Source organism: Reyranella sp. (assembly GCF_965279465.1).
Lineage (GTDB): Bacteria > Pseudomonadota > Alphaproteobacteria > Reyranellales > Reyranellaceae > Reyranella.
The window spans coordinates 3,076,277-3,133,947 of sequence record NZ_OZ257242.1 but is presented as its reverse complement, the minus strand read 5'-3'; the positions used below and the strand labels follow the sequence as shown (position 1 = coordinate 3,133,947).

The 57,671-nt window shown below is 66.3% G+C and carries 46 protein-coding genes and 3 pseudogenes; 20 read left to right on the top strand and 29 right to left on the bottom strand.

Annotated elements, in window-relative coordinates:
* Positions 1–274 precede the first annotated feature (274 nt).
* Complete coding sequence (locus ACQY8M_RS15210; RefSeq protein ID WP_428673599.1) at positions 275–2,590, bottom strand: mechanosensitive ion channel family protein; 2,316 nt, start codon at positions 2,588–2,590, stop codon at positions 275–277.
* A 68-nt stretch (positions 2,591–2,658) separates the two neighbouring features.
* On the opposite strand from ACQY8M_RS15210, the gene ACQY8M_RS15205 reads away from it, so the two are divergent.
* On the top strand, positions 2,659–3,006 hold the full coding sequence (locus ACQY8M_RS15205; RefSeq protein ID WP_428673597.1) for a hypothetical protein: 348 nt from the start codon (positions 2,659–2,661) through the stop codon (positions 3,004–3,006).
* Positions 3,007–3,087: 81 nt separating this feature from the next.
* On the opposite strand, the gene ACQY8M_RS15200 is transcribed toward ACQY8M_RS15205, so the two are convergent.
* A complete protein-coding gene (locus ACQY8M_RS15200; RefSeq protein WP_428673595.1) occupies positions 3,088–3,855 on the bottom strand; it encodes an HpcH/HpaI aldolase family protein in 768 nt (255 codons plus the stop codon).
* 136 nt (positions 3,856–3,991) lie between these two features.
* Between ACQY8M_RS15200 and ACQY8M_RS15195 the strand changes: the two genes are divergently transcribed.
* Positions 3,992–4,810, top strand: a complete 819-nt coding sequence (locus tag ACQY8M_RS15195; RefSeq protein WP_428673593.1) for an enoyl-CoA hydratase/isomerase family protein — start codon at positions 3,992–3,994, stop codon at positions 4,808–4,810.
* Positions 4,811–5,046: 236 nt separating this feature from the next.
* Here ACQY8M_RS15195 and ACQY8M_RS15190 read toward each other — a convergent pair whose 3' ends face one another.
* From ACQY8M_RS15190 to ACQY8M_RS15155, 8 genes and pseudogenes are all read right to left on the bottom strand, one after another.
* Positions 5,047–5,322 (bottom strand): helix-turn-helix domain-containing protein, encoded by a 276-nt coding sequence (locus ACQY8M_RS15190; protein ID WP_428675634.1) that lies wholly within the window; start codon positions 5,320–5,322, stop codon positions 5,047–5,049.
* Positions 5,279–5,502: pseudogene (locus tag ACQY8M_RS15185) on the bottom strand (BrnT family toxin). The gene ACQY8M_RS15190 and the pseudogene ACQY8M_RS15185 overlap by 44 nt, the downstream one beginning before the upstream one ends.
* A gap of 192 nt (positions 5,503–5,694) precedes the next feature.
* Positions 5,695–6,966, bottom strand: coding sequence for a TRAP transporter large permease (locus ACQY8M_RS15180; protein WP_428673591.1), 1,272 nt, complete (start codon positions 6,964–6,966; stop codon positions 5,695–5,697).
* The gene (locus tag ACQY8M_RS15175) at positions 6,963–7,493 is read right to left on the bottom strand and encodes a TRAP transporter small permease (protein WP_428673589.1); all 531 of its coding nucleotides are present in this window, start codon (positions 7,491–7,493) and stop codon (positions 6,963–6,965) included. The genes ACQY8M_RS15180 and ACQY8M_RS15175 overlap by 4 nt, the downstream gene beginning before the upstream one ends.
* Positions 7,494–7,496: 3 nt before the next feature.
* Complete coding sequence (locus tag ACQY8M_RS15170; RefSeq protein ID WP_428673587.1) at positions 7,497–8,501, bottom strand: TRAP transporter substrate-binding protein; 1,005 nt, start codon at positions 8,499–8,501, stop codon at positions 7,497–7,499.
* Positions 8,502–8,652: 151 nt separating this feature from the next.
* Positions 8,653–9,636, bottom strand: a complete 984-nt coding sequence (locus ACQY8M_RS15165; RefSeq protein ID WP_428673585.1) for a Bug family tripartite tricarboxylate transporter substrate binding protein — start codon at positions 9,634–9,636, stop codon at positions 8,653–8,655.
* A gap of 94 nt (positions 9,637–9,730) precedes the next feature.
* Positions 9,731–10,171 (bottom strand): acyl-CoA thioesterase, encoded by a 441-nt coding sequence (locus tag ACQY8M_RS15160; RefSeq protein WP_428673583.1) that lies wholly within the window; start codon positions 10,169–10,171, stop codon positions 9,731–9,733.
* A gap of 58 nt (positions 10,172–10,229) precedes the next feature.
* Entirely contained in the window at positions 10,230–11,450 is a 1,221-nt protein-coding gene (locus tag ACQY8M_RS15155; protein ID WP_428673581.1) for an alpha/beta hydrolase family protein, read from the bottom strand.
* 144 nt (positions 11,451–11,594) lie between these two features.
* On the opposite strand from ACQY8M_RS15155, the gene ACQY8M_RS15150 reads away from it, so the two are divergent.
* Positions 11,595–12,542 (top strand): amidohydrolase family protein, encoded by a 948-nt coding sequence (locus ACQY8M_RS15150; protein WP_428673579.1) that lies wholly within the window; start codon positions 11,595–11,597, stop codon positions 12,540–12,542.
* Positions 12,543–12,583: 41 nt separating this feature from the next.
* Positions 12,584–13,573, top strand: coding sequence for a Bug family tripartite tricarboxylate transporter substrate binding protein (locus ACQY8M_RS15145; protein WP_428673577.1), 990 nt, complete (start codon positions 12,584–12,586; stop codon positions 13,571–13,573).
* 25 nt (positions 13,574–13,598) lie between these two features.
* Here ACQY8M_RS15145 and ACQY8M_RS15140 read toward each other — a convergent pair whose 3' ends face one another.
* From ACQY8M_RS15140 to ACQY8M_RS15115, 6 genes are all read right to left on the bottom strand, one after another.
* Positions 13,599–14,294 (bottom strand): YbaY family lipoprotein, encoded by a 696-nt coding sequence (locus tag ACQY8M_RS15140; protein ID WP_428673575.1) that lies wholly within the window; start codon positions 14,292–14,294, stop codon positions 13,599–13,601.
* Between the two features lie 193 nt (positions 14,295–14,487).
* Positions 14,488–15,069: a hypothetical protein gene (locus ACQY8M_RS15135; protein WP_428673573.1), complete on the bottom strand. Its 582-nt coding sequence runs from the start codon at positions 15,067–15,069 to the stop codon at positions 14,488–14,490.
* A gap of 45 nt (positions 15,070–15,114) precedes the next feature.
* Positions 15,115–15,717 (bottom strand): hypothetical protein, encoded by a 603-nt coding sequence (locus ACQY8M_RS15130; protein ID WP_428673571.1) that lies wholly within the window; start codon positions 15,715–15,717, stop codon positions 15,115–15,117.
* Positions 15,718–15,865: 148 nt separating this feature from the next.
* The gene (gene dctP, locus ACQY8M_RS15125; RefSeq protein ID WP_428673569.1) at positions 15,866–16,894 is read right to left on the bottom strand and encodes a TRAP transporter substrate-binding protein DctP; all 1,029 of its coding nucleotides are present in this window, start codon (positions 16,892–16,894) and stop codon (positions 15,866–15,868) included.
* 18 nt (positions 16,895–16,912) lie between these two features.
* Positions 16,913–18,220: a TRAP transporter large permease gene (locus ACQY8M_RS15120; RefSeq protein ID WP_428673567.1), complete on the bottom strand. Its 1,308-nt coding sequence runs from the start codon at positions 18,218–18,220 to the stop codon at positions 16,913–16,915.
* Positions 18,217–18,834 (bottom strand): TRAP transporter small permease subunit, encoded by a 618-nt coding sequence (locus ACQY8M_RS15115; RefSeq protein ID WP_428673565.1) that lies wholly within the window; start codon positions 18,832–18,834, stop codon positions 18,217–18,219. Before ACQY8M_RS15115 ends, ACQY8M_RS15120 begins: the two co-directional genes overlap by 4 nt.
* A 211-nt stretch (positions 18,835–19,045) precedes the next feature.
* On the opposite strand from ACQY8M_RS15115, the gene ACQY8M_RS15110 reads away from it, so the two are divergent.
* Complete coding sequence (locus tag ACQY8M_RS15110) at positions 19,046–19,423, top strand: hypothetical protein (RefSeq protein WP_428673563.1); 378 nt, start codon at positions 19,046–19,048, stop codon at positions 19,421–19,423.
* A 71-nt stretch (positions 19,424–19,494) separates the two neighbouring features.
* Here ACQY8M_RS15110 and ACQY8M_RS15105 read toward each other — a convergent pair.
* Together ACQY8M_RS15105 and ACQY8M_RS15100 are read right to left on the bottom strand one after the other, a co-directional pair.
* A pseudogene (locus tag ACQY8M_RS15105) lies at positions 19,495–19,953 on the bottom strand (ABC transporter substrate-binding protein); the annotation flags it as partial.
* Entirely contained in the window at positions 19,917–20,261 is a 345-nt protein-coding gene (locus ACQY8M_RS15100) for a hypothetical protein (protein ID WP_428675632.1), read from the bottom strand. The pseudogene ACQY8M_RS15105 and the gene ACQY8M_RS15100, both read right to left, overlap by 37 nt.
* Before the next feature lie 425 nt (positions 20,262–20,686).
* On the opposite strand from ACQY8M_RS15100, the gene ACQY8M_RS15095 reads away from it, so the two are divergent.
* Genes ACQY8M_RS15095 through ACQY8M_RS15085 form a run of 3 tightly spaced genes read left to right on the top strand, consistent with a single transcriptional unit; the run spans position 20,687 to position 23,134 of the window.
* Positions 20,687–21,742, top strand: coding sequence for a hypothetical protein (locus tag ACQY8M_RS15095; RefSeq protein WP_428673561.1), 1,056 nt, complete (start codon positions 20,687–20,689; stop codon positions 21,740–21,742).
* The gene (locus tag ACQY8M_RS15090) at positions 21,735–22,076 is read left to right on the top strand and encodes a hypothetical protein (RefSeq protein ID WP_428673559.1); all 342 of its coding nucleotides are present in this window, start codon (positions 21,735–21,737) and stop codon (positions 22,074–22,076) included. The genes ACQY8M_RS15095 and ACQY8M_RS15090 overlap by 8 nt, the downstream gene beginning before the upstream one ends.
* Positions 22,073–23,134: an AI-2E family transporter gene (locus ACQY8M_RS15085; protein ID WP_428673557.1), complete on the top strand. Its 1,062-nt coding sequence runs from the start codon at positions 22,073–22,075 to the stop codon at positions 23,132–23,134. The genes ACQY8M_RS15090 and ACQY8M_RS15085 overlap by 4 nt, the downstream gene beginning before the upstream one ends.
* A gap of 94 nt (positions 23,135–23,228) precedes the next feature.
* Here ACQY8M_RS15085 and ACQY8M_RS15080 read toward each other — a convergent pair whose 3' ends face one another.
* Together ACQY8M_RS15080 and ACQY8M_RS15075 are read right to left on the bottom strand one after the other, a co-directional pair.
* Positions 23,229–24,035: a universal stress protein gene (locus tag ACQY8M_RS15080; RefSeq protein WP_428673555.1), complete on the bottom strand. Its 807-nt coding sequence runs from the start codon at positions 24,033–24,035 to the stop codon at positions 23,229–23,231.
* Between the two features lie 330 nt (positions 24,036–24,365).
* A complete protein-coding gene (locus tag ACQY8M_RS15075) occupies positions 24,366–25,100 on the bottom strand; it encodes a pyridoxamine 5'-phosphate oxidase family protein (RefSeq protein WP_428673552.1) in 735 nt (244 codons plus the stop codon).
* Positions 25,101–25,189: 89 nt separating this feature from the next.
* Between ACQY8M_RS15075 and ACQY8M_RS15070 the strand changes: the two genes are divergently transcribed.
* A complete protein-coding gene (locus ACQY8M_RS15070; protein ID WP_428673549.1) occupies positions 25,190–26,695 on the top strand; it encodes a PLP-dependent aminotransferase family protein in 1,506 nt (501 codons plus the stop codon).
* Positions 26,696–26,715: 20 nt separating this feature from the next.
* Here ACQY8M_RS15070 and ACQY8M_RS15065 read toward each other — a convergent pair whose 3' ends face one another.
* Positions 26,716–27,141, bottom strand: a complete 426-nt coding sequence (locus ACQY8M_RS15065) for a MarR family winged helix-turn-helix transcriptional regulator (protein ID WP_428673546.1) — start codon at positions 27,139–27,141, stop codon at positions 26,716–26,718.
* 182 nt (positions 27,142–27,323) lie between these two features.
* Here ACQY8M_RS15065 and ACQY8M_RS15060 point away from each other — a divergent pair, with 182 nt between their 5' ends.
* Positions 27,324–28,766, top strand: coding sequence for an MFS transporter (locus tag ACQY8M_RS15060; RefSeq protein WP_428673543.1), 1,443 nt, complete (start codon positions 27,324–27,326; stop codon positions 28,764–28,766).
* Positions 28,767–28,862: 96 nt separating this feature from the next.
* Here ACQY8M_RS15060 and ACQY8M_RS15055 read toward each other — a convergent pair whose 3' ends face one another.
* Complete coding sequence (locus tag ACQY8M_RS15055; protein WP_428673540.1) at positions 28,863–29,546, bottom strand: TetR/AcrR family transcriptional regulator; 684 nt, start codon at positions 29,544–29,546, stop codon at positions 28,863–28,865.
* Positions 29,547–29,691: 145 nt separating this feature from the next.
* On the opposite strand from ACQY8M_RS15055, the gene ACQY8M_RS15050 reads away from it, so the two are divergent.
* From ACQY8M_RS15050 to ACQY8M_RS15030, 5 genes are all read left to right on the top strand, one after another.
* On the top strand, positions 29,692–31,326 hold the full coding sequence (locus tag ACQY8M_RS15050; protein ID WP_428673537.1) for an arylsulfatase: 1,635 nt from the start codon (positions 29,692–29,694) through the stop codon (positions 31,324–31,326).
* A gap of 170 nt (positions 31,327–31,496) precedes the next feature.
* On the top strand, positions 31,497–33,446 hold the full coding sequence (locus tag ACQY8M_RS15045; RefSeq protein WP_428673534.1) for a bifunctional metallophosphatase/5'-nucleotidase: 1,950 nt from the start codon (positions 31,497–31,499) through the stop codon (positions 33,444–33,446).
* A 114-nt stretch (positions 33,447–33,560) separates the two neighbouring features.
* Positions 33,561–33,911 carry a hypothetical protein gene (locus ACQY8M_RS15040; RefSeq protein WP_428673531.1) on the top strand — a complete coding sequence of 117 codons (351 nt, stop codon included), beginning with the start codon at positions 33,561–33,563 and terminating at the stop codon, positions 33,909–33,911.
* 703 nt (positions 33,912–34,614) lie between these two features.
* On the top strand, positions 34,615–35,772 hold the full coding sequence (locus ACQY8M_RS15035) for an NAD(P)/FAD-dependent oxidoreductase (protein WP_428673528.1): 1,158 nt from the start codon (positions 34,615–34,617) through the stop codon (positions 35,770–35,772).
* A gap of 94 nt (positions 35,773–35,866) precedes the next feature.
* Entirely contained in the window at positions 35,867–37,573 is a 1,707-nt protein-coding gene (locus ACQY8M_RS15030; RefSeq protein ID WP_428675368.1) for an IlvD/Edd family dehydratase, read from the top strand.
* Between the two features lie 39 nt (positions 37,574–37,612).
* Here ACQY8M_RS15030 and ACQY8M_RS15025 read toward each other — a convergent pair whose 3' ends face one another.
* The 6 genes and pseudogenes from ACQY8M_RS15025 to ACQY8M_RS15000 all read right to left on the bottom strand — a co-directional run bounded on the left by ACQY8M_RS15025 (position 37,613) and on the right by ACQY8M_RS15000 (position 48,519).
* Entirely contained in the window at positions 37,613–37,786 is a 174-nt protein-coding gene (locus tag ACQY8M_RS15025; RefSeq protein ID WP_428673525.1) for a hypothetical protein, read from the bottom strand.
* Positions 37,787–38,092: 306 nt separating this feature from the next.
* A complete protein-coding gene (locus ACQY8M_RS15020) occupies positions 38,093–39,874 on the bottom strand; it encodes a hypothetical protein (RefSeq protein ID WP_428673522.1) in 1,782 nt (593 codons plus the stop codon).
* 151 nt (positions 39,875–40,025) lie between these two features.
* A pseudogene (locus tag ACQY8M_RS15015) lies at positions 40,026–40,253 on the bottom strand (AAA family ATPase); the annotation flags it as partial.
* Positions 40,253–41,374 (bottom strand): metallophosphoesterase family protein, encoded by a 1,122-nt coding sequence (locus ACQY8M_RS15010; protein ID WP_428673519.1) that lies wholly within the window; start codon positions 41,372–41,374, stop codon positions 40,253–40,255. The pseudogene ACQY8M_RS15015 and the gene ACQY8M_RS15010, both read right to left, overlap by 1 nt.
* A gap of 83 nt (positions 41,375–41,457) precedes the next feature.
* Positions 41,458–47,253: a lectin-like protein gene (locus ACQY8M_RS15005; RefSeq protein ID WP_428673516.1), complete on the bottom strand. Its 5,796-nt coding sequence runs from the start codon at positions 47,251–47,253 to the stop codon at positions 41,458–41,460.
* 111 nt (positions 47,254–47,364) lie between these two features.
* Positions 47,365–48,519 carry a helix-turn-helix transcriptional regulator gene (locus ACQY8M_RS15000; protein ID WP_428673513.1) on the bottom strand — a complete coding sequence of 385 codons (1,155 nt, stop codon included), beginning with the start codon at positions 48,517–48,519 and terminating at the stop codon, positions 47,365–47,367.
* A gap of 254 nt (positions 48,520–48,773) precedes the next feature.
* Between ACQY8M_RS15000 and ACQY8M_RS14995 the strand changes: the two genes are divergently transcribed.
* On the top strand, positions 48,774–49,916 hold the full coding sequence (locus tag ACQY8M_RS14995) for a helix-turn-helix transcriptional regulator (RefSeq protein WP_428673510.1): 1,143 nt from the start codon (positions 48,774–48,776) through the stop codon (positions 49,914–49,916).
* Here the strand turns inward: ACQY8M_RS14995 and ACQY8M_RS14990 are convergent.
* The gene (locus ACQY8M_RS14990) at positions 49,900–52,218 is read right to left on the bottom strand and encodes a matrixin family metalloprotease (RefSeq protein WP_428673507.1); all 2,319 of its coding nucleotides are present in this window, start codon (positions 52,216–52,218) and stop codon (positions 49,900–49,902) included. The genes ACQY8M_RS14995 and ACQY8M_RS14990 overlap by 17 nt on opposite strands.
* A 232-nt stretch (positions 52,219–52,450) precedes the next feature.
* On the opposite strand from ACQY8M_RS14990, the gene ACQY8M_RS14985 reads away from it, so the two are divergent.
* From ACQY8M_RS14985 to ACQY8M_RS14970, 4 genes are all read left to right on the top strand, one after another.
* Positions 52,451–53,386: a metal-dependent phosphohydrolase gene (locus ACQY8M_RS14985; RefSeq protein WP_428673504.1), complete on the top strand. Its 936-nt coding sequence runs from the start codon at positions 52,451–52,453 to the stop codon at positions 53,384–53,386.
* A gap of 69 nt (positions 53,387–53,455) precedes the next feature.
* Positions 53,456–54,448, top strand: a complete 993-nt coding sequence (locus ACQY8M_RS14980; RefSeq protein WP_428673501.1) for a glycosyltransferase family 2 protein — start codon at positions 53,456–53,458, stop codon at positions 54,446–54,448.
* Positions 54,449–54,573: 125 nt separating this feature from the next.
* On the top strand, positions 54,574–55,881 hold the full coding sequence (locus tag ACQY8M_RS14975; protein ID WP_428673498.1) for a hypothetical protein: 1,308 nt from the start codon (positions 54,574–54,576) through the stop codon (positions 55,879–55,881).
* 32 nt (positions 55,882–55,913) lie between these two features.
* On the top strand, positions 55,914–57,662 hold the full coding sequence (locus ACQY8M_RS14970) for a FecR domain-containing protein (RefSeq protein WP_428673495.1): 1,749 nt from the start codon (positions 55,914–55,916) through the stop codon (positions 57,660–57,662).
* Positions 57,663–57,671 lie beyond the last annotated feature (9 nt).

The following is a 57,671-nucleotide window of genomic DNA, read 5'->3' as shown; positions in this document are numbered from 1 at the left end:
CCGACACGGTGAGGCCGCACGCGGCCAGCGCCGCACCCATTGCTCTCGCGAGAATAAGCCGACGTTGCACGATGCCTTCCAAGCGCTTTGCTTGTTGTCATCGTGCGTCGGCCGATACCTGCCAAGAAGCCCGGCGGCATGGTGATCACGCTGCCCGCCGTCGGAGCGGGCCAGCCCGTTCAGGCAGCGATACGCAATCGGCCACACGAAGCCCTTCGGCGTGACCATGCCCATCGTCTTGGCCTCGACGGCGCCTTGCACGCCGCGGCAAAGCTCAGCTCGCCGCGACGGACGTCGGCGCGACGGACGTCGGCGCGGCCGGTTTGCTCTCCGCGGCGGCTGCAGGCCCCGCGGCCGGCTCGTCCGACAGGGCCGACGGCGAGTGCAGGATGACGGTGGCGCCCTGGGTGGCGAATGAGATCCCGAGGCCGGGCAAGGTGCTGAACATGCGCTTCATCGCCTCGCGCTGGATCATTGCCGGATTGCCCGGCCGCGTGGTGAACTTGAAGCGCACCAGAATCGCGTTGTCGGCGATGTCGGCCACGCCCTGCATCTTGAACGGCGCCAGGAGCTCGGCCTTGATCGCCGGGACCTCCATCATCTCGGCGCCGATCTTCTTCGCCGCCTTGCGCAGCTGCTCGATGTCGGTGTTACGGGCGAAGCGCAGGTTGAACTTCACCGTGATCCAGTCGCGGCTGAAGTTGGTGATCTGGCCGAGCTGCCCGAAGGGAATGGTGTGCACCTGGCCGTTCTGGTGACGCAGCTTGATCGAGCGCAGGGTGAAGCCCTCGACCGTGCCCTTTGCCTTTCCGCAGTCGATGTACTCGCCGACGCGGAAGGCGTCGTCGGACAGGTAGAAGATGCCCGAGACGATGTCCTTCACCAGCGTCTGGCTGCCGAACGAGATCGCGATGCCGAAGACCGAGGCGCCGGCGATCAGCGGCGTGATGTTCACGCCGAAGGAGTCCAGCGCCACCATGACGGCGATGATGCCGATCAGGACAGCGGCAGTCGCGCGCAGCAGCGGCATCATCGTGCTGATGCGCGAGGCGGGCGGGCCCGCGGCATCGCCGTCGGCGATCGCGTCCGCGGCGTTCTTGTTCTTGCGCGTCATGTACGGATCGGTCGCGTACTTGAACAGTTCCCAGATGACGTAGGCGACGAACAGGGTGAAGCCCGCGGTGCGGGAGGATCGCGTGATCATCTCCCACTGGGTTTCGTCGGCCAGCGCGAAGACCTGGACGACCCAGCTTTCGGCAATCGTGACCGAGACGCCGATCAGCACGGCGACGCGCACGCAGCGCGCCACCACATCGGGCAGTTTGGGCGTGTCGCTGGCCGGCGTGAGGCCGACGAGCTGCGAATCGAGGCGGCGGACGAGCGCCTGCATCAGCGTCTCGAACATCAGCAGGCCGGCCAGGAGAACGACGGTCAGCAGCATGGCGGTGCCGACGTGGGTCAGCCCGGAGATGGCGCCGTAGAGCTGGGTCAGCCCCAGCACCACGAAGAAGGTGACGCCGAATCCTACCCAGTGACGGCCGATCGCGCCGGCCAGTGGCGCCACCTTGCCAAGGCCGCCCAACCAGGCGGCCACGGCGCCACGCGAGCTGCGGACCAGCCAGATGAACGCCGTGACATAGACCAGGACAGAGAATGCCTGGTAGGCGCCGATGGCATCCGGCGGCGTCTGGATGGCCTCCAGCACCTGGCGCAGGATGCGACCGAGGATGATGGCAAGCATCACCACCTCGACGCGAGCGTACAGGGTGCGTGCGTCGTGGTCCGCGACGTCGCAGAGCCTCGCCTGCGGCAGGGCGGGACGCAGCACGATCAGGAACAGCAGCACGTAGAGGCGCCAGTAGAAGATGCCGTCGAGAATGGCGGCCCCGAGCCTGTCCGGGCCGGTCGGGGCGGTGAACCAGGCGCCGGCCGCGGCATTGCAGATCACCCAGACCGCGAGGACGCCCAGCCCGTCGAGGAGCGCGAGCAGCCCGAGATGCATCAGCGATCTCAAGCCCTGCTCGGGACCGGCGTGCACCGCGAGGCGGCGGCGGAACTGCGCCATCATGGCACGCAGGATGGCTTCGGCCGCGAGCGCGGCGGCGGCGGCGAGCACCAGCAGCAACCCGAAGGTCGAGGCGCTGCGGCCATCCTTGGCGCTGAGATCGAGCAGCCCGGGGATCGAGGCGAGCTTGGCGCCGAGCACGGGCACGGCGCGCACGATCGCGCCGGCACGCTCGATGAAGACGGCGAAGGGACCGGGTCCCTCGGGCAGCCCCGTGTGCACAATGGCCGGCGGCGGGGCCTTGCCCTTGGACTTGGAACTCGACGACGGGGCCGGTGCTGATGCCGGGGCGGGAGCCGGTGCCGGGGCGGGAGTGGCCTGCACGCCGTTAGCCTTGAGCCTCTCCGTCACGGAGTTGCTGATGGCATCGACCAGCGAATTGAACTGTTCCTGGGTCATGCCGGCCGGAGGTGAGGGCAGTGCCTGCGCGCCCGCCCCTGCCGGTCCCAGCAGAACGGCCAGCACCAGAGCGAGGGCCCCGAAGACCGGCGCCATCACGACCCGCGCAAATCCAGATGTCAGCACGAAGTTCCGCATAGCATGTCCCCCTCGCGGTACTTTTTGGGCCGCCGACGGGGGCGCGACAAGTGCAAATGAGCGGCCAGAAGTGCGCCACGCGACTCCGGCTGTCGTCGCGCCAGCGCGAGATCCAATCAGCGAGCCCGCCGGGTTGCGCTCCTCGTGCAATCCTCACGAACCAGCTCGCGCACCTTGGCTTCGAACGTGGAGCCGGCGGCTCCGCAGCCACCAGCTTCCACCCCATCGGCGACGGAAGCTGGAGGGGCATGGCCGGTGTCTGGGCCATCCTGGCGGTCTCGCTGCTTCCCTTCTTCGCCCTCAGGGAGATCGGGAGGAACCTCGGTGAAGGCGAACTCTGGAAGCTGATGCTGCGGCCGAGCCCGGACGGGCCCACAATGGACGAAACCGCCGGGGAAAATTGAGGCTTGGCGCGGCTACCGCGTTCGCGACGGGCCAACCGGCCCGTCGATGCGCGAGAGTCCGCCGTCTCCGACGTCCTTGCCTCAGGCGATCTTCGCCTTGAGCTCGTCGAGCTGCTGGCGGGCGCCGGCGACCATGCAGGACAGGTCGGACGTCAGCATGATCATGTCGAAGCCGCGCTTGACCGCGCCCGACGCGAACGCGGCACCGGCGCAGTGCATGACGCACTTGATGCCGGCCTTGTGCGCGGCGTCCCGGATCTTGTCGCAGGTCGCCATGTGGAGCGGGTCCGGGTTGTCGCCGCGCGGCGCGAGGCCCAGGGCAAACGACAGGTCGGCCGGCCCGATATAGACGGCGTCGAGGCCGGGCGTGGCGCAGATCGCGTCGAGGTTGGCGAGGCCTTCCTTGGTCTCGATCATCGCCATGACGACGATCTCGTCGTTGGCCTTGGCCACGTAGTCGGAGCCGCCGTAGTGCACGGCCCGTACGGGCCCGTTGGAGCGCATGCCGACCGGCGGATAGCGGCACGCGGCCACCGCCTTGGCGGCTTCCTCGGCGTTGTTCACCAGCGGCACGATGATGGCATAGGCGCCGAGATCGAGCGCCTTCATGATCGCCGCCGGCTCGTTCCAGGCGACGCGCACAACCGGCACCGTATCGGTCTGCGAGATCGCCTGCAGCATCGGCGCGACGTCCTTCATTTCGGCCAGGCCGTGCTGCAGGTCGACGCAAAGCGCATCGAAGCCCTGGCGCGCCATCACCTCGGCGGTCATTCCGTGCGACACGGAGAGCCAGCCCAGCGTCACGCATTTCCCGTCACGCCACATCTGCTTGATCTTGTTCGGCCGCATGGTCGTCTCCCCTCGTTTGTCCGTCGATCCCGTGCACGGGTCGGCCGCTATCAAACCCGATTAGCCCTCCGAATCAAGACCGCTATTCCGGCCGTGCGCCCGATCGCCGATACTCGGACACCCTCGAGGAGCTTGCATGACCTACAGCCACATCAAGGTAGAATCCGACGGTCCCCTCGCGTCTCTCACGTTCAATAGGCCGCAGGTCCTCAACGCCTTCAACAACGAGACGATGGAAGAGTGCCGGGCGGCGCTGCACGCCTTCGCCACCGACGACGCCATCCGGGCCGTGCTGGTGCGCGGCGAAGGCCGCGCCTTCTCCGCCGGCTTCGACATGAAGGCCGCCGCGGAACGCGACATGTCCACTGTGGATCACGTCCGCCGCCAGATGGAACGGCAGTTCGATTTCATCATGGCCTTCTGGGACTGCCCGAAGCCCACGATCGCCCTCGTGCACGGATTCTGCATGGCGGGCGCCTTCGAGGTGGCGCTGGCTTGCGACATCACCATCGCCGCCGAGGGGACCCGCTTCGGCGAACCCGAGGTCCGCTTCGGCACGGGCATCGTCGCCATGTTGCTGCCGTGGACCGTGCTGCCCAAGCACGCCAAGGAGATGCTGCTGACCGGCAACGACAAGATGGACGCCGCGCGCGCCCACGCGATCGGCATCGTCAATCATGTCGTGCCGGAGACCGAGCTGGTCCCGTTCGGGCGGCGCATGGCGCTCGACATTGCCGCCGCCGCGGGGCCTTCAGTGTTCTTCACGAAGCGCGCCATGAACCGCACCTACGAGATCATGGGAATGCGGGATGCGTTGCGCGCCTCGCTCGACATCGACGTGATCCTGAACGCCACGCCGAGCGCCGAGAAAGCCGAGTTCGGCCGCATCCGAAAGGAACAGGGCCTCAAGGCCGCGCTGGCGTGGCGGGATTCGCGATTTTCCGACGGGTCGTAGCCGTCGGCGCCTGCGGCCGGCCGCGCGCTGCTCCGGCTTGAGCTCGATCTCCTTCAGCACGGTCACCATCACCTCGGTGTTGCGCCTGAATGCGGGCGTTCGTTGCCTCGATGCCGAACGCGCCGACGAGAGCGACATTACGCGGCCTTGTCAGCCAGCAATCGCCGCATGACCTCGGGGTTGCGCTCGATTGCCAACAATAGTGCGCGAGCGGGCGCGTCGGGCGTGCTTCGGTGCTACTCCCAATCGCGTAAGGTCGTGATGGGCAGGTGGAAAGCCTCGGCAAATTCCACCTGTGTCATGCTGAGGCGCTGCCGTAGCACCTTGACGCGCGATACCCGGCGCATCCCCGCCAGTTGCTCCGGAGTGAGGGGTTGTGCATCGGGATCTATCCGCGCGGCTGCCACGACCTCCTGATCGTTCATGGCGCCGAGACGCGCCCAATCGGTATCGCCCCTTCGCCGAGGCTCACCAGATTTCACGGTCACCCGCGTAGTACCGGTCTTGCTCATGCCGTGTGGCCTTCCGAGCCGATATGATTCTGCAAAGGCCCTCATCGCGAAGCGTCATGATGACGAACAGGACGCCGCCGCGCGCCATTCCGATCGCCTGGATTCGCTCTTCGCCGTATCGAATCGTGCATCGAGCTCTTCCAAACGGTTCGGGTCTTCAACGGCGGCAATCGCATCCATGAAGTCGACGCTGTGCTTGCGAAGGTTCTCAGCGGCCTTGGCATCGTCCCATTCGTACTGCACGTCGGGAATAGTACCGGATACCGGTAGTTACCGCACGAAACAATACTTGGGCGGACGGGCTGCCCCACGCGCCGTCGGGCATCGCCGCCTCGCCGCGATGCTGCACCGCACGAGCGGCATTGCAGCGCTTCACCCGGCCAGGAGAAGCGCGAACTGGGGCACATAGGTCGTCAGGAACAGCACGATCAGCATCACCAGGATCATGGGCCATATCCTGCGCGAGACCGCCCCGAGGCTGAGACCGCTGATCGCCATGCCGATGAAGAGGCAGTAGCCGATCGGCGGCGCCGCCATGCCGATGGCGACGTTGGTGACGATGATCGCGCCGAAATGGACCGGATCGACCCCGAAGCGGCTGGCGATGGCGATCAGCATCGGGCCGAAGATCACCATGATGGCGATCTCGTCCATCACGGCAGCGAGCAGGAAGAAGACGATGTTGAGGCCGGCCAGCGCCATCCAGCGCTGGTCGACGCTGCCGGCGAGCCATTCAGCGAACCTCACCGCGATCTGATCCTGCGCCACCAGCACGCCAAAGCCGGTCGACACCGCAACGATGGCGGTCACCATGGCCGAGGTCCGCACCGCCCGAAGGAACAGCTCCGGGAGCCCGCGCAACGTCAGCTGGCGCTCGACCAGCAGGCCGACCAGAATGGCGTAGAGGCAGCTCACTCCTGCCGCCTCGGTCGGCGTGAAGATCCCGCCATAGATGCCGCCCAGCACGATCACCGGCGACATCAGCGCCCACTTCGCGTCACGGAACGCCTCCACGGTCTCGCGCCAGGACGCACGCTCCTCCAGCGGCACCTTCTGGCGCCGTGCATGGACGAAGCACACGACAAGGAGGCCGGCGGCGATCGCGAGGCCGGGCAAGATGCCGGACAGGAACAGCCGCCCGATCGACTGCTCGGCGATGACGCCCCAAATGACGAAGGCGATCGACGGCGGGATCAGGGGCCCGAGCACGCCCGAGCTGACGGCGACCGCGGTGGCAAAGGCCTTGTCATAGCCGGCGCGGGTCATGGCCGGGATCATGATCGAGCCCATCGCCGCCGTGGTCGCCGGCGCGGAGCCGGAGATGGCGGCGAACACGGCCGACGCGATCACCGTCACCATGGCGAGGCCGCCCGTACGGTGCCGCACCAGCACGCCAGCCGCGTGGACGAGACGACCGGAAAGCCCGCCCGCCGTCATCAGCTCGCCGGCCAGCATGAACAGCGGGATCGCGAGCAGGCTGAAGGACTGTGAGCCGGCGATCATCTGCTGCGCGAAGAAGGCCGGCTCGATGTCCGCCACCACCAGCACAGCCACGGTCGCGAGGCCGATGGCGATGGCGAACGGCACGCCGATCGCAGCCAGCCCGACAAAGGTGGCCACCAGCACGATTGCGGTGACGCTCATGGCGGAGGTGACGCTCCAGCCTGCCCGGCGCCGGCAGCACCTCCCACGACGCGCACGAGGGCGAAGAGGCAGACCAGCACGCCGGCAATCGGGGCCATGCCGTGCAGCAGTTCGATGGGATAACCTATGGCCGCCGACATGGACCCGCGCGTGAACTCGACAAAGCGAAGCCCGGACCAGACGAGACAGGCCCCGAACAGGGCCGCGATCAGGTCGATGCCGCGCTCCGCCCAGGCGCGCGCCGCGCCGGGCAGCGGGTCCAGCGCCACCGTCAACCGAACATGGAAGCCCTCATGGATCCCGAGCGCGAGGCCGCCCAGCGTGGTCCAGGCGAACATCAGGATCGCCACCTCCTCGGACCACGAGGGTGTCTGCCCGAACACGTAGCGCATGACCACCTGGATCGCGATGCAGGCCAGCATCACCGCCGCGGCGCCGATCAGGCTTGCCCGCAGCAGCCAGACGACTGCGCGGACGATGCGCCGGACACTCTCGATCGCGACTGCGCCCGGCTGCTCCGTCGCCATCGCCTACTTTACCGCCGCGAGCACGTCCTCCACGATGTCCGGCCCGATCGACGGCTTGAACTGCTCGTAGACCACCTTCACCGACTCGCGGAAGGGAGCGATGTCGGCGACCTTGTTGACCTTCATCCCCTTGCTCTCGAGCGTTGCGATCACCTCCCGGGATGCCTTCAGCGACGCCGCGCGCTGCTGCTTCGTCGCTTCCGCAGCCGCCTTGACGATTGCCTGCTTCAGATCGTCCGGCTGCTTGTCGAAGACGCGCTTCGACATCAGAAGCTCGATCACCGAATAGGTATGATTCGTCAGCGACAGGAATTTCGTGACCTCAAAGAGCTTGTTTTGGTCGATGACCGTCGGCGGAATTTCGAGCCCGTCGATAGCGCCCTGCTGGACGGCCGTGAAGGTTTCGGCCCACGCCATGGGCACCGCATTGCCCCCGAGCGAGGAGAACATCGCGATATAGACCGGGTTCTGCATGACCCGGTATTTCACGCCCTTGACGTCAGCGGGAGTCAGCACCGGCCGGACATTGTTGATCATGGCGCGGAATCCGCCCTCCATGTAGCCGAGCAGGGCGACATTCTTCGCCGCCAGCTTCTGGCGCAGCTTGTCTCCGACCGGACCGTCCAGGACCTTCTGTGCCTTGGCCTCGTCGCCATAGAGGAACGGCATGTCGTTGATCTGGAAGGCCGGCTCGATCTGCGCGACCACCGCATTGGTTATGATGCCCGCTTCGACCGTGCCGAGGCGCATGCCTTCCAGCAAAGCCTTCTCGTCGCCGAGCGCCCGGTTGGGGAACAGCTTCACCTCGATCCGGCCCTTCGACTCCTTCTCCACGGCGTCCTTGAAGGCGCGGGCGCCGACGGCGTAGGGGTCCGTCTCGCCCGCCGAACTCGCCCAGCCGAGCTTGATCGTGAGGTCGGCCGCTTCCGCCCGCGGCGCGAGCGATGCCGACAATCCCCATACGAACGCCCCCGCGGCAAGCACGGTCAGCCAATAATCCCGGCGCATTCTACCCTCCCAAATCCGTTTTTTATTTACAGGGTTGTTTTCGCGCCCTGCCCGCGCCTTACGTCTTGCGACCCGATGCTGGGCGTAGGAAATCCAGTCGTCAACCGCCGATAATCCGATCATGGCAGGCGGTCTCGATAACCTTCTTCCGCTACTCCGGCTTGAGCCCGATCTCCTTCAGCACGGCCAGCATCACCTCGGTGTCCCGCTTGAAGCGGGCGTTGGTCGCCTCGAAGCTGAGCGGGCCGACGATCAGGTAGTTGGCGAGAAGCTGCTTCACCTTTTCGTCGGTGCCGGCCTCGATCAGCGTGTCGGACAGCTTCTTCACGATCTCCTTCGGCGTCGCGGACGGGACGGCGAAGACGGCGAACGCGCGCGTCTCGTAGGAGCCGCCGACGGCGCCCTGCTCGGTCATCGTCGGCACGTCCGGATAGGCCGGCAGGCGGTCGCCCACGACGGCGATGATCTTGCCCTTGCCGGACGCGATCACCGGCGCCGACGCGGCCGGGCTGCCCGACGCGCCGTCGAGCACCTGGGCGGTCACGTCGGCGAACATCGCCGCCTCGCCGCGATACTGCACGATCTCGACCTTGAATCCGTACTGTTTGGCCATGGTCTCGATCAGCACGTGCGGCGTGGAGCCCGGGCCATAGGCGCCCCAGTTCAGCTTGTCGACCTTCTTGGCATACTCGACGAACTGCTTGAGGTTCGTGGCGCCGGTCTTCTCCGCCGCGACCACCGGCCCGCCGATGCTGGTCGTCATCGTCAGGTAGGTGAAGTCCTTCTCCGGATCGTACGGCAGATCTTTGACAGTGACGCGATTCTGGATCAGCGACGAGGAGATGGTGCAGAGGATCGTGTAGCCGTCCGGCGCCGCGCGCTTGACCTCGGTGACGCCGATCGTGCCGCCGGCCCCACCCTTGTTCTCGACGACGACCGGCTGGCCGAGCTTGCGCGAGAGGAAGTCGCCGAACGAACGGGCGATGCCGTCGGTCTGGCCGCCCGCCGGGTAGGGCACGATAATCCGGATCGGCTTCGACGGGAAGGCGCCCTGCGCCGATGCCCTGCTGAACACGGCGGGCGCCGCGAGGACGCCCGCACTGGCCGCGATGATGCGGCGACGCGTCGGATTCAAAAATGGCCTCCCATGACTCAGCCAGCCTTCCCGGCTAGCATTTGCGCGCGGACTGTAGTTCAGCGCCTGTGAGTCCAGCAAGCATTGCCGTCAATCAGCCGACCAGGTCGGCGATCGCCGCCTTCTGCTCCGCAGTCAGCGCTACGCCTTTCCGAGTCTGCGCATGGACGTAGACATGGGTGAAATGACACACGGCGGCCGGCGCTTCTTCCCGCGCGAAAATCGCGAGCTCGTACCGAATCGAGCTCGTGCCGATGCGTCCGACGCGGGCGCCGACATCGACGGTCTCCGGAAAGCCAATCGGCGCCAGAAATTCGCATCCACTCGCGACGCAAAGGCCGATCGACGTCTGTCCCGGCGCCCGAAGGATCCCTCGTTCGATCGCCATCGTGGTCAGCGCGGTATCGAACCAGCTGTAATAGGTCGCGTTATTCACGTGCCCATAGGCATCACAGTCGGCCCACCGGCTCGCGATCTTCGTCCACCATCGGAAGTACTCCCGCCGCTCATACTTCGCCGGCTGCGCGTCTGCCACGTCCATACCCTCCTGAGAAGAAGGCCGCTTCTATCGCCGCCGCCTCGGGAGAGGAAGGCTATGAGCTGGTACCAAATTGCTCGTCGAGCCAGTCGAGAACACGGCAGTTGAGGAGCGAGCGGTTGCCCATCTCGCAATGGCCGTCCGCCCCTTCGGCCGCGGTGAAGCGCATCAAGGTCGTCGGGCAGCGCAGCGCGGCGGCGAAGGCGCCTGCGCCGGCGGCGAGCATGTCGTTCTCGGCCTGGGTGATCAGGGTCGGGCAGGAGATGAGCCCGGCGCGGCCCGTCATGGTGAAGAGCTCGGCCGAGGTGAAGAACGCCCTCAGAGTATCGACGCCATGGACCCAGAAGCCACGCTGGACGACCTTCCAGCTCAGCTGGCGATTGGCGCGGATAACGGCCTCGACCTTGTCCAGGATCGCCTGGTCGAGCGTGCCGAGGTCGGCAACTGCTTCGACGGGCAGGCCGAACAGGCGCACGATCACCTCACGGAAGCCGTCCGCGATGCCCCAAGTGCCGGGATCGGCGATCAGGGCCGCGATGCGCGGCTCGGCCGAAGCGCCGCGCGGGGCGAGATAGCCGCCCAGGCTCCACCCGCTGAGCGCGATGCGCGTGGCATCGACAAGAGGCAGGGCTTCGGCGAAATCCACGACGGCCTTGATCACCACCTCCCAGTCGGGCCGCAGCGGGACGCCACGCTCATAGAGCATCGCGCCCTGGCCGGGGCCGTCGAACACCAGGCTGTGATAGCCGCGCCGCGAGGCCGCCACCGCGCACGCGAAGTACGTATCGGTGATGGTGCAATCGTATCCATTGTTGAAGACGATCAGCGGCCGCACCTCGGTCTCGAAGCCTTCCGCTGCGATGAAGTAGGCCGGCAATGTCGTCTTTCCGAAGGGGATGGCGAGCGGTGCAGTCGGATGCGGCCCGAGGGCGACCCCCTTGTCGAAGGCGATCACCTGCTTGCGGAAGGCGGCGAGGAGGCGTGGATCGACGGGCGCCCCGTATAGCGGGTGGAACGAGGTCGCGTGGAAGGTGCTGGCCCGAAGGTACAAGGCACGCGCACTGGCGACATGACCTTTGGCGAGCGCCGCATCGGCCTCCGCACTCAGCCGATCGCCCGCCGTCGTCCAGGCGCTGAAATAGGCACTGTGATCGCCCTCGCCGATCGCCCTGGCGACCGCCCGGATCTCGCCGAAATCGGCGCCGCCATAGGGAATGTAGGCGATCGGCCAGGTGCCAAAGTCCTCATGCAGCTCGTCGCGAAACAGGCCAGTCACCGCGTCACCTCCGAAGTAGCGATCGGGCGTGCACGTCCCGCTCGATCCATCTGCGCCTATAGCAATCCGACTGGCGAGCCGCATTCATTGACATCGACGCGAGGCGTCGGCTTCATCGACGCAGTGAAAATGAAAGGTGGGGAAATGAATATCCTCGACAGGCTGGCCACGCCGCCTGGGTTCGCGGTGTCCATCGTCGATGCCCACCATCATCTCTGGGACCTCAGCGCGGGCCGCTATCCCTCCAAGCAGGACCAGTACGACGACAATTTCTTCCTCGGCGATTATCGCAAGATCTGTCGCGACTACCTGCCGGCGGACTATGTCGGCGACCTCGAAGGCTTCCATGTCATCGGCAGCGTCCACATCCAGGCAGGACGCGCGACGGACGAGCAAGTGGCCGAAACCGAGTGGCTGGAGACGATGCACGGGCAGTTCGAGCTGCCGTCGGTCGTGGTCGGGCACGTCTCGTTCATCCAGCCGGACTGCTCCGCGGTCCTGGAGGGCCATGCCCGGTCCGCTCTGATGCGCGGCATCCGCTCGCGGCCAACGACCTCGCCGGGGCCGACGATCTCGATCGCAGGCGCACCGGGCACCATGCAGGACGACCATTGGCGGCGGAACTTCGCGCTGCTGGAAAAGCACGGCCTGTCGTGGGACATGCGCATTCCCTACTGGCACCTGGAAGAAGGCGCCGAGGTCGCGCGTTCCTTTCCCGGCATTCCGATGGTGGTCAATCACACCGGCCTGCCGCTCGACCGCTCGGACGAGGGCCTCGCGATCTGGCGCAAGGGGCTCGCGGCGCTGGCCGACTCTCCGAACGTGGTGATCAAGATCTCGGAACTCGGCCTGCCGCACGGCAGGTGGGATATCCCCAGCAATATCCGCGTGGTGCGCGAGGCCGCGGCGATCTTTGGCCCGGACCGGATCATCTTCGCGAGCAATCTGCCGGTCGCCAGTCTCAGCACGACGTTCGGCGGGATCGTCGATGTCATGCGCACGGCATTGGCAAATGAAACGCCCGAGACGCTCGGCAAGTTTTTCGCGGGCAACGCCGTCCGCTTCTATCGCATACCCATTCGATTGCCGTGAAACGCAGCCAATAACACAACGGACTTCCGGGAGGACAAGCGGTGCTCGATCGACTGACGAGGCGAAAGCTGCTGGCGATGACCGCTGGCGGTATCGTGGCATCAACAGGGGCAGGCTCCGGGGCGCGCGCCGCCGACCCCTGGCCGACCAAGCCGATCCGCGTGCTGATGCCGTTCGGGGCCGGCGGCTCCATGGATGTGCTGTCGCGGCTGCTCGCGCCGATCGTGTCGGATTCGCTCGGACAGCAGGTGATCGTGGAGAACCGTCCGGGGGCTACCGGAACGGTGGCAATGGCATCCGTCGCCTCGGCACCGGCCGACGGCTACACGCTGATGTTCACGGGCAGCAGTTACGCCACCGTCGCCCTGCTGATGCGCAATCTCCCCTTCTCCATGGACGCCTTCACGCCGCTCTCGCGGCTGACCATCGGGCCGACCATTCTGTGCGTGCCGAGCCAGCTCGGCCCGAAGACCATGGCCGAGTTCGTTGCCGCCGCGAAGGCGGAGCCGGGCAAGTGGTCCTACGGCAGCACGGGCGTCGGCACGTCCGTGCATCTGGGCGGCGAGCTGTTCAAGATGGCCGCCGGGGTCGACATGGCGCACGTCCCCTATCGCGCGACGCCAGCCATCGTCAGCGACCTTCTGGAGGGGCGCATCCAGATGTCCGTGCTCGGGGTGACGGACGCGCGGCAATACATCCTCAACGGCCAGCTGCGCGGCCTCGCGCTCAGCCACACCGAAAGGATGCCGGAATTCCCCGACCTGCCGACCTTCGCGGAAGTGGGCTATCCCAATGTCCGGGCGAGCAACGACTTCGGCGTGGCGATCCGGGCCGGCACTCCGGAACCCATAAAGACGAAGCTGGAGGAAGCCTACCGGACGGCGGTACGCCGGCCGGAAATCGTGAAACGGCTGGCCGACATCGGCCTGATCGTCGTAGGCACGACATCGACGGAATTCAGCCGCGCGGTTGCCGACGACACCGCGCGATATGCCGAAGTCATCCAGGTGGCGAACATCAAGCTCGAGTGACGACTGCGATTGCCCGATTCGTGTTTTACAAAGGCGAAAGATCCAATTTCACGGGACGTCGCATTTCGTCAGGAGCCAGCACATGCGGGCGCTCCATCCGATAGATCACCGCGCGCGCCAGCACGACGCGTGCGATGATGGCAAGGCGCCGGTCGTCCACGGCGATCTCGGCAGGTACGCGTAACGCAAAGGGAATGGGCTCTTCCCAGCCGCTGCGTACGACCTGTTCGGCCAGGAGCTCGCCGTTCGAGTCCTTCTTCAAGTCGAGAAGCTGGACTCGCAGCTCCGCCCCGCGCGGAAGAGCGCCCCGGAGACCGACGAGCGCGGCCGCGCCCCTGATCGCGCGGGACGGAGGGAGCGCATCGTCGGCACCGGCCGAGGTGATCCGGAACGTGTTGGCGTGGTGCTTTTCGTCGAGCACGCACAAGAACCGGAACGGCACAGTCGTACCGTTCCGGCGGCGCAGGCCACCGGTGCCGCTAAGGACGACGGCTTGCTGGTCATGCTGGGCAGAGAGCCACGGCACACCGTCGAGCATGATCTGGCCGAACGAGGCATCGGCTTCGCGAACCTCCAGGCCGGCGGCACCGGCGCAGCGCGAGAGGGCGGCGGTCGAAATGCCGCCTGGATCTGTCGTCACCGCTTGCCCGGTGACGCCGGCCGCGCCCGCGCCGACCAAGACCATTCCAACGGCAATAAGGATGAGCAGGCCAGGACGCATAACCCATTTCCCATCTTCTATCGGCACGAGTGCCGCAACTCTCCTATTCGGCGGATGATGCGACGACCTTGATGCAGATCAACAAGGCGGGCCGGACCGTTCGGCTGCGTGAAGCTCCTCGGCGGAATTTCGCACGAGGGGTGGCCGGGGCGGCATCACGATCGGAGCGGGAACTTGATATGAGTTCAGCTCATCATCTCTGGATAGTCGCCTTGCGCTCGCCCTGAGCCGACCCGCTGCAAGAGCTGCGTTCGACGCCGATTGCCACGACGCGGCCCGTCTTCTCCAGACAGCCGTTCCTCCAGGTGCCGGAGAAAGTCTCGCCCAGCACCGTCGCGGTGCCAGGACCATTGGGCACGTCGTTGCCGTAGAGACCCTCGTAGCTCACCTGGGGCGCCCAGACGTAGCGACCGAAACCCTCTCGCTTCCCGTTACGGAACGTGCCCTCGAAACGATCGATCATCTGGCCGTGCTCGTACCACTGTACGACGCCCTGGCCGTCCTTGTTGCCGCCCGGGCAGGCGCCGCTCCAGACCGCGCGATCGTTGGGGTCGGGGTGCCAATCCCCCATGCGGCATCCGACTTCCGTGTCGAGCAGCCAGTCGCCCTCGTTGCACGGCTGGGTCCAGCTGATCTCGAGAGAGTCAGGAGCGTCCGGCGAGCAGTCCATCGGCGTCGACGCAGCTGCCATCAGCTGCGCGGCTGCCTGAACGCCTGCCAGCTGCGCCGCTGCAAACACCACCACCACAGCCCACCTAGAAATGCGCATCATCATCACCCGCGACTCCGGCCTGCGCCGGGCTTCTACGGGAATCGCATTTCAACGGGATTGTGCAGGCGGGCGTATCTCGTTTCGTGTGTTACGGCGGTCGGAGACCTTGTCCGACGCGCCGCCGGGCTCTGCTCGCGCGGGAGGCGCCGGGGGCTCTTGCTGTTCGAGTGCCTTCGCAGCGGAGCCCATGAACAGGTATTGATCTCCCCCCGCGGTGATACCTTCCTTGAGAACGTCGATGGCGCGCGATTTGTCGCCAACTCTCCAGAACGCTTCCGAAACGTCGCGGTAGACGATTCCCGTCGCGCTCGAGCGGTTCTCGGCTGCCGTCTGGCGCAGCGCCTGCTTGGCGAATCGGAAGCTGCGTTCCCCGGCCGCCCGGTCGCCGTCCAAAATCTGGTAGCCGGCGAGGGCGCTGTAAGCGAGCGCCAGCGTGCCGCAATTGTAGTTGGTCTTGCTCGAGCACTGATCGGTGGTGGAGAACCGCTCCACTTCTTTCGACGCCAGGCTTATCGCCTTCTTCTGGTCGCCGGCATCGGACGCTTCCATTGCGGCCACCTGGTACGAGGCCGTGCTGGCGCAAGCCGCCAGCGCGACCGCGCAAGCGGCTATTGCCGCCACCTGACGAAGTTCCCCAAACAACGCGGCCATAGGCAATCCTGGTTCGACATGCGGCCGGTGGTTCGGCTCAGCTCCTCACTCTCCTTGTATCAAGCATGTCGCCGAAGCGAACCGCAAATCGAGCTCGGGCCCCCATCCGGCCGAGGGCGATCGGCCGGATGCGGTACGTGCCCTGGCCTCAGTTGGTCGCGTTCTTCTTCGCGAGCGACAGAACCATCTCGAGCGCCTCCTTGCCCGGAAGGCCCTTCTTCTCGGTTTCGGCGACCCAGTGGTCCCACACCGGCTGCGCGGCCGTGGTCATCAGCTTGTCGCGCATCTCCTGGGTCACCTTCACCACCTCCAGCTTGCGCTTCTCGAACAGCGGGAAGGCCTTCTTGTCGGCCGCGTCATAGGCCTCGCGCTGCAGGCGGTAGGTCTCTTCCTTGGCGTCCTGCAGGATCTTCTTGTACTCGTCGGGAAGCGCCTTCCAGGCCGTCTGGCTCAGCACGACCGAGTTGTGGATGATGCCGAGCTGCATGCCGAGCGTGTACCATTTCGACACTTCGTGAAGCTTGTAGGCCGTGAAGCTGTAGGTGAAGGGGAACGATGCCGCCTGGAACGTGCCGCGTTCCAGCGCTGTGTAGACTTCCGGAGCGGACACCGACGTCGGCACGGCACCGAGAAGTTTCATGGCGTCGCCGAGGCCGCCCAGGGCACGCACCCTCATGCCCTTCCAGTCCTCGAGGTCACGCGGCGGCTTGCCCGTGCCCATGAACTCGTACTGCGGCAGGAGCAGGGTCATGAAATGCATGGCGTTCCACTTGGACAGCTCGTCGGACACCGGCTTCCAGGCCTGGTATGCGTCCTGCACCTTGGCCGATGCGACGAGGTCGGGAATCGGCAGGAACGGCATGTCGAGCACGCCCTGCAGCGGCGTCTTCGCGGGCGCATACGAATAGGCAACGAATGCACCCTGGTAGGCATCGACCTTTATCCCGTCGAGCATGTCCTTCGCTTCGCCGAGCTGCTCATTGTACCTGAGATTGATGATGAAATTGCCGCCGCTCTTCTCCTTGGCAACCTTCGCGAGATGTTCGAAGGTCACGGTGGCAGCGCGCGGCGGCCCATAAAGCGAGAAGGTCCAGGTGACCTTGTCGGCAGCGTTGGCGGGAAGTGCCGCGACGACGCCGAATGCAAGACCAAGCGAAAGCAGCGATATGCGCTTCATGACTTTGAGTCCTCCCTGTTAATCCGAGATCTCGACGATGAAGGTGACGATTTCGGGAAACGCCGTCAGCACGCCCAGCGTGATGATATCGGCGAAGATGAAAGGCCAGATGCCCTTGAAGATGTCGCGCACGGAAATATCGGGCCGCACGCCGTTGACCACGAACACGACCAGCCCGACCGGCGGCGAGAGCGAGGCAATGCCGCTGAGCTTGACCAGCACGATGCCGAACCAGATCGGGTCATAGCCCAGCGCGACGATCACCGGGAAGATCACCGGCAGGGTGAGCAGGAACATGCCGATACCCTCGAGCACCGTGCCGAGGACGAAATACAGCAGGTAGATCGCCAGCAGCACCAGCACCGGCGCCACATCGAGGCTGGTGACCCACTTCGAAACCTCCTCCGGCATGCCGGAGTAGCCGAGGAAACGCACGAAGATCAGGACGCCCCAAATCACCGTGAAGATCATTACGGTCAGGCGCGCCGAATCGAGCAAGCACTGGCGCAGCTCGCTGCGGTTGATGCCGTTCTTGAGGGCGAAGACGAACACCGAGAAGGCGCCCAGAGCACCCGCCTCGGTCGGCGTCGCCCAACCGAAATACATGCTGAGGAAAATGATCAGGATCACAAGGAAGATCGGCGTCGTGCCGGGCAGCGACCGGAAGCGCTGCGGCCACGTGTAGCCGGTGATGCGCGGTCCGAGCTCCGGGTTCCGCCAGCAGCGATAGGTGATGATCATCGCGTAGACCAGCGCCGACACGAGGCCGGGCACGAACCCCGCGATCAGCAGCTTGCCGATCGACTGCTCGGTGATGATCCCGTAGACGACCAGCAGGGTGCTGGGCGGGATCAGCGAATCGAGCGTGGCGCCGGCCGCGCAGACGCCGGCCGCGAGGCGCTTGTCGTACTTCGCGCGCAGCATCTCCGGGATCGCGACCTTGGCGAACACCGCCGCCGCCGCGCTGCTCGCGCCCGACACCGCCGAGAAGCCCGCGACCGCGAACACCGTGCCGGTGGCGAGGCCGCCGGGCAGCCAGCCGAACCAGCGTCGCGCCGCCTCGAACGCGGTCTGGGTGATGCCGGCGTAATACGCGAGATAGCCGATCAGGATGAACATCGGCAGCACGGAGAGCGTGTAGTTGGCGCCGGCCGTGTAGGGCGCGATGCCGGCGGTACGAATCCCCGCATCCCAGCCCAGCATCATGGTCAGGCCCGCGGTGCCGACCAGCGCGCCGGCAAAGGCGAAGCGGATGCCCGCGAAGCAGAGAACCAGCAGCGCAACCACACCGAGGCCGCCGATCGTCATCGGGCTGAGTTCTATCATCGTGCATCCTCACGGCCCAGGGCCTCGGCGATCTCGTCCTTCACCTGCGTCTCGATCGTGACCAGCTTGGGCACTGCGATGGGCTCGGCATCCGGATAGGCGATCATCCGCAAGTAGCCGCAAATCTGCAGAATGAGGCGAAGCCACAGCACGCTGAGCGCCAGCGGCACCATGAACTTGGCGGGCCAGGTCGGCAGCTGGATATCCATGGACGAGTCGCCGATCTGGTAGGCGCGCAGGAAGTTGGTGAAGCTTGCGTAGACCAACACGCTGATGATGACGATGGTCACGAGCACGCCAAACAGCTCGATCTTCCAGCGCGAGGCTGGACGCCAGCCCATGGTCAGGTCCATGCCGATATGGCTGCCGAGCCGCTGGGCATAGGCGATGCCGAGAAAGGCGAACAGCGAGGAGGCCTGCTCGATCCAGTCGATATAACCGTAGATCGCGAAGTCGAAGATCGTGCGGCCGACGATCTGCGCCACGCCGACGAACATCAGGAAGAAGACGGCCGCTGCCGCGATCAGATTGAGGCCGTCCTCCGCATGGGACAACGCCTTGTCGGCCTTACGCAACAATATGGGTTGCGCGTCGACACCTGAACCATCGGCCATTCAGCGCCAGCCTCTGCCGGCCCGCTGGGAACTCGCCCCCATCTTTCCTCCCATCCCGGAGCGCGTGGGGTCTCTTGACCGGACGCCATCGCCTTCGCTCTATCTGCAACTTAGATAAGGCCCGAAGGCCGATCAAGCGCGACTCTGGACGGACATTCCGCAAGCACCACCCTTGTCGTTCCCTTGGCCTCTGGCATAGTTGCAGCACCCGATGCCGATCCAATGGACCATCTCCCATCCCACAAGACTCGTGGTTGCCGTGTGCAAGGGCGCGATCACGCGCCAGAACATCGAGGCCTATCTCGATGCCGTCGTGGTCGCCGACACGCTGACCTATCGCAAGATATTCGACATGACGCAGGCTACGGCCAATCTTCCCGACGACGACATGATGGCGCTCGGCGCGCGCATCCGCGCCTATGCCACCGTGAGCGACCTGGGTCCGCTGGCGATCGTGGCCACGACTCCCGATAGCTATGAACGTGCCCACCTGTTCGCCGCGCTGGCCGAAGCCATGCGTCCGCTCAAGATCTTCCGCGAGCTGCACCTCGCGCGCAGGTGGCTGGACACCCAGGCACCCAGCGGCTGATGCTGGAGCACGTGTGCCGAGTGTCCCGACTCACATTCCTTCCCAAAGTGGGGGCAGGAATAAGATCGCCAGTTGCGCATGAAGCCTTCGAGCTCGCTCTCTGCCCAGGCGAGTGTCTTCTCCAGCGGCTCGCCATTTAAGTAGTGGACGACCATCTGGGTCTGCGTCGCCTGGGTGTAGATGCGCTCGGCGATGGCGTGCAGCGCGGGCGCGCCGGCGACCGACAGGAGCTGGTGATTGTAGGGGTTGGGGTGGGGGTAGAGCGTGCCGTTGGGCGGCCCTCCTCGGCCCAGGTCTTGAAGGTCGTGAGCTTCTCGAACGACGGCAGGTCGTAGCCGCCCGAGGCCGTGCGTCCAGAGCTGCTCGGCGACCTTGGGCGCGTCGCGCTTGGCCACCGCCCACGCACTCGGCGGGTTCGTGATGAAGGCGGCCTGGCCCGAAACCAGGAATTTGTTGTTCGAGGCGTCGTCCACGTCGACCGGCAGCACGGCCATCAGCTTCTTGTAGAACTTGAGGCGCTTGGAGAGGCGACCGGCATTCTGCCGCAGAAACCGAAAAGAGTGTCGAGCGTGCGCTCCGGCATCTCGACCAGCGCCTCGATGCCTACCCGGAAGGGGTCGAAGGATCGCAGGAAGCGTGTTTCCTGCGGCAAGTCCCGCTCGATGGTCTGACGGACAGAGGCGTACAGGAACTCCGACTGCGGCGTTGCATCGAAGAACCGATAGAAATCCGCCGTATCGTTCAGGACCCGAACATTGCCGTCGCTTGTTGCCGTCCATTCGACAACAGGGAGCAGGCGACTGGAATAGCTTTCGAGCGCCTTGCGATGCTCCTCCATCCCTTGCGCAGCAGGAAGGCAGCCGTGCGGGCCAGGAGATCGGCCGGTACCTTGCGAGGGCAGCAGCCGGAGTGTGCCCTGGGGCCAGGATACGCCAAGCCTGCCGCTCGACGATCCTGTGGCGCGCTCGCCGATGGCAGATAGGGTCCGAGGCAAGGGAACGCGCGGAGCATAGGCTTCTATGAGTGCCGCATAGCCGGCAGGAGTGGCCCATTCCGGCAGGCGCTACTCCTGAAATACCGTGACCGCTCCTGAAAATCGATGGTTCCTGAACGACCTCATGAAAAGGAATACCCCGATCCGAAAAATATACCAGAATGCCCATTGTCCCTAAATACAATGATATCCCATGAAAAATGACTATATAAACCTGGGTATCATGAAATGTAATTATTCTTCATAAATCGCCGCATTAGAGTACCGGAATGCTCAAACGCCCGAACGCTCTTCTGCCCAGACACTTCCTTTCCACTGCTGCCGCTCTCCTCCTTGCGCTGCCAGTCGCCGTCGCGCCGCTCGGCGCGGCCCTCGCCTGGGGTGCGACCGGCCATGAGTTCGTAAGCGGCATCGGCGCCGAGCTTCTGCCCGAGGAGCTGCCGGCGTTCGTCCGCACGCCGGAGGCGATCGCCGACATCGCCGTGTTCGGCCGCGAGCTCGACCGGTCGAAGGGCTCCGGCGATCCGCACGACAAGGAGCGCGACGCGGGCCACTTCGTCGCCCTCGACGACGCCGGCCTGGTGGCGGGCCTGCTGGCGCTCGACGCGCTGCCCGTCACGCGCGAAGCCTATGACAGCGCGCTGCGCGCCGGCGGCAAGGCCACGCAGTACAGCGCGGGTTATCTGCCGCTCGCCATCGTCGACGGCTGGCAGCAGCTCGTGAAGGACTTCGCGTACTGGCGCGCCGCCTCGGTCGGTGCCCGCACCGCGCTCGATCCGGCCGACCGCGTGTGGTTCGACGCCGACCGCGTCAGGCGCGAACGACTGGTGATCCGCGATCTCGGGGTGTGGAGCCACTACGTCGGCGACGCCAGCCAGCCGATGCATGTCTCGATCCACTTCGACGGCTGGGGGCCGTTCGACAATCCGCGCGGCTTCTCCACCAAACGCGGCCTGCACGCTCATTTCGAAGGCGCCTTCGTGCGCGCCAATGTCCAGCGCGAGCAGGTGAAAAACGTCGCCGCTCCCTATCGCGCCTGCACCTGCTCGATCCAGGACCGCGCACGGATGCTTATTGAGGCGAGCCATGCCGCCGTCGTGCCGCTTTACGAGCTTGACCTGAAAGGCGCCTTCATCGACGGCAACGAGGCGGGCATCGCCTTCGTCACCGCACGGCTGGCCGATTCGGCCTCGGTGCTGCGCGACATGATCGTCGATGCCTGGCGCGCCAGCGCCGACATGGGGGTAGGCTATCCGATGATCAGCGTGAGTGACATCGAAGCAGGCAGGCGCATCCTCGCTCGCGACGATTTCGGCCGTGACTGAGCCGGAACGCGGTATCGCGAATCACTTCCAGTTCGAGATGTCACTCAACTTCAATCTCCCGGCAGTGCTCGATCTCGGCATCGCGGCCGCCTGCGTCCGGGAGGCGATTCGCGAAACGGGCAACTGGCCGGTCATGCTGTGGAAGCTGGGCGTCGCGCCGACGCTCGGCTATCCGCCGGCACCCGCGCGATACGATCCGGCGATCGGCGGCGCGCTGTTCGCGGGCTTCCTCGTCGGACGGGTCTGGAGGATGGCAGCCGAGGCGATCCGATCGTCGCACGTCGAGCTGCACAACCTTCAGCTCCTGCCGCCCTCGGCTATAGTGGCGTCATGACCTTGCAGCGCGCCGCCCTGTGGGCCGTCGTCATCGCGGCAACCGTGTACCTGCTCGTGGCCGGGCGCGGGCTGCTGCTGCCTTTGGTGCTGGGCCTCGCGCTCTGGTACATGGTCGATTCGCTGGCCGACGCCTTCGAGCAGCCCCGGCTCGGCGGCCTGCACCTGCCGCGGCCGGTCGCGCTGGTCGCCGCCATCCTCGCGATGGGCGGGCTGGTCTGGATCGTCGGCCGCACCATCGGCCGCAACATCTCCGCCGTCGCCGCCGCCGCGCCCGCCTACGAAGGCCGCCTGCAGAAGCTGATCGACCGCGCGGCGGACCTCGTCGGGGTCGAGCAGGCGCCGACGCTCAGCCAGCTCTTCGACCGCATCAGCCTGGCCGACACGCTGAGCGGTGTCGCGACCGCTGCGGCGTCGGTGGTGAGTGTAGCAGGCATCGTGCTGATCTATGCCGGCTTCTTCTTCGTCGAGCAGGTCAAGTTCCGCCGCAAGCTTTCCATCATCTTCGCCGGGCGGGCACACCAGGCGCGGCTGCGCTCGGTGCTCGAGCAGATCGACCGCGACATCCGGGTCTATCTTCGCATCAAGACGACGCTTGCGGTCGCCACCTCGGCCATCGCCTACACGGTGATGGCGTGGGTCGGCGTCGACTTCGCCGGCTTCTGGGCGGTCATGGTCTTCTTCTTCTACTATATCCCGACCGTCGGCTCGATCCTGGCGATCGTGGCACCGGCGCTGCTTACCCTGGTGCAGTTCGACCACCTCACCCCGTTCCTGATCGTGCTGCTGGTGTTCGGACCGATCCAGGTCGTGATGGCCAACGTGATCGAGCCCGCCATCATGGGGCGCTCACTGAACCTTTCGCCGCTGGTCGTGATTGTTTCCCTCATGGTGTGGGGCACGATCTGGGGTGTGGTCGGCATGTTCCTCTGCGTGCCGATCATGGTCGTGCTGCTGATCGTGCTGGCGCATTTCGAGACGACGCGGCCGGTGGCGATCCTGCTCTCGGCCGATGGCCGTATCCCCGAGCCGCGCATCCGGATCGAGGCGTCAAGGTAACCATACCTTGTCGGTTCGAGGCGCAGCAAGATCGAGATCATCGGACCGCGCTTGATGCGCGCGATCCGATGAAGCTGTCCGATCGGACCTTGCGCTAGTAGGAGAACAGGACCGGAAGCGGTGAGTTCAGGATCAGGTGCCGCGTCATGCCGCCGAAGATCATCTGGCGCAATCTACTCTGGGTATACGCGCCCTTGACGATGAGGTCGCAGCTGCCGGCGATCGCGGTGTCGACGATGGTCTGGCCGGCCGTGCGAGTACCCGGCTTGACGTGCTGGCTGGTCACGTTGAGGCCGTGACTGCGCAGCGATTCGGCGATCTCGCCGGATGTCGGCCCCGGCACCATCGCGCCGTCGACGCTCAATACGTCGATCGACTCGGCCCGGCTCAGCATCGGCATGGCGAGCGAGATCGCCCGCGCACTTTCGGTCGAGCCGTTCCAGGCGAACAGCACGCGCTTGCCGACCAGGCCGGAGAAGCCCGCCGGCACCACCAGCACCGGCCGGCCCGAGTCGAAAAGCGCCGTCTCGAACACGCTCTCGGGCATCTTGGGCAAGGCGCCGGGCTGCGGCATCACGATCAGGTCGTAGGCCCGGCCGATGATGCCGATCGCCGTCGGTCCGCTGTCGTCCGCCGACCGCCACTCGGAGATGAGGCCGGCCGCACGCGTATCGAAGGCCTGCTTCACCGCGGCAACGCGCTGGCGCTCCTCGGCATCCTCCGCAAGGCCGCCGCCGATCGGCGCACCCATGCCGGCGTCCGCCCAGGCCATGCTCATCACGCCATAGGACGGCGGCTCCAATCCCACGAGCCTCGCCCCGAACTCGCGCGCCAGCTTGGCCGCCAGATCGAATGCGGATGGATCTTCCGCCGTCCAGGCCATTGTCAGAATTGACTTCATGACACGCCCTCCCTGTTCGAGGTCACGATATCACGCAACGCGTCCATGCATAGAACGATGCGCCGGATACAATCAGAAAATTGTTGGCGTCCTTGGCATGAATGTCATGCAACAGTCAGCTTGCCGAAAGCAGGCATCAGTTCCCTGGCTGCGCCTTGGGATAAGACGGACCATCTGGTTCCAGCCGGGCACGACCGGCAGGGTCCCAGTGCGGCACCTCGACTTGCCCGGCCCGCCAGGCTGCTCGACCGCCATTGCGTCCTGCAGGACATCCGCGCCGTAGAAGACGAACGGCGATGGAGCGGCAAGGCGGCGCCCCTATCCGTCGGCCTACTGGCCGAAGGTCCGGCGATACGTCTTGGTCATCACCTCGTCGAGCCGCGCGCCGGGTTCGAAGTCGGCCATTTCGTCGGGACGCTGGAGGCCCGGAATCTGCCGGGCGCAAGCCGACGGCGCGCCGATCACCTGGGTCACGGGATAGAGTGACGACCAGGCGCGCACGCCCTCGTAATCCTCCTCCTCGTCGGCCACGTGCTTGTCGCGGATCTTGCCCGAGGCATGCTCGATCTCCATGCCCATCATGGTCGTGGCCTTGAACTCCTGCGGATTTGGCTGGCGGATCAGCCTGGAACGGCCAGGATAGATGCGGTCGATGAAGCGGTCCATCAGCTTCAGCTTCTCGGCCGGATCCTCGATGAAGTGCGCCGTGCCGAACGCCATCACCGCGCGATAGTTCACCGAATGATGGAAGCCCGATCGCGCCATCACCAGCGCGTCGAGATGCGTGACGGTGAGGCAGACCGGGAGGCCTTCCTTCTGCATGCGGATCATCCGGCTCGCCGACGAGCCGTGCCAGTAAAGATGGTCGCCTTCGCGCCAGAAGCTGGTCGGCGTGCAGTACGGCCGGCCATCGATCACATAGGCGATGTGGCACACCAGGGCGGCATCGAGAATCTCGTAGACCGTCTTCTTGTCGTAGCGGCCGCGTTCGTGGACGCGCTTCACCTTGTTGACGTTGGTGACGCCGAACGCTTCGGCGGTGTTCTCGGTAGTCGTGGTGCTCAAAGAAAAACTCCTGCGATTTCGGCGCAGACCATGATTGCAGCATGGTCTATACGAAAGGGCCACTTTCCCGAAAACAGCCTGTACCAGTTATGCCGCGCAAGACCGCCCCGATCGGCTTGGCCATCGATCCCGCCTCGGACGTGCCGCTGCACCGGCAGATCGGTGAGCAGATCCGGCGCGCCATCCTGGAACGCCGCCTCGCGCCGGGCCTGAAACTGCCGTCGTCACGGCAGATGGCGACGGAGCTAGGCTGCGCGCGCGGTACAGTCCTGCAGGCGATGGACCAGCTCGTGGCCGAAGGCTACGTGGTGGCGCACGCGGGTTCGGGCCTGTCGGCCGCGGCCAATCTGCCCGACGAGATGCTGGTCTGGCCCAAGGTGGCTCCGCGCACGCCCTCTACTCCGGCCGCACCCGTTCTGTCACGCCGCACCGCCGCCGCCCTCGCCCCGCAAACCATCGAGGAGACATTCGACAGCTCTCCCATCGCCTTTCCGACCGGCCAACCCGACCGCGCTGCGTTTCCGTTCGCGCAGTGGGCCAAGCTGCTCGAGCGCGAATGGCGCAAGCCGGCGTGGGCGATCGCGGGCGCGCTGCATCCGTTCGGCCATCCCGACCTGCGCGAGGCGATCGCGGCCTATCTTGGCATGGCGCGCGGTTTCGGTTGCGAGAGCGGCTCCGTCGTCGTGACCTCGGGCATGCGCCAGAGCCTCTCCCTGTTCGCGCGCCTGACCCTCGATGCGGGACAGGAGGCATGGATCGAGGAACCGGGCTTCATCGGCACGCGCGAGGCGATGGCGATGGCCGAGGTCGAGGCGGTGCCCGTGCCGATCGACGCGCAGGGTTTCTCCGTGGCGGCGGCATTGAAGCGAGCGCCGAAGGCACGGCTCGCCGTCGTGGCGCCGTCGCATCAGTTCCCGCTCGGCACGGTGCTGAGCCTGCAACGCCGGCTCGAGCTCCTGAGCTGGGCGGAACGCACCGGAAGCTGGATCGCGGAGGACGATTTCGATGGCGAGTACCGCTATGCCGGCCGGCCGCTCGCTCCTCTGCGCGCGCTCGATCGCACGGGCCGCGTGGCCTATCTCGGCAGCTTCTCCAAGCTCCTCTTCCCGGCCCTGCGGCTCAGCTACATCGTGCTGCCCGCGTCGCTCGCCCGAGCGGCCGAACAGATCATGGCGGGCACCTCGGCGCGCGCGTCCCTGCTGGGGCAAGGCGCCCTCGCGCGCTTCATCGCCGACGGCCATCTCGCTGCACACCTCCGGCGCACCAGATTGCTCTATGCGCGGCGGCAAGAGGCCCTGCTCGCCGCCGCGGACCGTTCCTTGAGGGGACTGCTCGAGATGTCACCCGATCTCGGCGGCATGCATGTCATCGCCCGGCCGACACCTGCAATCGCCCCGACCTTCGACGATCATGCGCTTGCATTGGCGGCCGCAAGACAGGGCGTAAGCGTCTCGCCCTTGTCGGCCTGCTACTCCGGCCGCGCAAAGCGGCACGGCCTGATCCTGGGTTACGCCGGCACGCGCGAGGCGGACATGCCGGCCGCGCTCGCGGCCCTGCGTAGCGTGGTGCAGGACGTCATCGGAGCGCGCCACTGAAGTGGCGCGCTCCGATAAGCTCACCGCTCGAGCGCGAACTCCGTCGCGGAAACACGGTGCAGGAGGCCGCGCAGCGTCGCGGCGGTGTCCGGCCCGAGCTCCCGTTCGAAGGCGTTCTGGGCCCGGTGCCAGAGCGTCCAGCCTTCGGCCAGGGTCTCGCGCCCCTTCCTGGTCAACGACACTTCGCGGCTGCGCCGATCCTTGCCCACCGCGAGACGCACCAACCCCCGCGCCTGCAGCGGCCGCACATTGTGGCCGAGCGTTGCACGGTCCATCACCATCGCCTCGGCCAGTGGATTGAGGGCGGTCGTCCCGAGCTGGTCGATCACGCGCAATATCGAAAGCTGCGTCGCCCGAAGGTCAAGCGGCGCCAGCGCCCGGTCGTAGAGCTGCGTCACCCGGCGGGTCGCCTGGCGCAGGGAAAGGCAATTGCAGATCGGGTTCATGAGCATCCCTAATCGGATCACGAGCAAACATCGCATGGCCAATAGGCTTATATGCCCTTAAATTAGCCGCCGACTCGTTCTCCCGCAACGTTCGTCCCGAAGGTCCCGCATGAGCGACCCTGCGCGAGGGCCGGGTCGGCATCGTGCAGGCCGTTCTGCAGCGTCGATAAGGAGTCCCCAGCGTGAGCGCTTCATACACGACCGCCGACCAGATCCCCATCCGCAACGCCGGGACGACGCCCGGCCAGGTGCTGGCGATCGTCAGCGCCGGTCTCATCATGGCCAATCTCGACCTGTTCATCGTGAATGTCGCGCTGCCGAACATCCGCCAGGACTTCGGCGATCCCGCGCTTGACGACATGTCGTGGATCCTGAGCGGCTACGCCATCGTCTATGCCGCGCTGCTCGTGTTCTTCGGCCGGCTGGTCGAACGCCATCGCCGGGACCTCAGCTTCCTGGTCGGCATCGCGCTCTTCACCGCAGCTTCCGCGGCGTGCGCCGCCGCCACCGGAGTGTGGACGCTGGTCGCCTTCCGGCTGGTCCAGGCGGCGGGCGCGGCGTTGATGACGCCGACCTCCCTCGGCCTGCTGCTCGCCTCCTATCCTCCGGAGCGACGCGCCGGCGCCGTGCGCACCTGGACAGCGATCGGCGGCTTTGCCGCCGCCTTCGGTCCGGTCGCCGGCGGGCTGCTGCTCGAGCTGAGCTGGCGCTGGATCTTCATCGTCAACGTGCCGGTCGGCGTGGCCGCGCTCATCGTCGGCTGGCGCAAGCTGCCGCATGTGCCGGGTCACGACGTGCCGCGGCCCGATGCCTGGGGTGCGGCCCTGGTCACGGTCGGCGTCGCCGCCCTTACCTTCGGCCTGGTGAAGGTCAATGAATGGGGCTGGAACTCGACCGGGGTCCTCGCGAGCCTCGCCGTCGCCGTGGTCCTGCTCGCAGTCTTCACGGTGCATTGCCTGCGCGCCGGCAATCCGCTGATCGAGCCGGCGCTGTTCCGCCTGCGCGCCTTCGCCGGCGCCACTTTGGCCCTGGTGCCGTTCTCGACCGCGTTCGGCGCGATGCTGCTGGCGCTGGTGCTGTGGGAGCAAGGCGCCTGGAACTGGTCGCCCTTGCAGGCGGGCCTCGCCATCGCACCGGGACCTTTCCTCGTGCCGGTCACTGCGTTGCTGGTCGCCGGCCGACTGATCAAGCGCTTCGGCACAGCGCCGGTGGTCACGCTCGGCCTGACTGTCTTCGCCGCCGGCTGCGCCTGGTGGGCGATCGGCGTCACGGTGACGCCAAACCTGGTCGCGGCGATGGGCGGCATCATCCTCACCGGCATCGGCGTCGGCCTCACCATGCCGACCCTGATGGGCGCTGCCGCGGGAACGCTGCCGCCCTCGTCCTTCGCCACCGGTTCGGCGGTCGTGAACATGATCCGCCAGACCGGCATGGCGATCGGCGTGGCCGGCCTGATCGCGATCATCGGCACGCCGACAGGCTCCGTCGCCGACCATCTCGGTGCCTTCCGGCACGCCTGGTGGGCGATGACCTTCGTCACCTTGCTCGGGCTGGTGCCGACCTTCCTGATGCTGCGCGCCCGAACGGTTGCGCCCTCTGCCGCGAAGGCCGCTGCCAGGGCGTGAGGCGGGCATCCCTCCGAAGCAGACCGATGCGAAAACGGCTGCACCCGCAACTGCGACCTGCCGGGAGACTCGACTTGTACGCAGTTTCCGGATCGCTCAAGCTTTCTTGGATCGAACGGCCTTGTGTTGCGGTGCCGCTTTTCCCTTGGCATTCGTCGTCGGCGCCCCGATGAACGAAAACAGCAGGTCGCAAAGCGCATCCTTCGCCGAAGGATCGTTTATTCGCAGCGGACCCGGGTCGACAACCACCATATTGATGACGGTGGCGGCCACGACCTGCAGGCCGATGCGCAGCCTCATCTCGCGAGCAGGGTTACGGCCGCTGCTGGAGCGGGCGGAAAGGACGGATAGCAACCTGTCCTCAAGCTGCCTTCGCCGTTCATGGATCGGCTTCCAAGCGTCAGGCCGCGTTGCCATATGGCTGATCAATTCCCTGACGAGGCTCCGTCGTTCGCGAACCGACGTGACGACGACGGCGACCCAGCCTTCCAGTATCCGGCGCTGCGGCCATTTCTCCCGTTCAGCCGTTTCGCACAAGGCGAAACCCCGATCCTGGAATTCCTTCAGCGCAACGGCGAGCACTGCTTCGACGAATTGCGACTTGTCTCCGAAGCGGAAGTAAAGAGAGCCGATGGAGGCTTTGGCCTCGGCAGCCACGTCGGCCATGTTCAAGCCGGCAACTCCGCGTGTTTCGATCCCTTTCAATCCGGCCTGGAGCAGCGCTTTCTCGCCCTTGCGGCTTCGTTCTTGTTGCGGCGGCTTGAGGCTCGAAGAGGGCATTTGTGACTCGACGCGCAGGTTATACTAGAACTATATTCTATTTCTAGTTTGGCGCTGTCAAAGGATATCTCGCTTGATCCACGTCAATGGGGAGAGCTCTCAGGATGCCGATAAGGTCGGCCAGCCATCCCAGGAGGAGACGACAATGAAATTCGGCAACCGCCTTTACCGGGCCGCCCTGCTGGCGGCCGTCGGCTGGCTGGGCGTGGCGCCCGCCGGCGCACAGCAACCCGCCAAGCCCAACATTGTCATCATCTGGGGTGACGACATTGGACAATCCAATGTCAGCGCCTACTCGCGCGGCCTGATGGGCTATCAGACGCCCAACATCGACCGCATCGCAAGCGAAGGCATGATGTTCACCGACATCTACGCCGAGCAGAGCTGCACGGCCGGCCGGGCTTCATTCATCACCGGTCAGGCGGGCCTGCGGACCGGCCTGACCAAGGTCGGGCTGCCCGGCGCGACGCTCGGTTTGCGCAAGGAAGATCCGACGATTGCCGAGCTGCTCAAGGTGCAAGGCTATGCCACCGGCCAGTTCGGCAAGAACCATCTCGGAGACCGCAACGAGTTCCTGCCTACCGTCCACGGCTTCGACGAATTCTACGGCAACCTCTATCACCTCAATGCCGAAGAAGAGCCGGAACTGCCGGACTATCCCAAGGACCCGGCGTTCCGCGCCAAGTTCGGGCCGCGCGGCGTGCTGGACTGCAAGGCGTCGGACAAGGACGATCCGACGATCGACCCGCGCTTCGGCAAGGTCGGCAAGCAGGTCTGTACGGACACCGGTCCGCTGACCAAGAAGCGGATGGAAACGATCGACGACGACATCGCCAAGCGCGCCGTCGACTTCATCCAGCGGCAGAACGCGGCCGGGAAGCCCGCGATGGTCTGGGTGAATTTCACCCACATGCACCTGCGCACCCATACCAAGCCCGGGAGTCTCGGCCAGGCGGGTCAGTTCCAGAGCCCGTATCACGATACGATGATCGACCACGACAAGAACGTCGGCGAGGTCCTCAAGGCGCTCGACGACCTCAAGATCGCCGACAACACCTTCGTCATGTACTCGACCGACAACGGCCCGCACATGAACTCATGGCCCGACGGCGCCATGACGCCGTTCCGCAGCGAGAAGAACACGAACTGGGAAGGCGCCTACCGGGTGCCGGGCATGGTGCGCTGGCCAGGCAAAATCAAGCCGGGACAGGTGTCCAACGAAATGGTCGCCCATCTCGACTGGCTGCCGACGCTCGTCGCGATCGGCGGAGACGCCGACGTGAAAGACAAGCTCGCCAAAGGCTACAAGATCGGTGACATGACCTACAAGGTGCAGCTCGATGGCGACAATCTCGTTCCCTACCTGACCGGCCAGGCACCGAAGAGCCCGCGCAAGTCGTTCCTGTATTTCAACGATGACCAGCAACTGACGGCGTTGCGCTACGACAACTGGAAGATGGTGTTCCTGGAGCAGCGGGTTCCAGGCACTCTGCGCCTATGGGCGGAGCCATTCGTCAGCCTGCGGATTCCCAAGATCTTCAACCTTCGAACCGATCCCTACGAGCGCGCCGACATCACCTCGAACACCTACTACGACTGGTTGATGGACCACGTCTTCCTGCTGATTCCCGCGCAGGAGTACGTCGGCCAGTTCCTGGCAAGCTTCAAGGAGTTCCCGCAACGCCAGAAGGCCGCCAGCTTCAACCTCGACGAGGTCATGTCCAAGTTGGGCGACGTCACGCTGCTGGAGAACCAGGGGCTCGGAGCCCCGCAGAAGTAGGGTTTTCATCCGCGCAGAGCGAGGTGTCGTCGGCGTCACTCTGCGTAGCGCCTTTCCAGAGCCGACACGAGGCAGCGACCGACCAGTTCCCTGGTCGGTCGCTGCGGCGCCCGGGTCCAGCTGACGTTTCCCAAGCAGTGCGCCTTGCGTGCCTGATCACGGTGCAATCCATGAAGACGACCGACAAGCCCGAACTGCTATTGGCCGCCCCTCATGACGGCCTGTCACGGCGCGATCTGCTCGCCGGCACTGCGGCGGTCGGCACCCTGCTAGCGCTCTCGGCGAACAGGGCGGCAGCAGCGGACGGCAAGAAGACCTTCACTATCCTGCACACCAACGACATGCATTCGGCCTTCGTCGGCATGGGGCCGTCGGCCGATTACACGCCATTCACGCTGAACGACGACAAGACCCGCGGCGGCTACGCCCGCCTCGCGGGGCTGATCGCGCGGCGCAAGGCAGCCCGCGAGGCGCAGGGGCCAGTACTGGTGCTCGACGCCGGCGACTTCAGCATGGGGACGGCGTTCGCCGCCGCCACCCGCGAGACCGGCGGCGAGCTGCAGCTCATGGGCCGCATGGGCTATGACGCCACCACTTTCGGCAATCATGAATTCGATCTCGGGCCCGACGGTCTCGGCAAGGCGATCGGCGTCGCCGCCCAGGCCGGCCGCATCCCAGCTGTATTGGCGTCGAACGCCAACCTCTCGAAGGACGATGTCACGCTGGTCGACCTCCAGCGGCTGGCCAAGGACGGCGTGATCAGGCGCTATCTCGTGATCGAGCGCGGCGCAATCCGCTTCGGTCTGTTCGGCGTGCTCGGCAAGGAAGCCATCTTCTACACGGGCGGCGCCGGCGCGGTGTCCTTCGTCGACGCGATAGAGACGGCCAAGGAGGTCGTTAAGACCCTGCGCGAGACGGAGAAAGTCGATGTCGTCATCGCCCTCAGCCACGGCGGCGTCGAGAAGGGCAAGGACGGCCGCTACAGCGACGGCGACGACGTGCGTCTGGCCGCCGCGGTCCCCGGCATCGACATCGTGATCGGCGGCCACAGCCACACCGAACTGCGCGAGCCGATCCTGGTCACCGGTCGCACGCCCGTGGTCCAGACCGGCCGGGAGGGCCAAAACCTCGGCGAGCTCGTCCTCTCGCTCGACGGCGACAAGCTCGCGGTCGAGTCCTGCCAGCTGCATGCCGTCGACGACACCGTCGTCGCTGACAAGGCAACGGCCGACGAGATCGACCAGCTCAAGAAGTCGGTCACCGCGGCGGTGTTCGCGTCACGCGGCTACAGCATCGACGAGCCGCTGGCGGTGGTGCCGCGTGATCTGCCCAGCGACTTCGCCGATATCGCCGGCGGCACGATCCTGGCCAATCTGGTCACCGACGCTTTCAGGAACGCGACGAAAGCCGACATCGGCTTCACCGCCAACGGCATGATGCGCGCCGGCCTGATGCGCGGCAAATCGGGTGTGCAGACGGTGTACGACGTGTTCTCGGTGGCGCCGCTCGGCGCCGGCGTGGTCGATCCCACCGCCGGCAGCGCGCTGGTGACGGCCTGGTTCACCGGGCTCGAGCTCAAGAACATGCTCGAGTTCTTTCTCGTCGACAGCCCGGCCCACCCGGGCGAGTACTTCCCGCGCAGCTCCGGCATGCGCTGCCGCTACGATCCGTCGCGTCCGAAGCTCGACGTCGTGACTGCTGTCGAGCTGGGCGACCTCAATCGCGGTTACCGGGCGATCGACGTCACGGGCAAGGACGAAAGACTCTACAGCCTGACCTGCCCGCTATACCTCGGCATCATCCTGGTCGCGATCCCGAAGTACACCAATGGCAAGCTCGCGCTCACGCCGAAGAACAAGGCCGGCCAACCGCTGTCATCGAGGGTCGAGGCGCTCGACACGCCGGGCGACAGCAACTCGCCCTACCTGCTGCCGCCGCCCGGCACGACCGACAAGGCCAGCGTCGCCACCGGGACGGGCAAAGACGCGCTCCACGAGATCAAGGAGTGGCAGGCGATCATGGATCACCTGCGCACGCTGCCCGCCGCGAAGCCGAGCGAGCTGCCCGTGGTCCCGGTCGACGACCGTGCAGCCGAGGTCCGCGCGATCAGGGCGCAATGACCATTCAACTCGACACAAAGGGGCGATGCTCAGGACGGCCGACCGGCCAGGCGGCGCGCGCTGGGCACGAACGCTCGTGGAACGCGACGTTTGATCCGCCGCCCTGCAGCTCTGTTGCCGTTGGTCGTCGCAATGATCTCTGCGGCGACTGCGCAAGGCCAGGTGTCGAACGAGTTCTGGCCGGAGGCGCAAATTCACTACCGGTTCGACGATCGCACGCGTGCGATCGCCATGACGGCGGTCAGCCGGGATCTTGCCAGCCAGTCGAGCTATCAGGCCGAGGAGGGGGTGACCGTCGAGCATCGCTTTGCGGACTATTTCCTGGGCTGCATCGGCTACCGGCACGGCGGAGCAACAGATGGCGATCCCTTCAATGACAATCGCCTCTTGATCGAGCAGACGTTGCGTCTGCACCTGCCGGGACAGATCATCGCCGACTACCGCATGCTCGAGGATCTGCGCTAGCTCGATACCGGCTTTTGGGTTCGTATCCGCGAGCGCCTCCGGGTCCAGCGCGATTTCACCGTCGACGGCCACAGCTTTACACCCTACGCCTCCGCCGAGGTCTTCTTCGACACCCGCTACGGTCAAGTTCGCGCGAAACCGGCTGACCGCCGGCGTCACCCTGCCGATCTACCACCATTTCAGCCTGGAGCCGTACCTCGTCCGCCAGGTCGACTACGGGGGAAACTTCGCGATCACGAACGCCGTTGGACTGATCCTGATCGCCGCCTTTTGAGGTGACGCGGCCGGCTAAGGTGAGCGAAAAGAACCGGCAAACGATCGGTCCTCCAGTCGCAGGGCCAGCTTGACCAACGGGCGTCGTCGCAAGTTTTGACAGCACTTCCCCGAATATCCGCTGAGGCATCAGGGCGCGAGCCGCGGCAGATCCCTATGCGATCGCCGCCGCCGTCGGTGGGATCCAAGGCAAGGCGGTCGGACAGCGCTGCCAGCGTGATGCAGTTGATCGCGGCGGCCTCGATCGTGGCGATGTCCGTCGCGTCGGGCAGCCCCTCTCCAGCAACACGGCGAGCACTTCCACCACGGTCCCATACCTGGCAGCGGCAGTAGGCCGTCGGTACATTCACGCTGCGCATCGATGTTCAGCAGGGTGCCCTCGCCATCGTCGGCTTGACGCGCGAATCGGCCTCGCCGAGTGTCAGCGCCCATGAAGACGATCATCGTCGGTGGCGGCATCATGGGCCTGTCCACCGCTTGGGGACTGGTGCGCGAGGGCCACGTGGTCGAGCTGTTCGAGCAGGGCGTATTGCCCAACCCGCTCGCCTCCTCTGTCGACGAGCATCGGCTGATCCGTCATCCCTACGGCGATCGCACGGGCTATGCGCGCATGATCGACCCGGCCTTCGCGGCCTGGGACCTGTTGTGGCGCGATCTCGGTCAGACCTTCTATGCGCCGACCGGCACGCTCGCCCTGACCGGCAACGGCGCCGACTGGGCGGAGCGCTCGGCGCGCACGCAGGCCGCGATCGGCCGGCCGATGACGGAACTCTCGCTCGGCGATCTGCGCCGGCGCTTTCCCCGGCTCGACGCGCGCGGCGTCGAGCGCGCATTCTGGATGGAGACCGGCGGCGTGCTGTTCGCGCAGGACATCGTGGCCGCGCTTGCGCGGCATCTCGAGTCTCGGCCTGGCGTGACGCTGCATCCGCACACCGCGGTCCGGTCGGTCGACCTCGAGCATGGGCGCGTCGTCACGGAGGCCGATGTGACGCACGAGGCCGATGTGGTGATCGTCGCCGCCGGCGCCTGGGTTGGCCGCCTTCTGCCCGAATTCGCCCGCACGCTGGTGCCGTCACGCCAGGTCGTCATCTACTTCCGGCTGCCCGAGGCTCAGCGCGCGGCCTGGTCGAAGGGGCCGATGGTTATCCAGAAGACCGGCGATGTAGGCCTCTACTTCGTGCCACCCATGCAGGGTCGCGGCTTCAAGGTCGGCGACCATTCGTTCAGCCGCAGCGGCGATCCCGATGCCGGCCGCGACGCACACGAGGACGAGATCCGCCCACTGATCAAGCGCTGCCGCGATCTGTTCCGAGGGTTCGATAGCTGGCGGACCGACCGGGTGAAGGCCTGCTTCTATACCGTGACCGAGGACGAGCGCTTCGTCGTCGAGAAGACCGGCGCCAAGGGCTGGCTGATGTCGCCTTGCTCCGGCCACGGCTTCAAGTTCGGCGCGCTGATGGGCCTGGAGCTCGCACGCACCATTGCAACGAACCGCGACCCCGCTTCACACGCGCGCTGGGCGGCAGGCGAGGAAAGCGATATTCATGTCTCTCTCCCCGCCTCTCCTCCTAACGGCGGAGAGGAGTAAGACGACGGGCTCCAGCGAGGCGAGTAGCAAGATGGCTAAAGCGAAGAAGAACAAAAACGGCCAGGGTGGCAGCAAGAGCGACAAGCCGACCGGCATGCGGCCCACTGGAATGAGACAGGGGCTCGCCACCTACGGCGATGCCGGCTTCTCGCTGTTCCTGCGCAAGGCGTTCCTCAAGGCCGGCGGCTACACCGACGACGCGCTCGACCGGCCGATCGTCGGCATCACCAATACCTTCAGCGACTACAATCCCTGCCACGGCAACGTTCCCGACCTGATCGAGGCGGTGAAGCGCGGCGTCATGCTGGCCGGCGCCATGCCGATGGTCTTCCCGACCGTGTCGATCCACGAGAGCTTCTCGCATCCGACGTCGATGTTCCTGCGCAACCTGATGGCAATGGACACCGAGGAGATGGTGCGCGCCCAGCCGATGGATTCGGTCGTGCTGATCGGCGGCTGCGACAAGACCCTGCCCGCCCAGCTCATGGCTGCCGCGAGCGTCGACCGTCCCGCCGTCGTGCTGCCGGTCGGCCCGATGCTGGTCGGTCACTTCAAGGGCGAGGTGCTGGGAGCCTGCACTGACTGCCGCCGCCTGTGGGGCCAGTATCGCGCCGGCACGTTCTCCGAGGCCGACATCGACAAGGTAAGCGAGCGGCTGGCGCCGACCAAGGGGACCTGCATGGTGATGGGCACTGCCAGCACCATGGGCTGCATCGTCGAGACGCTGGGCATGGGCCTGCCGACATCGGGTTCGATCCCGGCCACCCACTCCGACCGCCTGCGCGTCGCCGAGGCGACCGGCAAGCTTGCCGCCGAGATGGCGGTGAAGCAGGGACCGAAGCCCAGCCAGATCATGACGAGGGCGGCGTTCCGCAACGCCCTCACCGTGCTGCAGGCGATCGGCGGCTCGACCAACGCGCTGGTCCATCTCACCGCCGTCGCGCGCCGGCTCGGCATCCAGATCGAGCTCGAGGAGTTCGACGAGATCGGCCGCCAGGTGCCGGTGCTGGTCGACCTCAAGCCGTCGGGCGACCATTACATGGAGCACTTCCACTGGGCCGGCGGCAACCCGCGCCTGATGAAGGAGATCCGCGGCCATCTCGATGAGAAGTGCCTGACCGTCTCCGGCAAGAGCCTCAAGCAGGTGATCGATGCGGCCGAGATCGTGCCCAACCAGACCGTGATCCGCACGACGAAGAACCCGATCAAGGAAACCGGCGGCATGGCGGTGCTGCGCGGCAACCTCGCGCCGCGCGGCGCGGTGATCAAGCACTCGGCGGCAACGCCCGCGCTGCTCACCCATACCGGCCGTGCCGTCGTGTTCGACTCGCTGGAAGACCTCGCCGCGCGCGGCGACGATCCCAACCTCGACGTGAAGGCCGACGATATCCTCGTGCTGCGCAATGCCGGGCCGAAGGGCGCGCCGGGCATGCCCGAGGCGGGCTCCTTCCCGATCCCGATGAAGCTCGCGCGCGCCGGCGTGAAGGACATGATCCGCATCTCGGATGCGCGCATGAGCGGCACGGCGTTCGGCACCATCGTATTGCACATCGCACCTGAATCCGCCGTCGGCGGCCCGCTCGCGCTTGTCAAGACCGGGGACCGCATCACGCTCGACGTGCCGAACCGCAAGATCGAGCTGCTCGTACCGGCCAGGGAACTGGCCGCACGGAAGAAAGTATGGAAGGCGCCACCGCCGCACCCCGGCAGCGACCGCGGCTACACCGGGCTGTTCCACAGGACGGTGCTGCAGGCCGACGAAGGCGTCGACTTCGACTTTCTCGGACCGGCGAAGGGCTGAGGCTTCCGCGGCCTCGCCCTTCTGCCTCGTCGTACGGCCCTAGTGCTTCGTCACCTTCCGCGGCTTGCGGCTGGCCGAGGCCAGCTCCTTGTACTTGCGCGCCACGCCGAGCATCAAAGCCTTCGCTTCAGGGCTGATCATGGTCATTGCCTTCGCGCGTGCTTGCTCGGCCTTGCGATCCCAGTTGCTGACGGAGACAGTCGCTGTGCTCATGTTGGCCCCCAACGATCAAGCCGACGCCAGAAACAAAACCTGGCGTCGAACAACTAGCAGCGGACATTCGATGCGGAGCGGCACGCTCATGCAGCGGTCAACTGCTGTCTGGCGATCCTCATCCTGATGAACTGCGCCATCGAGACGAGGCAGACGCGCATTTGCTAGCAGAGAGCGTGCCGGAAAGTACCGCAAAACTTTTGTGTAGGTCCCTTGCCGAGAAACCCGCGAAACAACTTTTCTTCAAAGTGTGTCCCGGAATGCGTTCGGGATTCCTTCACTTCATCTCGCCGCGCCCCGCGGGCCTCATCCGATCACGATGCGCTTCGCGTCGAGGGCGCGATAGGCGGATGTGCGGCAACTGAGGATGATGACCTGCATGCGCCGCGCCGCATCGGCCAGGATATCGAGCACGGTCTCGAACCGATCGTCGTCGGCGAAGACCAGCGCGTCGTCGAGAATCAGCGAGGCGGGCTTGCCCTTCTCGATCAGCAGATCGGCGAATGCAATGCGCGTCAGCACCGCGAGCTGCTCCTGCGTGCCCTTGCTGAGATCGCCGGCGGCTTCCTCGCGGCCGCCGCGGATCAGGGCGCGCGGCGTGTATTCGTCGCCGAGCGCCAGGCTCGCGTTGGGCAGGAGCCGCGAGACGTAGGGCGCGACCCGGCGCGTGATCGGCGCGAGGTAGCGGCGCGACGCGGCGAGCTGTGCGTCGCCGATGACCTGCTTCAGGAGGCGCAGCACTTCCGCCTCCTCCCTGAGGCGCTCGTGCGTTGTCCGCGCGACGTCAGCCGCTTCGGCCGCCCCCGTTGCGCGAGTCGCCGGCCCGGCGCCTCCCAGCGTTCTCGCGCGTTCCTCCAGCCTTGCGATCTCCTGCACCAGCCCCAGCCGGTCCTCGCGCATTCGCTCGTGCTTCTGCACGAGGCCGGCGCGGCGCCGGATGAGCGCCGCTTCGTCGAGCCCGGCCGCCGCGCGGCGCGCCTCGTCGCGCGCCAGCACCGCCCGAGTCTCGGTTGCTCGGGCCTCGGACAACTGCCGCGCAAGATCGTCATCGTCCAGCCCGGCTAGCTCGGCCGCGAGCTCGGATTCCAGCCGCTGGTGCTCCGCAGCGGCGCGCGCGACATGACTGGCGAGGCGCACCTCGCCAAGCTCGGCGGCGCGGAGGGCGTCCACGGCGGCCTCGCGTCGTCCCTGCGCCGTGCGCTCCGCAGTACGCGCAGCCTCCCAGCGCGCCTCCACGTCTTCGCCGGGCGTGACGCCTGCGTCAGGCGTCGAGGTCACATCGGGCCGCATCTCGCCCGCAAGCGCGCCACGCAAGGCTTTCAATCCAGCGGCCAGCTTGAGCATGGGATCGGCGGGGCAAGCGGCTGCGAGGCGCGCGGCAAGCGCCTGCTCCGACTGCTCGATCCGGCTGCGCACGCGCGCGGCTGCGCGGGCCTCTTCCGTCGTCGCCTGGCCGACCTGCGCCAGGAAGCCGGCGAGGTCCTGCTCGGCCGCGCGCAAGGCCGCGAGCGCGGCCTCGCCGCCGGCCGGCGGTTCGACGACAACCGTGCCGAGGCCGGCGATGTCGAGCACCTGCCTCTCGGTCACCGCCACGCGCACGCCGCCCTCGACCGCCACACCATTCAACAGAGCGGCCGGCGCGGCCGGCTCCAGCGCAACCTGCAGGGTCGCGGCACCGGCAGTGGCGGCGGAGCGTCTCTCGACAACGGCCCGCTCCAGCTTCTGCAACCGATCCAGCGCCGCTTCCGTCATGGTCGCCGACGCAAGCGCGCGCCGCGTGGCCTCGAGCTCGGCGGCGATCGCCTCGGCAGCATCGAGGCGCGCGAAGGCCGCCGACAGCACCCGCTGACGCTCCCCTTCCGTCTTCGTCCCCTGCGCGACGCGTCGCAGCTCTTCTGTCTCTCGCAACGTTGCCCGCGCCGCCTCGAGAAGGGATGCGGCACTGCGCTCCCCGTCGAGCGCCGTCGCGAGCGCCTTCGCATGATCGGCCGACGCCGCCAGCGCGGAGGCGCGGTCCTTCCCCGCGGCCGCAAGCGCGTCGCGCAACCCGGCGCGCTTCGACGCGCGCGCCTCCAGCCGCTCGCGCACGCCGACCGCTTCCCGCAGATGCGACTCGGCGGCGGCCAGCGCCTGGCTCGCCGTCCGTGCCCGCTCGATGTCGGCGCCAAGCGCGGCGATCTGCTGCTCCAGCTCCGAACCGCTTGCGCACGCTCCAGCTCTCGCCGCCCGTCTCGAACGTCAGCTTCACCGTGGGCGCGACCTCGTCGCCGTGCGGGCGGAAGGACTGGATGCGCTCGCTGCGCGAGCCGTGGCGCTCGAACAGCGCGGCGCGCAGCGCGTCCAGCACGGTCGACTTGCCGGCCTCGTTGCTCTCGCAGACCAGGTTCAGACCGTCGGCGAAGCCGGTGAGATGGACGGGCTGCCGGAACTTGCGGAAGTTCTCGATCTCGAGCTCGCGCACCCGCATCAGGCGCCTCCGCGCTGCGCGCGCTGATGCTCGATATAGAGACGCTCCAGCGCGGCCGCCGCCCGCCGCCCCTCGATGCCGCCTTCGGCAACCATCGCCTGCAACCGCTCGGTGGCTTCGCGCAGCACGCCGTTCACGTCGATGTCGGAGAGATCGCTTTCGGTCGGACGGGAGGAGAGATCGCCGACATCGAGATCGAGCCAGCGGACTTCGTGCGCGAGGCCGTTCTCCAGCCGGTCGCGCACGGCGACCCTGTCGGCGAGGGAGAGCCGGCCCGAGAGCTTCAGCCGCGCCACCAGGTTGCGGCGCTCGACCTCGGGCGCCAGGCCGGCCAGCAGCCCCTCCAGCTCCTCGCCGGCGGTCAGCGTCCAGTCGCCCGTGGCCCAGCCGTAGCGGCCGATCGCCAGTTCCTCGACCTTCGGCGCGTCGCCCGCACCGCGCAGCTCGACGCTCAGCGCAACCCCGGTCGCCTTGCGGCCGAAATCATCGGGCTCGGGCGTGCCGCTGTAATGCGTGAACGGATCGACTGTCAGCCGGCCGTGCCAGTCGCCGAGCGCCAGATAGGCGAGGCCCGAGCGCTTCGCGCGATCGGGCGGGAGCAGATTGGTGGCCGCGTCACGGCCGCCGAAGTCGGTGATCGAGCCGTGCGCCAGCCCGACCCGGAGCGCGCCGGGCGGCGTCTCGGCGCGGTCGAACCAGTCCGTAGGGTCCTCCAGCGTACGCTTGTACTGGAGCGGCGCAGGCAGCAGCCAGACGCCCTCCGTCAGCTCGACCGGCTGCGGCTCCAGGCAGGTCACGACATTGCCCGGCGCCTCGACGGCAAGCCGGCTCCACAGCCCGTCGGCGCGGGCCGGGTCGTGGTTGCCGGGCAGCAGCACCCAGCGCACGTCGGCGGCGGCCTTCATGCGCGTCAGCGCCTGGCGATAGACCCGATCGCCCGGCTCCGAATTGTCGAACACATCGCCGGCCACCAGGACGGCGCGCGCGCCCTCGCGCCGGGCGGCCGCGGCCAGGCTGTCGATCGCATCGAGCCGCGCCTCCTGGAGCGCCGCGCGCGCCTCGTCGGGCAAGCGGCCGAACGGCTTGCCGAGCTGCCAGTCAGACGTGTGAATGAACCGCATGCATCCTGCCGCCGAGCGCTCTATGCGGTCTGCGACGAGAATACAAGCGACCGGATAGGCACCCTGGGCACGGTCGCCGGCGGTCAGGCCACCACGTTGAAATTCGTGTTGCTGATGGAAGGCGCGCCATTGAGCTGGGCGAACTGCACGGCCGCCGCCGCCCCGGTCCCGTCGCTATCGTAGAACAGGTTCCCGGTCACCGCGTTGTAGACGATGCGATCGTCCGCGTCGTGCGCGGCCGGGCCCGCGAAGAACGCCGCGGCGGAGAGCGTGCCGAGCGTGGTGATGGCGGTGAAGATGCTCTGGTCGAGCCGGATCGTATCGTTCGCCGCGCTGAAGTCCGCGACCGTGTCGATAGTGCCGGCCAGTGCCGAGTCGAACACGAACGTGTCCAGGCCGCTGCCGCCCGTCAGCACATCCGTGCCGGCCCCGCCGTTCAGCACGTCGCTGCCGCTCCCGCCGTCCAGGGCATTGTTGCCCGAATTGCCGGTCAGTGTGTTGGCCAGCGAGTTGCCGGTCGCGTTGATGTTCGCGCTACCGGTCAAGGTCAGGTTCTCGACGAACTGGCCGGCCAGGCCGAAGCTGACCGAGCTCTGCACCAAGTCCGTCCCGCCCGCGCTGCCCGAGGCCTCCACCACCGTGTCGCCGACATTATCCACCACGTAGGTGTCGTTGCCCGCCCCGCCCGTCATCGTGTCCGCGCCGGTCGATCCGTTCAGGACGTTGTTGCCCGAATTGCCGACGAGGATGTTGGCCAGCGAGTTGCCCGCGACGTTGGTGTTCCCGGTGCCCGTCAAGGTCAGGTTCTCGATATGCTGGCCCGACAGGCTGTAACTGACCGAGCTGAAGACCTGATCGGTTCCTGAGTTGGCCACCTCGATCACGGAGTCGCTGGTGGCGTTGACATAGTAGGTGTCGTCGCCCGCGCCGCCGGCCATCGTATCCGCGCCGGTCCCGCCGTCCAGGGCATTGTTGCCCGAATTGCCGGTCAGCGTGTTGGCCAGCGAGTTCCCGGTGGCATTGGTGTTCCCGCTGCCCGTCAAGGTCAGCTTCTCGATATACTGGCCGGCAAGGCTGTACGTGACCGAGCTCTGCGCCAGGTCCGTCCCGCCGCCCGAGGCCTCCACCGCCGTGTCGCCGGCATTGTCCACAACGTAAGTGTCGTCGCCCGCGCCGCCCGTCATCTTGTCCGCGCCGGCCGCGCCATCGAGCACGTTGTTGCCCGAATTGCCGGTCAGCGTGTTTGCCAGCGTGTTACCGGTGCCGTTGGTGTTGGCGCTACCGGTCAGCGTCAGGTTCTCGAAGAACGCGCCCAGCGTGTAGCTCACCGAGGCGTTCACCAGGTCGGTGCCGCCGTCGTCGACGCCGGGCGTGGAGTCCTCGCGCACTACGTCACCGGCATCGTCGACGTAGTAGGTGTCGTTGCCGGCGCCGCCAAACATCATGTCGTTGCCGGCGCCGCCAACCAAAGTATCGTTGCCAGTCAGGCCGGTCAGCACATTGCCGCCGCCGTCGCCGGTGAGCGTGTCGTTGTTCGCCGACCCGGTGACGTTCTCGATCGAGATCAACGTGTCGCCCTGGGCATCGCCGCCGGTGTTCACGCCCGTCGCGAGGTTGACCGTGACGGCAGCCGCACTCGCGGCATAGGACGCGGTATCGCTGCCTGCGTATCCAAAGCCGACCGCACTCTGATCCCATTCGACGACGACGTTGTACTGTGCTGCGGCGTCGTTCCAGTAGCCTGTAGGGTGGTCCGGTGGATTGCCGATCAAGTAATTTTCGCCGGTGCCGCCGTTCGGTTCGTTAGGCGCCCAGTTGACGTACAGATCGTTCACGACATGACCGCCAGCGCCGCCACTCCAGAATTGCAGCGTCGGCGTCGAGCCGTCCAGCCAGTACCATTCGCCTTCCGTTTCCGCATCGCTCGCCCCCAGCCAGAAGAGCTCGCCCTTGGCGACCGTCATCGTGACGAAGGCGTTCTCGGCGGCCGAGAAGATGGTGGCAAGCCGGCCCGAAACCCCGGCAAGCGTGAGGTCGTGAGCCATCGCTTGCGCCTGATCGAAGCTCACCAGCGTCTCGATCAACTCATAGTACTTGCCGAACCCGGAATAGATGGCGCTGTCGGAGCTGCCGCCATCGATCGTGTCGGCGCCAGCCCCGCCCGTCAGCATGTCATCACCCGCACCGCCGAGCAGGATGTCCGCGCCGGTCCCGCCGCTCAGCACATTGTTGCCCGAGTTGCCGGTCAGCGTATTGGCCAGCGAGTTGCCGGTGGCGTTGGTGTCTCCGCTGCCGGTCAGGGTCAGGTTCTCGACATACTCGCCCGATAGGCTGTAGCTGACCGAGCTGAAGACCTGATCGGTCCCTGCGTTGCTCGCCTCGACCGTGCTGTCGCCAACGTCGTCGACATAGTAGGTGTCGTCGCCCGCACCGCCGGTCATCGTGTCCGCGCCGGTCCCACCATCCATCGTGTCCGCGCCGGCCGCGCCGTTCAGGACGTTGTTGCCCGAATTGCCGGTCAGCGTGTTGGCCAGCGCGTTCCCGGTGCCGTTGATTGCCGTCGACCCGGTCAGGGTCAGATTCTCGACCTCCGCGCTCAGCGTGAAGCTCACGGCGCTCTGCACCAGGTCCGTCCCGCCGCCCGCCGCCTCGACGACCGTGTCGCCGGCATTGTCCACCCCATAAGTGTCGTCGCCCGCGCCGCCCGTCATCGTGTCCGCGCCAGCCCCGCCGTCCAGCAGGTTGTTGCCGGCGTTGCCGACGATCGCGTTCGCCAGCGCGTTGCCGATGCCGTTGATGCTCGCGCTGCCGGTCAGGGTCAGGTTCTCGACCTCCGCGCTCAGCGTGAAGCTCACCGAGCTCTGCACCAGGTCCGTCCCGCCGCCCGCGACCTCCACGGCCGTATCGCCAGCATTGTCCACCACGTAGGTGTCGTCGCCGTCACCCCCGGTCAGCGTGTTGTTTCCGGCATTGCCGGTGATGATGTTGGCCAGCGCGTTGCCGGTGCCGTTGATATCGGCGCTACCGGTCAGCGTCAGGTTATCGAAGAAGGCGCCCAGCGTGTAGCTCATCGAGGCATTCACCAGGTCGGTGCCGCCGTCGTCGACGCCGGGCGTGGAGTCCTCGCGCACTACGTCGCCGACATCGTCGACGTAGTAGGTGTCGTTGCCAGCGCCGCCAACCAAAGTATCGTTGCCGGCCAGGCCGGTCAGCACATTGCCGCCGTCGTCGCCGGTGAGCGTGTCGTTATGTGCCGACCCGGTGACGTTCTCGATCGAGATCAACGTGTCGCCCGCCGCGTCGCCGCCGGTGTTCACGCCCGTCGCGAGGTTGACCGTGACGGCAGCCGCACTCGCGGCATAGGACGCGGTATCGCTGCCGTCGAATCCCAAACCGACCGCACTCTGATCCCATTCGACAACGAAGTAAGTCGAATAGCTCGAGTCGACGTCATACCAAGTCCCGTCGCCAAGATAGTTGGCGAGCAGGACGTCTTCCTCCCACAAACCGAGCCCGTTGTTAGGTTCTTGCCCCGACGTCCAGTTCGAGTACAGACCGTTGACCGTCGTGCCTTCGACACCTCCGCTCCAGAATTGCTGCGCCTGCGTCAGGCCGTCCAGCCAGTACCATTCGCCTTCCGATGCCGCATCGCTCGCCCCCAGCCAGAAGACCCCATCTTTGGCGACGGTCGTCGTGACGAAGTCATTCTCCTCGGCCGAGAAGATGGTGGCGAGCCGGCCGTGAATCCCGGCAAGCGTGAGGTCGTGAGCCATCGCTTGCGCCTGATCGAAGCTCACCAGCGTCTCGATCAGCTCGTAGTACTTGCCGAACCCGGAGTAGATTGCGCTGTCGGAGCCGCCACCACCGCCATCGATCGTGTCGGCGCCAGCCCCGCCCGTCAGCACGTCGTCACCCGCACCGCCGTACAGAGTGTCCGCGCCGGTCCCGCCGCTCAGCACATTGTTGCCCGAGTTGCCGGTCAGCGTATTGGCCAACGAGTTGCCGGTGGCGTTGGTGTCTCCGCTGCCGGTCAGGGTCAGGTTCTCGACATACTGGCCCGATAGGCTGTAGCTGACCGAGCTGAAGACCTGATCGGTTCCCGCGTTGCTCGCCTCGACCGTGGTGTCGCCAACGTCGTCGACATAGTAGGTGTCGTCGCCCGCACCGCCGGTCATCGTGTCCGCGCCGGTCCCGCCATCCAGCGTGTCGGCACCGGCCGCGCCAGCCAGCGTGTCGTTGCCGCCACCACCGTCGAGGCGATTGGCGTTGCCGTCGCCCGTGAGCTGGTCATCGAAGCCCGAGCCGACCAGGTTGGCGATGCCGGACAGGATATCAGTGCCGGCATTCAGCGTGTCCTGCGCCGCCGTGGTGGCCAGGCTGACCGTCACCCCGCCGCCTGCGTCGTAATAGTTCGCGGTGTCGATGCCGCCGCCGCCAGTCAGCGAATCATTGCCAGCGCCACCGTTTAGCACGTCGTTGCCCGCACCACCGTCGACCGTATCGTCACCCTCACCGCCATCCAGCGTGTCGTCGCCGTCGCCGCCGTTCAGCGTGTCGTCGTAGGCTGAACCCTGCAGCCAGTCGCCATTGGCCGTCCCGGTCAACGTGTAGCCTGCCGTTACGCCCCAGTCGGAAACATGCGCCGAGTGCTGGCCGGTGATGCGCGTCGACAGGTCCAGCGTGCCTCCGGCTCCCACTATGCCGACACCGAACTGGCTGTCCACCACCACGACGCTGTCGGTCAGCGTGCCGAACAACGAAAGCTGGGCTGTCGTTCCGAGAAAGCCGTTGATCCCGTTGGAATCGAGAACCTCGACGTTGCTGAAGCTGTAGCCGTTGAGGTTGCTGCCCCGAACGGTATCCGTGCCCGTGCCGCCGTCGACCGTGCCAATGGCGCTGCCGCCGAGATCGACGATGTACAGCAGGTCGTTGTCGGCGCCGCCGTTCAACGTCGAACCGGCACCGGTGGTGTCGTAGAGAATGTCGCTGCCGTTGCCGCCATCCAGCGCGTCGACGCCTTGACCTCCGTCAAGCGTGTCGTCGCCGTCGCCGCCATTCAGCGTGTCGTCGTAGCCCGAACCCTGAAGCCAGTCGCCATTGGCCGTCCCGGTCACGGTGTAACCGGCCGTTACGTCCCAGTCGGAAACATGGGCCGAGTGCTCGCCGGTGATACGCGTCGACAGGTCTAGCACCCCTCCGGGTCCCACTATGCCGACGCCGAACTGGCTGTCCGCCGCTACGACGCTGTCGGTCAGCGTGCCGAACGATGAAAGCTGGGCCGTTGTGCCGAGAAAACCATTGACGCCGTTGGCATCGAGAATCTCGACGCTGCTGAAAGCGTACCCGTTGAGATTGCCGCCCCGAACGGTATCCGTGCCCGTGCCGCCGTCGATCGTGCCGATGGCGCTGCCGCCGAGATCGACGATGTACAGTAGGTCGTCGTCGGCGCCGCCGTTCAACGTCGAACCGGCTCCGCTGGTGTCGTAGAGAACGTCGTTGCCGTTGCCGCCATTCAGCGTGTTGACGCCTTGATTACCGTCCAGCGTGTCGTTGCCATCCCCGCCGTCCAGCGTGTCGTCTCCCGCGCCGCCGTCGATGAAGTTGGCTCCGCTGTTGCCGCTGATGATGTTGTTCAAGTCGTTGCCGTAGACCTGGATGGCGGAGGCGTCCGCCAGGTTGATCGTCAGGATGCCATCCGCAGCGTACAGCACGATGCCAGCAACGCTCATCGGTGCGCTGAAGGTCAGGTTCTCGACTGTGACGCTGACGCTCTCGTTACCTGCGTAGCCGGCGGCCACCAGGATGGTGTCGCCTGCCACCGAGGCACCAACAGCATCAGAAATCGTCGCATAAGTGCCCGGAACGTTACGTGTCGCCATAGCAATTCCCCCAGATCGGACGTGCCCAAGGGTTGCGAGCGTCGCACGCTCGGAAAGATCGGCGCGTCCCCCGATTGGGGGATAGTCGTTGCATCCAGTAAATTACTTCTACTACCGGGATGCCTGGCTGGTTGGCGCCAGTGCCAGCAGCACGGCCCGGATCAGGTCGGTCTGCGAAGCCGTGCCGGTTTTGGCGCGGGCGCGCGTCAGATGGGTGCGCGCCGTCTCGAATCCAATGCCCTGCCGTCGCGCCACCTCGGGCAGGCTCAGTCCGGTGACGAGCAGGCTGACCAAGCGCGCTTCCGCCGGGGTCAGCCCGAACAGAGCGGACAGGGCAGAGGCGTCGATGCGTGGTTCGGCCTCGGGATCGGTGACGATCAGAAGGACCGCCGGACTTCTGGGCAACAGAACGGGCCGGCCCAGGCCCAATGGCGTCACGACGACGGTGTAGGGGCGCAGACCAGACGGCCGCTCGAGGCGCAAGTAGCTCCCGGCATCGCCGCCATCCTTACCAGCGGTCGTGCAGGCCGCCCGCAGGACGGCCTCCTGCAAACGTGAATCACTGGCATGGCTCGCGGCATGCACACCCGTGGGCCCGAGCGCCAGCCCGTCCTTGTCGCGCAGAATGCGATGGGCCGCGGCATTCGCGGCCACGAACCGCCCTGGGGCGGTGAGATGAACGATGCCGAAGGACAGCTTGTCCAGCGTCGCCGCGGAGGCGTCGGAGCGCACGCTTTCGCCGCCGAGGCGAGACCTGATCTGCACGGCCCGCCGGATGTGCGGGAGAAGGCCCTGCAGCCGGTCGCGGTCACCCTGGTCGAATGGCCGCGCCAGGCGGGGGCGATGGATGCCCAGCGAGAAGACACCGCCCCCTTGCGGGAGCATTCCGGCGGCGACCATCACCCCGTGGAACACGTCCGTGTGCGGCCGGGAGAGTTCAGTGTAAATGCGACTGTGGCGCCATTCGAGGTCGCTGACGAGATCGGTTCCCAGGACCGCCGTGTCGATGATACGCCTGCCGATCGCAGCATTGCGCCACAGGTCGTCGCCGAAGTAGTGGGCCGCGTACAACGCCACCTGCTCGGGCGTGACGCCCTGCATGTCGATCAGGTCGACACTGCCCTGCAGTTCGTACTGAGCCGTAAAGGACAACGTCGCGCCGTCGACCGCCGACACCAGTCGCTTTCCCGCGTCGCTCCACGCGGCTTGTCCGAGCGCTGCGTCATATAGCAGGCCGATCGTCTCAGTCTCGTCGTACGCGCTCATCCCATGCCACACCCAATGGCACCCCGAGCCGACTCGCATGCTACAAGGCGGCACAAAGGGCAAGGCGGAATTGGTTCCTGAGCTCCTCCCGCCGGGCTAACCCTCCGTGACGTGCATTGTCGCGTTGTCATGCAATCCGGGGACATGTATCTCGCTTGGGAGGGCACATGCGCCGTCTGCATGGAGCATCTGCTTTCAGACCGCCTTCTCGATGGTTGCTGCATCGGATGCCTAACCGCAGTGAGAACGAGCTTGTGGAAGACCTCTATGATGCGGCCCTGGGCTGTCGATCATGGGAAGAGGTCAACCACGGCCTGCTGAACCACGTGGATGGGCAGACCCTGATGATGTCGGTGCATCATACCAAGACGGCGTCGGTCGAAGTGCTCGGCTGGCTCGGCATGAGTGGTGAGAGCCTCCAGGATTATCCGTCCTTCGCACCGCACGACCTCTGGGCCGCCGGCTACGTGGAACGACGGCTGTTCGGTCGCGCGGCGATCGGCTCGTACCTCGTCGATGAACGCACCCTGACACGCAGCCTCATCTACAACGAGTACCTGCGACCCAGGGTCGGCGTATTCCATCTGGTGGGAACCGTGCTGCCGATGGACGGCGGATACCATGCCGTGCTCGGGGTGCATCGGCCGTCCGATGCGAAGGATTTTGCGCCTATCGAAGCCAGGCGGCTGGCTAGGCTTCTGCCCCATGTGCAGCGCGCCCTCGAGGTGCGCCGCCGGCTCCAGCAGGCCGATCAGGCAAGCCGCTCGGTCTATTCGGTCCTCGACCGTCTGAGGCTCGGGGCCATCATCATGGATGCGAACGGCCGCCTGCAGCATGTCAACGCTGCCGCCGATGCCATTCTGCATAGCGCCGACGGCCTTACACGCACACCGGACGGGCTACGCGCGGCGCACAAGGACGACGACAGGCGCCTGCAGCACCTGATCGGCGCGCTTCGACAAAAGCCGGGCGAGGCTCGCTCCGCCGGCGGGCACCTGCGGGTGCGCCGTCCGTCGGGAAGACCGGCCTATGCGGTCATGCTGGCGCCCCTCGGTGGCGCTGCCGCTATCGGCGGGAAAATCTCACCCGCGCTGCTGGCCTTCGTATCCGACCCGACGAAGAGCATTGCTTCCGATGCGACTGTTCTGCGCGATCTGTTCGGCTTTCCGTCCGCGGAAGCGCACCTTGTCATGGCCCTGCTGTCGGGAATTGCGCTCCCCGAGTTCGCCCGGCAGAGAGGGGTCACGCACAATACCGTTCGGACCCAACTTGGCCGCGCCATGGCCCGCACCGAAACACGCTCGCAACTCGAGCTGGTCCTGCTGGTCGCGGCCTCGATAGGCGGCACCAAGGCAGCCCACTCCGCGCCATCGCCGGCGATCAAGCCACCACGGTGAAGTTGGTGTTGCTTATGGCAGGCGTGCCGTTGAGCTGGGCGAACTGCACAGCGGCGTTCGCTCCAGTGCCGTCGCTGTCGTAGAAGAGGTTCCCGGTCACCGCGTTGTAGACGATGCGATCGTCCGCGTCGTGCGCGGCCGGGCCCGCGAAGAACGCCGCGGCGGAGAGCGTGCCGAGCGTGGTGATGGCGGTGAAGATGCTCTGGTCGAGCCGGATCGTATCGTTCGCCGCGCTGAAGTCCGCGACCGTGTCGATAGTGCCGGCCAGTGCCGAGTCGAACACGAACGTGTCCAGGCCGCTGCCGCCCGTCAGCACATCCGTGCCTGCCCCGCCGTTCAGCACGTCGCTGCCGGTTCCGCCATTCAGGGAATTGTTGCCCGAGTTGCCGGTCAATGTGTTGGCCAGCGAGTTGCCGGTGGCGTTGGTGTTCCCGCTGCCGGTCAGGGTCAGGTTCTCGATGTACTGACCGGACAGGCTGAAGCTGACAGAACTCTGCACCAGGTCCGTCCCGCCCGCGCTGCCCGAGGCCTCCACCACCGTGTCGCCGGCATTGTCCACCACGTAGGTGTCGTCGCCTGCGCCGCCCGTCATCGTGTCCGCGCCGGTCCCGCCGTTCAGGACGTTGTTGCCCGAATTGCCGACGAGGATGTTGGCCAGCGAGTTGCCCGCGACGTTGGTGTTCGCGCTGCCGGTCAAGGTCAGGTTCTCGATATGCTGGCCCGACAGGCTGTAGCTGACCGAGCTGAAGACCTGGTCGGTTCCCGAGTTGGCCACCTCGATCACGGAGTCGCTGGTGGCATTGACATAGTAGGTGTCGTCGCCCGCGCCGCCGGCCATCGTATCCGCGCCGGTCCCGCCGTTCAGGACATTGTTGCCCGAATTGCCGGTCAGCGTGTTGGCCAGCGAGTTTCCGGTGGCATTGGTGTTCCCGCTGCCGGTCAAGGTCAGGTTCTCGGCATACTGACCGGCCAGGCTGTAGCTGACCGAGCTGAAGACCTGATCGGTTCCCGCGTTCTTCGACTCGACCGTGGTGTCGGCGGCGTCATCGACATAGTAGGTGTCGTCGCCCACGCCGCCGAACATCGCGTCGACGCCAGTGCCGCCATCCAGCGTGTCCGCGCCGCTGCCGCCGACCATGTAATCGTCGCCGCCGAGCCCGTAGAGATTGCTCCCCAGGCTGCCATCGCCGTACATCGTGTTGCCGAGGTCGTTGCCGGTTCCGGTCAACCCGGCACCGAACAGCTGCAGGAGCTCGATGTTGGCCGCGAGCGTGAAGCTCGCGCCGGCGAGGACCGAGTCGAAGCCCTCGCCTTCAAGCTCGACCACGGTGTCGCCGCCGCCGTCGACCATGTAGGTGTCGTCGCCGGCTCCGCCCGTCAGCGTGTCGTCGCCGGGGCCGCCGTTCAACAGATCGTTGCCAGCGCCTCCGTCGAGGGCATCGTCGCCGTTCAGGCCGAACAACCGGTCGTTGCCGTCGAGGCCGCTGATGACGTCCGTCACCGACGAGCCGCGCACGGTATCGTCGCCGGCGAAGCCGACTTGCGTCAGGGTCTGTGTCGAGGCGTTCCACGACCAGGAGGACACGGTTGCGTTTGCGCCCGACGCGTCCAACGTGACGACCTGGCCGGTGCCCGCCGGACCGTAAATGAACGCCGCCGCCTCCTGGTCGAGGGTCTTGAGGTGTTCCGATATGCCCGGGCCGCCGACTTCCGCCATGATCGTGAGAGCGGGGTCGTCGGACGCCAGCACCTGGTCATGCGTCACGACCGGATAGGCGGCGTAGTTGGTGACGACCTCGGTCGGATGCTTCAGCCCGATCGCGTGGCCGATTTCATGCAGCAGGGTGCCGTAGGTGACCGAACCGCCCGAGGCGAACTGGCTGTTCATGAACACGTCGCCCGAGCCGTCGATGTCGCTCGCGAAGCTCGGATAGGTGAAGTAGTTCCAGTCGCCGAAGGGATAGAAGCCGATGCCGCCCGCTCCGGCGTAGGACGGCCCGCTGGTCGTATCGAAATCCACGAGCTGGAAGTTGATGTCGCCCTGGCCGGGCGCGACCTCGACGAAGATCAGGCCGGAGGCAGCCGCCCATTCGCCGAGTGCGGCGCGCGCCTGGTCCTGCTCGGTGGCGTTGAAGGCCTGGAAGCTCGAGATCGTGGCGGGGGTGAAACCATCGACATCCGCCAGGTAGCCGGCCGCCGTCGTCGGAAACGAGTAGGTCACGATGACGGGCTTGCCGGTGACCTCGATGCCGTTCCAGTAGTCGCCGCTCAACAGCGCGGTGTAGTCCGTAACGACAGGCATGACTCCCGATTCCCCGAATGAATGCATTGGAACAAGGCAACGCTACCATTCTGCCGCGATCGGGGGAAACGGCCGTTGATCCATCCCCTTTTCCGCCTGCCCGCCGGCAGCGGGAAGGCCGGTCGCGTCCAGGATTACAATTGCACGACGTCTTCCGTTCGGGCGTGCGGTGCTCAAGTCGCCTATGCTGGCGTCGCCGGTCCGCCTTGGCCTCCTGACCGTGAGGACTCCGATGATCCAACCGACCACGCTTCTGGCCGACGCGCTCGCCAGTCACCTCATGCACAATTTCAATCGCGCCTTCGGCGGCAGCACGCCCTACCATGCCGACCTGCTGGGCGAGGCTGCGAGACTCGTCATCGAGCGCATCTCGCTCAGCGATGCGCTCTATCACACGGCCGAGCACACGGCGCTCGTGACCACGGTCGCCCAGGATATCCTGCGCGGGCTGCGCCTCCGCCAGGACGTATCACCGGAAATGTGGATGCACGTCACCCTGGCCGCGCTGGCGCACGACATCGGCTACGTGCGCGGCATCTGCCATGGAGACACGGCCAACCGCTGCGTCATCGACGAGGCGGGCGCCATGATCGAGCTGCCGCGCGGCGCGTCCGACGCGTTTCTTGCCCCCTACCACGTCGAGCGCTCCAAGATCTTCGTGAAGGAGCGATTCGTTCGGCATGAACTCGTCGATGCCGAGCGTCTGGCCCGCAACATCGAACTGACTCGCTTCCCGGTCCCCAACGACGACGACCACATGGCGACCGATACGGAAGCGGCCATGGTCCGCGCCGCGGACCTGATCGGACAGCTGGGCGACCCGCTCTATCCCAGGAAGCTGAACGCCCTGTTCCACGAATTCTCCGAGATCGGCCTCAACCGGATGCTGGGCTATGAAACGCCCGCCGATGTCGCGGACCGCTATCCGCTATTCTTCTGGACGAAGGTCGAACCGTTCCTGGGCGAGGCGGTCCATGCGCTGGGCCTGACGGCCGAAGGACGGCAGTGGCTCGCCAGCCTGTACAGCCATGTCTGCGTGATCGAGCACGGACGCCGCAGCGTTGGGCCGGCGCCGTCCCCGGCCGGCGAGGAGCCAGCCGGACTGGTCGTGCGGGAACTTCCCCGATCGTCGGCGGCGGCAGTTGGAGCAGCGCGCCGGGCGAGTTAGAAAACGCTCCCACAGGAAAGGTTCTGAATTGAGCTGTCTCGAGCGGCATAGCGTGCCGCGGTCCCGGCCATGAGCGGCACAAAGCTGCCGCGCCTCTCCGTCGTCGTCACGTGCTTCAACTGCCCGGACTATGTCGGCGACGCGATCCGATCGGTGGCGCGGCAGAGTTTCCGCGACTTCGACTGCGTGATCGTCGACGACGCGTCGACCGACAATTCCGCCGCCGTCGTGCAAGAGACCATCGACGAGCTCGCCGACCCGCGCTTCCGGCTGATCCGGCTCGACAAGAATGTCGGCCAGACCGGCGCGACGCGGCGCGGGCTGGCCGAAACCCGTGCGCCGTTCGTCTGTTTCCTCGATTCGGACGACCTGTGGAACGAGGACTTTCTCGAACGCCATCTCGCCGCGCACCTCAACGAGGCCTATGCGGTTGGCTTCACCGCCTGCAACGCGCGCCTGATCGACGGCCAGGGCGCGCTGATCGCGGGCGGCGTCTACTGGTTCGGCAAGGACCGCGCCGCGGCGGACCGCGGCGCCCTCGCGCCGATCGACCCCGCGCGCATACCCCGGCTCGACCCCGCATCAGGCTCGGCCAGGTGGACGAGCCAGACGCCCTATCGGCTCTACACCAAGCGCCTGGTCCATTGGGTGTGGGTCAGCACCTCGTCGATGATGTTCCGGCGCTCGCTGATCGACCTGGTCTTCCCGGCTGACGACGAGATCTTCCGCCTTCACATGGATTTCTACATCGTCGTCATGGCCCAGATGGTCGCGGGATCGCTGCTGATCGACGAGCCGCTCTATTCCTATCGCCTGCACGGCCGCAACGGCGCGGCCGACAACCCGGTGCTGGGCGGGCGGCTGCATCTGTCGGCCCGCAACTGGGGCGACACCCATGCGCGCATGCTCGACCGCATGCTGGCCGCGATGATCGCCGATCGCGACCGTTTCGTCGTCGCTCTGGGTATTAGGCAGTACCACCGAATGTTGCTCAGAATGCGAGCCGCGCGCGCCAATATCCTGATACGATGGGCTTTTATCCTCCGCAGCTGGTTGATTTAGGCTGGCCGGTGTGAGATTTCCATGATCGACTAATTAACTGCACGGGGGCTGTGGGGGACTTGCGACATTTGACGGGCCGGCTCGGTTTCCTGGCCGTATGCGTGTGCATACTGTGCCCGGCAGTTATGCCGTCGGCAGCGTGGGCCCAAGCCCCGGCATCGCCGGCCGCCTCGAAGGGCGACCTCGATCGCCAGTATGACGAGGCTTTCCAGGAGATGCTGCGGCAGCCGGCAAACCTCGACGTGCTCTTTCGCTTCGCCTCGGTGGCCAGCCAGACCGGCGACCTCGAAGGTGCGATCTCGGCGCTGGAGCGCATGCTCCTGATCAATGCCAACCTGCCGCGGGTACGGCTCGAGCTCGGCGTCCTGTATTACCGGCTGGGCTCCTACGAAGTCGCCCGTACCTATCTCGACGGCGCGCTCAAGTCGCCGGGCCTGCCGGCGGATGTGCGCACCCGCGCCGAGCAGTTCATGGCGCAGATCGAGAAGCAGCAGAGTCCGTCGCATTTCAGCGGCGAGGTGTTCCTCGGCCTGCGCTACCAGTCGAACGCCAACCTCGGTCCGGCCACCTCGGACGTGCGCCTGTTCGGGCAGGCCGCCAACCTCAACCAGCAGGCGATCGGCGCCGCCGACTGGGGCGCCGTCAGCACGATGCAGCTCCGCCATACCTACGATTTCGGCACTCAGGACAGAACGACGCTGGAGACGATCTTCAACGGCTACGCCAACCGCCAGTTCCAGCTCTCGGCCGCCAACGTCTCGTTGCTCGACCTCACCAGCGGGCCGCGCTTCCAGGTCTTCAACGGCATCTTCGAGGACATGAGCCTGAAGATCTTCGGCGCATTCGGCGCGATCTGGGTCAATGACACGCCGTACTACCTGAGCTATGGCGGCGGCGCCGAAGCCAATGTCCTGCTGACCGACAACCTGCGCAGCATCACGACAGCCGTGTGGCGCAAGCACGCCAACAACGACACCAGCTACCTGCCGACCAACAGCCTGTTCAGGGGCACGGAGTACACTGCCAACACCGTCCTGCAATACCAGCTCACGCCGATCGTGACGCTCTTCGCCAGCGGCAGCGCCCAGCGTTACCAGACGGAGCAGGCACCGTGGCAGAGCTACATGCTGTGGGGCATCGGCGGCGGCATGAGCTTCCGCTTCCCCGATCCGGTGCTCAAGACCGGACTGCCGTGGACCGTCAGCCTGGCCGTGGGCGAGCAGTGGTGGCACTACGACGCGCCCGACCCGATCGTCGACCCGACCGTTTATCGCAACCAGAGCGATTTCATCGGCACCATCACGCTTGCGATCCCGTTCGACGAACGGACGACCGTCAGCCTTTCCGGCGGCCGCTTCGCGCGCTCCGCCACGCTGCCCAACTATGCGTTCACCAACAACAATGTGATGTTCGGCGTAAGCTGGCGCTTCTAGGCTGGCGCTTCCGACTCACCCAGGAGACGACGATGGACAAGTGCTCCCTTCGCGGCCGGTCCCTTCTTCGCGCCGCCCTGCTCGGGGCTACGGCGTTCGCCCTGACGGTCGAACCGGCGATGGCGCGGGTCGGCGTGACCTCGGCCACTGACGGCGACCCGCTCGGCAAGCCGCCGATGGAGAACGAGCGCGTGCTGCGCATCGGCATCGATGTGCAGGCCAACGAGGTGGTCCGCACCGGCGCCACGGACCGGGCGCACCTGGTCTTCCTCGATGGCTCCTCGCTCACCGTCGGTCCCAATGCGCGGCTGACGATCGACACCTTCGTCTTCGATCCGAACACCAAGAAGGGCGACCTCGCGATCACCGCCACCCAGGGCGTGTTCCGTCTTGTCGGGGGCAAGATCAGCAAGAGCAGCGCGATCACCGTGACGACGCCGTCGAGCACGATCGGCATCCGTGGCGGCATCACGATCTTAAAGGTGACGGCCAGCGAGACGGTGGCAGCGTTCATCTTCGGCACCAGCCTCACCGTCACCGGTGCCGGCCAGACCCGGACCGTCACCCGGCCAGGCTACCAGGTCGTGGTCAATGCCGGCAGTGCGCCCGGTGGGCCGACCGCCATTCCCAAGGGCGGCCTGACGTTCGACCTCGCGGTCCTCGAGACCGGCTCGTCGCAGAGCGGCGGCAGCAACAATGCGGACCAGCGCGCGCAGTCTTCCGGCTTCTCGGCCCAGAACTCCGGCCAGCCTCCCGGCCAGGCCGTTTCCGCCCTGATCCCGATCAATCCCCAGCCCCAGAACAACAACGCCATCAACAACGCGATATCGACCGCCCTCAGCAACGCGAACACCGAGGTACAGGTCACTACTACCGTCTCCTCCTTGTCGAATTCGAATTCTACGCCAGTCCCGCCGCCGCCGCCGCCCACCCAGTCGGTGAACGGCTTCGCCAGCGGGCTCGTCACCACCGTCAACGGCAATGCGGTCACGACGTCCGTGCCGGTCCTGGGCGGCCCGACGGACGTCAAGGGCTCGTTCAACGCCGCGACCGGCCAGGTAGCGACCACCATCGTGCTTCGCCAGGCTGACTCTTCGGTCACCACTCTCCAGCTCGGTGGCACGCCAAGCACCGGGGTGCTCATCAATGAAAAGAGCTACGCGATGGTGACGACGGACGACGCGTCGCGTCCGTCGACAGTTCAGGTGAACGGCAGCACGTACAACGTCCAGAACAGCTCCTTCGTGCTGAGTTCCGGGTACCTGCAGCAGCCCGGGTCGTTCGGGTCGTGCACTTGCGAGTACCTGACCTGGGGCCAATGGGGGACGGTGATCACCTATCCCAACAACTACCGTCCCAACCAGGTCGACATCGTTTCCCTCTCGCCCTATGTCGCGGGATCGATGACGCCACAGGTCCTGATGCCGCAGACCGGCAGCGCGACCTACACGGGCTCGATGATGGGCAACGTCTCGAACAACGGCAGCACCCCGTACAGCGCGACCGGCTCTTACAGCAGCACCTGGGGCTTCGCGAGCCGAGCCGGCAGCTTCAATGCCTCGTTCGACGGGACGAGCTACAGCGGCTCGGCCAAAGCGTCGGCGGGTTCGGGGGGTACAAGCTTCACAGGCAATTTCTCGGGCGGCGGCCGGTCGGGCAACCTGTCCGGCGCCTTCTTCGCCTCGCCAACCGACGCCGCCAAGTACCAGGCAGGCGCCTTCACCATCGGCACGAACACCACCAACTACAAGGCCGCCGGCGTCTTCGCCGGGCAGCGGTAGCCCGCGCGA

Excerpts from the sequence above, each read along its gene's own strand:
- ACQY8M_RS15205 (WP_428673597.1), top strand. The coding sequence starts at position 2,659 with ATGAGCGGCCAGAAGTGCGCCACGCGACTCCGGCTGTCGTCGCGCCAG.
- ACQY8M_RS15200 (WP_428673595.1), bottom strand. The coding sequence starts at position 3,855 with ATGCGGCCGAACAAGATCAAGCAGATGTGGCGTGACGGGAAATGCGTG.
- ACQY8M_RS15195 (WP_428673593.1), top strand. The coding sequence starts at position 3,992 with ATGACCTACAGCCACATCAAGGTAGAATCCGACGGTCCCCTCGCGTCT.
- ACQY8M_RS15190 (WP_428675634.1), bottom strand. The coding sequence starts at position 5,322 with ATGAGCAAGACCGGTACTACGCGGGTGACCGTGAAATCTGGTGAGCCT.
- ACQY8M_RS15180 (WP_428673591.1), bottom strand. The coding sequence starts at position 6,966 with ATGAGCGTCACCGCAATCGTGCTGGTGGCCACCTTTGTCGGGCTGGCT.
- ACQY8M_RS15175 (WP_428673589.1), bottom strand. The coding sequence starts at position 7,493 with ATGGCGACGGAGCAGCCGGGCGCAGTCGCGATCGAGAGTGTCCGGCGC.
- ACQY8M_RS15170 (WP_428673587.1), bottom strand. The coding sequence starts at position 8,501 with ATGCGCCGGGATTATTGGCTGACCGTGCTTGCCGCGGGGGCGTTCGTA.
- ACQY8M_RS15150 (WP_428673579.1), top strand. The coding sequence starts at position 11,595 with ATGAATATCCTCGACAGGCTGGCCACGCCGCCTGGGTTCGCGGTGTCC.
- ACQY8M_RS15140 (WP_428673575.1), bottom strand. The coding sequence starts at position 14,294 with ATGCGTCCTGGCCTGCTCATCCTTATTGCCGTTGGAATGGTCTTGGTC.
- ACQY8M_RS15135 (WP_428673573.1), bottom strand. The coding sequence starts at position 15,069 with ATGATGATGCGCATTTCTAGGTGGGCTGTGGTGGTGGTGTTTGCAGCG.
- ACQY8M_RS15130 (WP_428673571.1), bottom strand. The coding sequence starts at position 15,717 with ATGGCCGCGTTGTTTGGGGAACTTCGTCAGGTGGCGGCAATAGCCGCT.
- dctP (WP_428673569.1), bottom strand. The coding sequence starts at position 16,894 with ATGAAGCGCATATCGCTGCTTTCGCTTGGTCTTGCATTCGGCGTCGTC.
- ACQY8M_RS15120 (WP_428673567.1), bottom strand. The coding sequence starts at position 18,220 with ATGATAGAACTCAGCCCGATGACGATCGGCGGCCTCGGTGTGGTTGCG.
- ACQY8M_RS15115 (WP_428673565.1), bottom strand. The coding sequence starts at position 18,834 with ATGGCCGATGGTTCAGGTGTCGACGCGCAACCCATATTGTTGCGTAAG.
- ACQY8M_RS15110 (WP_428673563.1), top strand. The coding sequence starts at position 19,046 with ATGCCGATCCAATGGACCATCTCCCATCCCACAAGACTCGTGGTTGCC.
- ACQY8M_RS15100 (WP_428675632.1), bottom strand. The coding sequence starts at position 20,261 with ATGGAGGAGCATCGCAAGGCGCTCGAAAGCTATTCCAGTCGCCTGCTC.
- ACQY8M_RS15095 (WP_428673561.1), top strand. The coding sequence starts at position 20,687 with ATGCTCAAACGCCCGAACGCTCTTCTGCCCAGACACTTCCTTTCCACT.
- ACQY8M_RS15085 (WP_428673557.1), top strand. The coding sequence starts at position 22,073 with ATGACCTTGCAGCGCGCCGCCCTGTGGGCCGTCGTCATCGCGGCAACC.
- ACQY8M_RS15080 (WP_428673555.1), bottom strand. The coding sequence starts at position 24,035 with ATGAAGTCAATTCTGACAATGGCCTGGACGGCGGAAGATCCATCCGCA.
- ACQY8M_RS15070 (WP_428673549.1), top strand. The coding sequence starts at position 25,190 with ATGCCGCGCAAGACCGCCCCGATCGGCTTGGCCATCGATCCCGCCTCG.
- ACQY8M_RS15065 (WP_428673546.1), bottom strand. The coding sequence starts at position 27,141 with ATGAACCCGATCTGCAATTGCCTTTCCCTGCGCCAGGCGACCCGCCGG.
- ACQY8M_RS15055 (WP_428673540.1), bottom strand. The coding sequence starts at position 29,546 with ATGCCCTCTTCGAGCCTCAAGCCGCCGCAACAAGAACGAAGCCGCAAG.
- ACQY8M_RS15050 (WP_428673537.1), top strand. The coding sequence starts at position 29,692 with ATGAAATTCGGCAACCGCCTTTACCGGGCCGCCCTGCTGGCGGCCGTC.
- ACQY8M_RS15045 (WP_428673534.1), top strand. The coding sequence starts at position 31,497 with ATGAAGACGACCGACAAGCCCGAACTGCTATTGGCCGCCCCTCATGAC.
- ACQY8M_RS15035 (WP_428673528.1), top strand. The coding sequence starts at position 34,615 with ATGAAGACGATCATCGTCGGTGGCGGCATCATGGGCCTGTCCACCGCT.
- ACQY8M_RS15030 (WP_428675368.1), top strand. The coding sequence starts at position 35,867 with ATGCGGCCCACTGGAATGAGACAGGGGCTCGCCACCTACGGCGATGCC.
- ACQY8M_RS15025 (WP_428673525.1), bottom strand. The coding sequence starts at position 37,786 with ATGAGCACAGCGACTGTCTCCGTCAGCAACTGGGATCGCAAGGCCGAG.
- ACQY8M_RS15010 (WP_428673519.1), bottom strand. The coding sequence starts at position 41,374 with ATGCGGTTCATTCACACGTCTGACTGGCAGCTCGGCAAGCCGTTCGGC.
- ACQY8M_RS15005 (WP_428673516.1), bottom strand. The coding sequence starts at position 47,253 with ATGGCGACACGTAACGTTCCGGGCACTTATGCGACGATTTCTGATGCT.
- ACQY8M_RS15000 (WP_428673513.1), bottom strand. The coding sequence starts at position 48,519 with ATGAGCGCGTACGACGAGACTGAGACGATCGGCCTGCTATATGACGCA.
- ACQY8M_RS14990 (WP_428673507.1), bottom strand. The coding sequence starts at position 52,218 with ATGCCTGTCGTTACGGACTACACCGCGCTGTTGAGCGGCGACTACTGG.
- ACQY8M_RS14985 (WP_428673504.1), top strand. The coding sequence starts at position 52,451 with ATGATCCAACCGACCACGCTTCTGGCCGACGCGCTCGCCAGTCACCTC.
- ACQY8M_RS14980 (WP_428673501.1), top strand. The coding sequence starts at position 53,456 with ATGAGCGGCACAAAGCTGCCGCGCCTCTCCGTCGTCGTCACGTGCTTC.
- ACQY8M_RS14975 (WP_428673498.1), top strand. The coding sequence starts at position 54,574 with ATGCCGTCGGCAGCGTGGGCCCAAGCCCCGGCATCGCCGGCCGCCTCG.
- ACQY8M_RS14970 (WP_428673495.1), top strand. The coding sequence starts at position 55,914 with ATGGACAAGTGCTCCCTTCGCGGCCGGTCCCTTCTTCGCGCCGCCCTG.